This is a genomic window from Solirubrobacter deserti (assembly GCF_027587175.1).
GTDB classification, from domain to species: Bacteria; Actinomycetota; Thermoleophilia; order Solirubrobacterales; family Solirubrobacteraceae; genus Solirubrobacter; species Solirubrobacter deserti.
In genome coordinates this window covers 1-57,477 of the sequence record NZ_JAPCID010000004.1, presented here as the reverse complement: position 1 = coordinate 57,477, position 57,477 = coordinate 1, and the positions used below count along the sequence as shown (strand labels likewise).

Below are 57,477 nucleotides of genomic sequence, written 5' to 3'. Positions count from 1 at the left end.
GTCCGGGGCTCGAAGCCGGCGTCGCGGCAGAGCTGGACGACGGCGGCCGTATAGCCGGGGGAGTCGGGGCCGCCGGCGACGATGATCGGCTCGTCGCGCAGTTCGCCCAGCGCGACCGACGCGCGCTGCGCGAGCGGGTGGTCGGCGTTGACGTGCAGCACCGCGGGCGCGTCGCGCAGCCGCTCGCGCTCGAGCGCCGGATCGTCCTCCGCGCAGAAGCCGAGGACGAGGTCGAGCCGGCCCGCGCGCAGGTCGTGCAGCAGCGCGCCGGTGGTGTCCTCGCGCGGGTAGAGCATCACGCCCGGCGCGCGCGTCGCGCACGCGGCGAGGACCGCGGGCGCGAGCTCGAAGCGCGCCGTCGGCGCGACACCCAGCGTCAACTTGCCGGTCGGTGCGCTCTCGAGCTCGCGCACCTCGGCGAACACCGCCTCGGCGTGCGAGAGCAGCTCGCGCCCGCGCTCGAGCAGCAGCGCGCCCGCGGCGGTCAGCTCCACCTGCCGGCTCGAGCGGTGCAGCAGCGTCACGCCGAGCTGCTCCTCCAGCTGCCGGATGGCGGCGCTCAGCGGCGGCTGGGCGATGTGCAGGCGCGCGGCCGCGCGCGTGAAGTTGAGCTCCTCCGCGACCGCGAGGAAGTAGCGCAGCTGGCGAAGGTCCGGCGTCATCTCAGGGCTCGGCAGCGTACCGGCCACAGGCGCTGCTTTCGGGCCCCCCAAGCAACTGGCTCTAGCCCGGGATCGTCATCCAGCCGACCATGGGCGCTCCTAGAGCGAGGAGGAACCATGCGTTCGGTGAAGGTGCTGGCGGCCGCTTTGGCGCTGGGCGTCGCTGCCTGCGGCAGCGACGAGCCCGGCGGCGAGGCGGCGCAGTCGTCCAGCGAGGGGAAGACCCTCAAGATCTATTCGTCGGTGCCGCTGCAGGGCGCGTCGCGCACGCAGGCGGAGGCGATCGTGGACGGCGCGACGCTCGCGCTCGAGCAGGCCGGCGGCAAGGCGGGCCCGCACACGATCGAGTACGAGTCGCTGGACGACTCGACCGCGCAGGCCGGCGCGTGGACGCCGGAGGCCGAGTCGGCCAACGCGCTCAAGGCCGCGCAGGATGACGCGACCGCGGTCTACCTCGGCACGCTCAACTCGGGCGCGGCGAAGGTCTCGATCCCGATCCTCAACGAGGCGGGCATCCCGATGATCTCGCCCGCGAACACGTACGTCGGCCTCACGTCGGACGAGCCGGGCTCCGAGCCCGGTGAGCCGGGCAAGTACTACCCGACCGGCGCGCGCACGTACGCCCGCGTGGCGCCCCTCGACGTCAAGCAGGGCTCGGCGCTGGTGACGCTGATGAAGGAGGACGGCTGCACGAAGGTCGCGATGACCAACGACAAGGAGGTCTACGGCGCCGGCCTCGCGCGCGTGATCGAGATGGCCGCGAAGGCGCAGGGCCTGACGCTGACCGCCAACGACGCGATCGACAAGAACGCCTCCAACTACCGCGGCCTCGCCACCCGGGCCAAGAGCGACGGCGCCGACTGCTACGTCTACTCCGGCATCACGGCCAACAACGCGGTCCAGCAGTTCAAGGACTTCGCCGCCGCGCTCGGCCTGGACGGCAAGCTCTACGGCCCGGACGGCATCTGCGACGGGCTGTTCGCGAGCGAGGAGGAAGGCGGCATCCCCGCTTCGCTGGCGCCGCAGTTCAAGTGCACGGTGCCGACGCTGTCACCCGACGCGTACCCGCCGGCCGGCCAGGAGTTCTTCAAGACCTACAAGGCCAAGTTCGGCAAGACCGCGGACCCGTACGCGATCTACGGCTACGAGGCGATGTCGCTCGCGCTGGACGCCATCGAGCGCTCCAAGACCGGCGAGCGCGCGGACATCCTGGAGGCGATCTTCGCCACCAAGAATCGCGAGAGCGTCCTCGGCACCTACTCGATCAACGAGAACGGTGACACCTCGCTCGCCGACTACGGCGCCTACACCGTCCAGGACGGCGCCCTGAAGTTCGACCAGACGGTCAAGCCCGCGGCCAGCTAGCGGGCGCGGTCAAAGGCGGCGGCGACGGCGCGCATGTGCGCCTCGACCGCCGCCAGCAGCTCGCGGACGCCCGGTGAGAGCCGGGCTCCCGCGCGCGTCACGATCGCGAACGTGTCGTACAGCGCCGGAGCGAACGACGCCGTGTGCAGGCCGGCGGGGAAGTACGGCGCGTGAACGAACGCGCTCGGCAGGTAGGTGTCGCCGATGCCGTCGGCGACCAGCCGCAGCGCGATGTCCTTGAGCTCGACCTCGACCTTGGGCGCGAGCCGCAGGCCCTGCGACTGCGCCCGCTCGGCGAGCTGGCGGCGGATCGGGTCGCTGTCGGCGGACTCGGCGTCGTAGAAGATCAGCGGCGTCGCCGCCAGGCGCTCGATCGTCGCCGGTCCACGCGTGCGCTCGGGGTCCGCGCTCACGTAGACGACCTCGTCGCGCACGATCGGGCGCACCTCCAGCTTCTCGTCGTCGATCGGCAGCACGATCACGCCGGCCTCGAGCTCGCCGCGCCGGATGCGGTCGGCGAGCACGGACGAGTTCTGGCCGATCAGCCGCACCGACACGTTCGGGTGCCGGCGCAGGAACTCCACCACGAGCTCGTCGAAGCGCCACGCCTGCGGGCCGCCGAACACGCCCAGCTCGACCGTCCCGGTCCGCAGCGCGTTGAGCTCGCTGACGCTGTCGGCCGCGTCTTCCACCGCGCGCAGGCTGCGCGCCGCGTGCTCGGCGAACGCGCGGCCCGCCTCGGTGGCGACGACGCCGCGGCCGGCGCGCACGAACAGGTTCGTGCCCAGCGCCTGCTCGAGCTTGCGGATCTGCTCGGCCACAGCCGGCTGGGACACGCGCAGCGCCTCGGCGGCGGCGGTGAAGGAGCCGAGCTCGAGCGCGGCGCAGAAGCAGCGGATCTGCTGCAGCGACAAAAGCTCTGCCTTTGACTGCTCCAAGCAAGCAACCCTACCTTCGGTGTCCAGCGCGCTCGAAGATGCCGGCATGAGCCACCTGCTCCTGCACTTCTCCAAGTCGGCGGTCGACGAGTTGCTCGTGCTCGAGCGCGGTGAGGGCCCGTACGTCTTCGACACCGACGGCCGGCGCTACATCGACGCGCTGTCGAGCCTGTTCTGCGCACAGATCGGCTACAGCTACGGCGAGGAGATGGCCGCCGCGGCCACGCGTCAGCTGACGACGCTCGCGTTCAATACGAACTGGGGCACGGCGCACCCGGCGGCGCTGGAGCTGGCCGAGCGGCTCGCCGACCTCGCGCCGGGGGACCTGAACCAGGTGTTCTTCACCAGCGGTGGCTCGGAGGCGGTCGAGGCGGCGTGGAAGCTCGCCCGCGAGTACCACGTTGCGAACGGCCAGCCGCAACGCACGAAGGCGATCGCGCGCGACCGCGCCTACCACGGCGTGACGCTCGGCGCGCTCTCCTTCACCGGCGTCGACCGCTTCAAGGCGCCGTTCGGGCGCGCGCCGATCGACGTCACGCACGTGGCCAACACCAACGCGTTCCGGGACACCGGTGACCCGGCGACGTTCTGCGCGCGGCTGCTGCGTGAGGTCGAGGACGCGATCCTCGCCGCCGGCCCCGACGAGGTGGCGCTGATCATCGCGGAGCCCGTGCAGAACTCGGGCGGCTGCCTGGTCGCGCCGGACGGCTACTGGAGGGGCCTGCGTGAGCTGGCCGACCGTTACGGCGCGCTGCTGATGGCCGACGAGGTCATCACGGGCTGCGGCCGGCTCGGTGAGTGGTTCGGCGTGCAGCGCGAGGGCGTCGTGCCGGACCTCGTCTCGCTGGCCAAGGGCCTGACGTCCGCGTATGCGCCGATGGGTGCCGTCGTCGTGCGCGAGCACGTCGCGCCGCTGGGCGTCTTCCGCCACGGCATCACGTTCGGCGGCCATCCGCTCTGCGCCGCGATCGCGCTCACGAACATCGACATCTTCGAGCGCGACGGCGTGCTCGAGAACGTGCGCGCGCTGGAGCCGCACCTGGAGGCCGAGCTGGCCACGCTGCGGGAGTTGCCGATCGTCGGCGACACGCGCGGCGCCGGCTTCTTCTGGGCGATCGAGCTCGTGCGCGACGAGGCCGACACGCGCTTCGACCAGGCCGAGCGCGACGAGCTGCTGCGCGGCTTCCTGCCACGGCGGCTGCGCGAGGCCGGGCTGATCGCGCGCGCCGACGACCGCGGCGACAGCGTGCTGCAGATCGCGCCGCCGCTGATCAGCGACGCGGCGCTGCTGGATGAGATCGTCGACCGGCTCGGTGCGGTGCTGGTCGAGGCCGGAGACCATATGACCGCGGGAGTGGCGTGATGCTTGTCGACCTTGGAGTGCGCACGGCGCCGGTGTACGACCCGGCGACGGGCGAGGTGCAGCGAGAGCTCGTGCTGGCCGGGCCGGCGGATGTGGATGCCGCCGTGGCGAAGGCCAAGCGCGCGTTCGAGCACTGGAGCGACGTGTCGGTCACGCGCCGCGCGCGCGTGATGTTCAAGTTCCGCGCGCTGCTGGACCAGCACACCGACGAGCTCGCGCGGATCATCTCCTCCGAGCACGGCAAGACGCTCGACGACGCGCGCGGCGAGGTCGTGCGCGGCATGGAGGTCGTGGAGTACGCGTGCGGGATCGCCGAGCTGACCAAGGGCGAGTTCTCCGACCAGGTCTCCACCGGCGTCGACCTGCACTCGATCCGCCAGCCGCTCGGCGTGTGCGCGGGGATCACGCCGTTCAACTTCCCGATCATGGTGCCGCTGTGGATGCACCCGATCGCGATCGCGACCGGCAACACGTTCGTGCTCAAGCCGTCCGAGCGCGATCCCTCCGTGAGCGACCGCATCGCCGAGCTGTACGCCGAAGCCGGCCTCCCGGACGGCGTGTTCAACGTCGTGCACGGCGACAAGGTCGCGGTCGACGCGCTGCTCGATCACCCGGACGTGGCGGCGATCAGCTTCGTCGGCTCCACGCCGATCGCCCGCTCCATCCACCAGCGCGCGAGCGAGAACGGCAAGCGCGTGCAGGCGCTCGGCGGCGCGAAGAACCATGCCGTGGTGCTGCCGGACGCCGACCTCGAGTTCGCCGCCGACCAGCTGATCGCCGCGGGCTACGGGTCCGCCGGCCAGCGCTGCATGGCGATCAGCGTCGCGGTGGCCGTGGGCGACGTCGCCGACCAGCTGGTCGAGACGCTGCGTGAGAAGGCGCTGGCGATCAGGGTCGGCCCCGGTCTGGACCCGGACTCCGAGATGGGCCCCGTCATCACCGCGGCAGCGCGCGACCGCATCGTCGGCTACATCGACCGCACCGACGCGACCGTCGTCGTCGACGGCCGCGGCCACGAAGGCGACGGGTTCTTCGTCGGCCCGACGCTGCTCGACGACGTCACGCCGGAGATGGAGGCCTATACGGACGAGATCTTCGGCCCGGTGCTGGCGGTCCTGCGCGTGGAGACGCTCGACGCGGCGATCGACCTGATCAACGCCAACCCGTTCGCCAACGGGACGGCGATCTTCACCGCGAGCGGCCAGGCCGCGCGCACGTTCCAGCGCCGCGTCCAGGTCGGCATGATCGGCGTCAACGTGCCGATCCCGGTCCCGATGGCGTTCTACAGCTTCGGCGGGTGGAAGGACTCGCTGTTCGGCGACCACCACATCCACGGCCCGGAGGGCGTCCGGTTCTACACGCGAGCCAAGGCGATCACGACGCGCTGGCCCGACGCGCCGGAGCGCGCCCATCTCAACTTCCCGACGGCGCGATGACGCGCGACGTCGTCATCGTCGGGGGCGGGATCGCGGGGCTGTCGGCCGCATGGCACCTGCGTCACCGTGACGTGCTGCTGCTGGAGGCCGGCGACCGGCTCGGCGGCCGCATGCGCTCCGACGAGCGCGGCGACTACTGGCTCAACTACGGCGCGCACCTGTTCCCGGCGCCCGGGACGCTCGTCGACCGGATCACGGCCGAGTGCGAGCTGGAGACCGTGCCCGTCACCGGCGGGATGATGGGGCTCGCCGTCGGCGACGCGATCCTCGACGGCGGGCGCGTGGAGTCGTATCCGTTCCGGCTGCCGCTGTCGGTGCGCGAGCGGATCGCGTTCGCCCGCGCCGGCGTGAAGGTCCAGCTCGCCGTCCGCCGCTACCACGCCGCCGCCAACCGCTACGACTTCGAGAACGACCGTTCGTTCGCGGACTTCCTCGGGCCGCTGCCGCCGAAGGTGCACGCCATTTTCTCCTGCGCCGCGCACCGCGCGACGGGCGAGCTGGACGAGCTCGCGGCGGGTGCCGGGATCGGCCTGTTCGCGCTCGTGTGGGCGGGCAAGGGCTCACTGATCGCGCGCAACCTGCGCGGCGGGACGGGGCAGCTGCCCGCGGCGATGGGCCGCGAGCTGGGGGACCGTGCCCGCACCCACGCCCGGGTCGAGGCGGTGCGGGCCGACGGCGACGAGCTGGCGGTGAGCGTGAACGGCGAGGAGGTCCGCGCGCGCCACGTGATCATGGCCGCCAACGCGCCGTACGCGTCCCCGCTCGTCGGCCCGGTCGCGCCGCAGGCCGCGGACGCGCTGGCCAAGCTCACCTACGGCGCGTTCCTGAGCGTCGCGGTCGAGACGCGCGAGACGACCGCGATGCCCTACGACGGCGTCTACGCGATCGCCACGCCCGGCCGCGTGTTCGACATGTTCACCAACCAGGCGCACGCGCTGCGCGTCGGCCCGCGCACGCCGGGGGGCAGCCTGATGCTCTTCACCGGCGCGCAGCAGGCCGCGGCGCTGATGCGCGAGAGCGACGAGGTGATCGTCGAGCGCTTCCTCGCCGACCTCCACGCGATGTACCCGCAGACGCGCGGGGTCATCGCGAACGCGACCGTCCAGCGCTGGGAGCTGGGCAACGTGTACGCGAGCCCGGGCCGCGGCGCGCTGCAGCCCGCGCTGGAGGGCGCGCTCGGCACCCACGAGAACCTGCACCTGGCCGGCGACTACTTCGCCGAGCTGGGCACGATGGAGGCCGCCGCCCAGACCGGGCTCGCCGCGGCCGAACGAGTCGATTCACGAATCCGAGAGGCCGTCAATGTCTGACTTTCACGGGGTCCTGCCTGCGCTGCTCACGCCCTTCACCGAAGACGGGTCCGCGATCGACACCGAGGCGCTGACGGCCAACGTCGAACGCCTGATCGCGGCCGGCGTCGGCGGCCTCGTGCCGGGCGGCAGCACCGGCGAGTTCACGACGCTCACCAACGCCGAGCGCAGGCTGCTCGTCGAGACGGTCGTGAAGGCCGCCGATGGGCACGTGCCCGTCGTCGCCGGCACGGCGGCGCTCTCGACGCGCGAGACGGTCGAGCTGAGCGTGCACGCCGAGCAGGCCGGCGCGGCCGCGGTGATGATCATCCCGCCCTTCTACGACGCCCCGTCCTGGCGCGAGCTGAAGGCACATTTCCAGGCCGTCGCGGACGCGATCTCGATCCCGGTCATGTACTACAACATGCCCGGCGTCTCGGGCACCACGCTCACCGCCGAGCAGCTCGCCGAGCTCCCCGGCGTCACGTGTCTGAAGGACACCGGCGGCGACGCGACGTACGCGCAGGCGCTGATCCACGGCGACGGCCCGACGCTGCTCAACGGCTTCGACACGCACACGTTCCATGCGCTGGCCGCGGGCGTGGAGGCGGTCGTGTGGGGCACCGCGTCCGTGCTGCCGGAACAGTGCGTCGAGCTGCACCGCCTGCTCATCGACGACATCGACCTGCCCGCCGCGCGCGAGCTGTGGGCACGCCTCTGGGCGGTCTGCGACGTGCTCGAGAGCGTGGCCTACACCGCGGGCGTGAAGGCGGGCGCGCGCCTCACAGGCTTCACCACCGGGCCGGTGCGCGGGCCGCTGCTGGAGCTCGAGGACGCCGACCGGGTGCGCCTCGCGGCCGCCATCGAGGCCGCGACGGTTTCGTCGGTTCGATGAGTAGCCTCGTCGCGGTGCACGAGCTCCGCAACCTCGTGGGCGGCGAGCTGGTCGACGCGGTCGACGGCGCCACCCGCGAGATCCTCAACCCCGCCAACGGCGACGTCATCGGGCGCGTGCCCGAGGGCACCGAAGCCGACGTCGAGCGTGCGATGGCCGCCGCCCGCAACGCGCGCATCGGCTGGCGCGACACGACGCCCGCCCAGCGTCAGGAGGCGCTCCTCGCGCTCGCCGACGCCGTCGACCGCCACGCTGGCGAGCTCGCCGCGCTGGAGATCGCCAACGTCGGCAAGCCGCGCTCGCTCGCGGACGAGGAGCTGCCGATCTGCAGCGACGAGCTGCGCTTCTTCGCGGGCGCCGCGCGCGTTCAGAATGCTCCCGCAGCGGGCGAGTACAGCCCCACGCACACGTCGTTCATCCGCCGCGAGCCGGTCGGCATCGTCGGCCAGATCGCGCCGTGGAACTACCCGCTGATGATGGCGATCTGGAAGATCGCGCCCGCGCTCGCGACCGGCAACGTGGTCGTCCTCAAGCCGTCGGAGATCACGCCGCTCAGCACGTTGAAGCTGGCCGAGCTGGCCGCGGAGATCTTCCCGCCCGGCGTGCTCAACGTCATCACGGGCGAGGGCGATCCGGTGGGCCGCGGCATCGTCACCCACCGCGACGTCGCGCTCGTCTCGCTCACCGGCAGCGTGCCCACCGGCAAGTGGATCGCAAAGGCGGCGGCGGACAGCCTCAAGCGCGTGCACCTCGAGCTCGGCGGCAAGGCGCCGGTCGTGGTGCTTGACGACGCCGACCCGGCCAAGGTCGCGGCCGGCCTGCGCGTCGCGAGCTTCTGCAACTCGGGGCAGGACTGCACGGCCGCGGCCCGCGTGCTGGCCACACCCTCGATCTACGACGCGCTGCTCGAGGCGCTCGTGCCCGCGGCCGCCTCCCTCACGGTGGGCGATCCCGCCGAGGGCGACGCCATCGAGATGGGCCCGGTCGTCAGCGCCGCCCAGCAGCAGCGCGTGCTCGGCTTCCTCGACCGTGCCGTCGACGGCGGGGCCAACCTCCTGCTCGGCGGCTCCACCGGCCGCGACGGCGGGTACTTCGTGGAGCCGACCGTCGTCACCGGCGTCGGCCAGGACGCGGAGATCGTCCAGCAGGAGATCTTCGGGCCGGTCGTCACCGTCCAGCGCGTCGCGGACGAGGACGAGGCGATCCGCTTCGCCAACGACGTCCCGTACGGCCTCGCCGCCTCGATCTGGACGCGCGACGTCGGCAAGGCGCTCAACGGCGTGCGCGCGCTCGACTTCGGCTGCGTGTGGGTCAACGACCACCTGCCGTTCCTGTCCGAGATGCCGCACGGCGGCTTCAAGGAGTCCGGCTACGGCAAGGACCTGTCGACCTACGCGCTCGACGACTACACGCGCATCAAGCACGCGATGATCAGCCTCGACTGATCACCCGAACGAGCCGGCTCGCGCGTGGTCGACCGCGACGCGGAAGACCACGCGCTCCTCGTCGCGCGGGTACGGGCCGCCGAGGTACTTGTGCGAGAGGCGGTCGATGATCGTCCACGCCTCATCGCCCTCGACGCGCTCGGCGACGTGGCCGCGCAGATAGGCCATGTGGAACGGGTTGTGGGCCGCGGTCAGCGACAGCGCCACGCGCTCGTCGCCCGCCAGGTTACGCGCCTTGCGGGAGCCGGGGCCGGTGAGGAACACCACGTGGTCGCCGTCCGTGCCGACCCAGACCGGCACGGTGTGCGGCCCGCCGTCGGGCAGCACGGTGGCGACGTGGGCGACGTTGGTGGCGTCCAGCAGGGCGCGGAGGTCGTCGGAGATCATGCCCCTACAACGACCCCCCGGGCCGGAACTCATCGGTCACCCGAGCGTGAACGGGTCCCGCGTCGCGCCCGAGGTCTCGATCCAGATGGAGCGCGTCTCGGTGTACTCGCGCAGCACGTCGTAGCCGTTCTCGCGCCCGATGCCGGACGCGCCGAAGCCACCGAACGGGACGTTCGGGCCGACGACGCGGTACGCGTTGATCCACACCGTGCCGGCGCGCAGGCGCTGAGCGACGCGCATCGCGCGGCGCACGTCGAGCGTCCACACCGAGCCGGCAAGCCCGTACTCGGTGGCGTTGGCCAGCGCCACCGCCTCGTCCTCCTCGGTGAACGTCATCGCCGCGGTGACGGGGCCGAAGATCTCCTCGCGCACGGCGGGAGAGTCGGGAGTCACGTTGGTCAACAGCGTGGGCTGGACAAAGTAGCCGCCGAGCTCGGTCGCGGCGCCGCCGCCGCACGCTGCCTTCGCGCCCTGCGCCAGCGCCGCCTCCAGGATGCCCGTGACCTTCTCGAACTGCCGGGCGTTGGCCAGCGGGCCCATCTCGGTCGTCTCCTCGAGCGGGTTGCCGAGGACGATCTCGTTCGCGCGGGCGACGACGCGCTCGACCAGCTCGTCGTGCACGTCCTCGTGCACGACCAGCCGCGAGCCCGCCATGCACGTCTGGCCCGTCGCGGCGAACACGCCCGCGATCACGCCGTTGGCGGCGGCCTCGAGGTCGGCGTCCGGGAAGATCACCTGCGCCGACTTGCCGCCGAGCTCGAGCGTCACCCTGGCGAGGTGGGAGGTCGCGCCTTCCGCGACGTCGATGCCGGTCTTGGTCGAGCCCGTGAACGCGACCTTGTCGACGCCCGGGTGGCGGACGAGCGCGCGGCCCACCGCCGGGCCGTTGCCGGTGATGACGTTGAACACGCCGTCCGGGATGCCGGCCTCGGTCACGAGCCGCGCCAGCTCGAGCGCGGTCACCGGTGTGTGGTCGGACGGCTTGACGACCATCGTGCAGCCGGTCGCGAGCGCGGGCGCGAGCTTCCACGTCAGCAGCAGCAGCGGCGAGTTCCACGGCACGACCGCCGCCACCACGCCCACCGGCACGCGCTGCGTGAACGCGACGAAGTTCGGCTTGTCCGACGGGATCGACTCGCCCGCGAGCTTGTCCGCCCAGCCCGCGAAGTACCGGTACCAGGACGGCAGCAGCCGCATCTGGCCGCTGAACTCGCGCAGGAGCTTGCCGCTGTCGCGCGACTCGAGCTCGGCGAGCCGGTCCGCGTCGCGCTCGATCAGGTCCGCGAGCCGGTGCATGAGCCGCGAGCGCTCGAACCCCGTCCTCGCGCCCCACTCGCCCTCGAACGCGGCGCGCGCGGCGGCGACGGCGCGGTCGACGTCCGCGTCGCCGGCGTCCGGCACGCGCGCCCACGCCTCACCCGTGTAGGGGTCGACGGTGTCGTAGAAGCGTCCCTCGGCGGGCGGCACGCGCTCCCCGGCGACGTAGAGCTCGTACTGGGGAAGGTCCACGGTGGCCATCACGTCTCCCTCGCTCGACACGTGGAGGATAAGCCCGCGGCGTGGACCTCGAACGTCGCCGCCGCATCGGGCGCTGGTGGCTGATAACGCCAAGTGCCCGTGATGACGCGTGGCCGCTCGGGGTCGGGCGTCCCAGCCGTCCCGCCACCGCCCACCGGCCGTGGAGCGACGGGCTCGTAACGCGTGCCCTGATCGTCGTGCAGCGCCGGCGGCACCAGCGCGTCGAGCGCCGCCTCGAACGCGTCCAGCGCGGCGAGCCCGTGATCGGTGCCCTGCTCACCGCCGACGTGGTGGAACAGCACCTCGGTCGACTCGGTACGGGTGACGACGGCCACGACCGCGAGGCCGTCGTGCCGTTCCACGCGCTCGGGCACGTGAACGGTCCGCACGTGGCCCCGGCGTGCGAGCACCTCGAGCTCCTCCACGGGAGCGGCGTCCGCGGCTTCCTCCTCCGCCGTCGCCGGCGGGATGGCGACCGCGTGGATGCCCGTTGCGGCGAGGAGCTGCAGCCGCTCCTCGTCCTCGAGCCACGGCGTGGCCACCGCGAGCCGCCGAGCGCGCCATTCGGCTTCTACGTCGTCGCCCAGCACCCCGGCGCGGTGGAGCGCGGTCAGCGCGGCGTCGAAGCGGCGGCCGGCCCGCACCGCCTCGGGCCGAGGATTGCGGGACAGCGGGCGCACGTCGTCCAGCAGGCGCTCGAGGTGCCGGTGCGCCGCGGCGCCGGAGCCCGGCGCCGCCGGTGGCGGCTCGCCGGCGAGCACCCGCCGCCACTGAACGATCTCGTCCGCGCTGAACAGCGCCGAGTGCTCGGCCGCGGCCGCGAGGCCGTCGGCGTAGGAAGCGTCGTCGGCGCCGATCCCGGCCCATGTCCACAGCCATGCCTGGGCCTCGAACCGCGCGTCGGTCACAGGTCGACCCGGAACGTGACGTCGTCGTGACCATCCAGCGACAGATCGAGCCGGCGGGCGGTCGCCGGCGGCGCGCCGTAAAACGACGCGTGAGAGCTGTGGGCGTCGCCGCCGAATCCGCTGACGCGGTACGTCGTTCGGGCGTCGTCGGTCAAGGTCCACTCAGGCCAATCGTCGTCTGACTCGCCTTCGACGAGGACCGAGATGCCGTCCGCGAACCGCAGGACGAGCAACAGGCGGTGACCGCCGCGAACGTCCGGCGGCCCGGGTACGACCGCGAGCAAGTCGACCTCCGTCGCGCCCGCATTCAGCTCGCGTTCGAGCGCCCGCTCCTCTGCGGCACTCGGCCACCCGGCACGCGCGCGCAACGCCGTGTCCCACGCGCGCGCATCGGCGGCTCCGGCCGCGGCGAGCAGCCCGAGGGCGCCCTGGAAGCGCCGAACGGCCGGCTCGTCGCCGCGCGCGCTCACGGGCACGCTGTCCAGCCAGGTCGCGAGCAGCCGCTGAGCCCGCTCACTCGCGTCCGCGACCGGTTGCGGTTCAGCCGAGCCCACGAACCGTTCCCGCCAGCGCGCCGCCTCGGCGACGGTCACCGCGCCCGCGGCCTCGAGCGCCTCGAGTGCATCCAGCCCGCCCTCTGCCGTCCCGTCGCGCAGCTCGCAGTGCAGCCATTGGTCGGCACGGTCCACGGGCGGAACGCTACTCCTGAGCGATCGCGGACATCCCGGCCTGGGCGAACGCCACCGCGTCCGCGAGCAGCCGGTCGACGTCCGCCCGTGGGACCGTGCCGCCGTGCTCGGCGGCGGTGTGCTCGATGACCTCCATCGCCGCCGTCAGCGAAGCCGCGGCGAGCGTCGCCGGCACGCGCCGGTCGGGCCCGAACTGCTCGACGAGCGCGTCGGCGATCACGCGCGCGAACTCCTGGTGGAGCGCAAGCCGGCGTGCGGCGACCGTCGGCGCCTCTTCGGCGAGCCGCTGCTGGAGCACGAGCTCGGGCTCGATCCATCCGCCGAGCTCCACCAGCGCGAGCAGCCAGTCCCGGAACGTCGTGAGGGCTTCGTCCCCCGCGGCCAGTGCCTCGCGGAGCGCCTCGGCGGCCGCGGGCGCGTCGCCGAAGACGATGTCCTCCTTGGTCCCGAAGTAATTCAGGACGGTCGCGCGCGAGACCTCGGCCCCGGCGGCGATCTGGTCGATCGTCGTCGCCGCGAACCCCTGCTCGTCGAACAGCGCCATGGCGGCCTGGCGGATCGCCGCGCGCGTCGCCTGCTTCTTGCGCTCCCGGAGCCCAGCCACGGAAACAACCTAGCACTGAGACCAAATATAAACTCAGTTGAAACTTAGACTGCGTATATGTATCTTGTTCGCCATGACCTCCCTGCTCTCCTGGCTCGCCAACGTCATGGGTCGCCGCCCCCGGATCGCGACCCTCGCCGTCCTCGCCACCGTCGTCGCCGTCATCGGCGGCGGCATGGCCGTGGGCGGCACCTTCAAGGACGACTTCACGGTCCCCGGCATCGAGTCGCAGACCGCGCAGGACCTGCTCGCCGAGCGCTTCCCGCAGCAGTCCGGCACCAGCGCCGCCGTCGTCTTCAGCGGCGACCTCTCGGCGCAGGCGCTCGCGCCGACGCTCGAGGCCATCGACCGCCAGCCGCACGTCGTCGGCGTCGCCGAGCTCCAGACGTCGGAGGACGGCAAGACCGCCTTCACCACCGTCAGCTACGACCAGGACGCGACCGACCTCGGCGCGGACGCGCGCGAGCGGCTCGAGGCCGCGGTCGCGAAGGCGCCGAAGGGCGTCTCGGTCGCCATGTCCGGCGAGCCGATCGACGGCGCCGCCACGGGCGGCTTTCCGATCGGCGAGCTCGCGGGCCTGCTGATCGCGGTCGCGCTGCTGGTGATCGTCCTGCGCAGCGCCCGCGCCGCGCGCAACGCGCTCGGGACCGCGCTCGTCGGCGTGGCCGCCGGCTTCGGCGTGCTGCTGTGGGTCGCGTCGCTCACCGACGTGCCCGGGCTCGCGCCGACGCTCGGCGGCATGCTCGGCCTCGGCGCGGGCATCGACTACGCGCTGCTGCTCACCGCCCGCCAGCAGGAGGAGCTGCGCGCGGGGCGTGAACCGCTCGAGGCCGCCCGCCGCGCCAACCGCAGCGCCGGCGAGTCCGCGCTGACCGCCGCCGGGATCGTGCTGGTCTCGATCTCCGGCCTGCTCGTGACCGGCATCCCGTTCGTCGGCCGCGCGGGTGTCGCCGCCGGCCTGGTGGTGCTCGTCTGCGCGATCGTCTGCGTCACGCTGCTTCCCGCGCGGTTCGCGAAGTCCGGGGAGAAGCTGTTGCCCAAGCGGGAGCGTCGCGGCGCCGCGAAGCCGGTCAAGGCGCCGTGGGCGACCAAGCGGCCCGTGTTCGCGCTGCTCGCCGCCGGCCTGGTCACCGCCGCGCTGGCCGCTCCCGCCGCCGGCCTGCAGCTCGGCCAGCCCGACGATCGCAACCTCGGAACCGACGCCACGCAGCGCCAGGCGTACGACCGGCTCGCGGCCGGGTTCGGCGCGGGCGTCAACGGGCCGCTGGTGCTCGCCGTCGCCAACCCGGACGCGGCGGGCCTGAAGCAGCTGGAAGCCGGGCTCGCGGCCGATCGCGAGGTCGCGCGGCTCGAGCCGGCCGTGGTGAACGAGGCCGGCGACGCGGCCGTGATCACCGTCATCCCCAAGCACGGCCCGCAGGAAGAGGCCACGCGGGAGCTCGTCGAGCGCATCCGCGAGTCGGTGGTTCCCGCATCCGGCACCCGCGCCTACGTCGGTGGCCGCACCGCCCGCTACGGCGACGAGGCGAGCAAGATCGCGTCGCGCATCCCGGTGTTCGCGGTGACCGTGGTCGGGCTCTCGCTGCTGTTGCTGCTGATCGCGTTCCGCTCGTGGCGGATCTCGGTCATGTCCGCGGTGTTCAACCTGGCGTCGATCGCGGCCGCCTACGGCGTCATCACGCTCGCGTTCCAGACGTCGACGGGCGCCTCGCTGCTGGGCGTCGAGCAGCAGCCGGTCGTCCCGTACGTGCCGCTGTTCATGTTCGCGATCCTGTTCGGGCTCTCCACGGACTACAACGTGTTCCTGCTCTCGCGGGTGCGTGAGGAGTGGGGCCGCCACGCCGACCACCGCGCGGCGATCGCGACCGCGTGCGCCGGCACCAAGCGCATCATCACCGCCGCCGGCGCAATCATGATCGCGGTCTTCATGGGCTTCGCCACTGACCACGATCCCGTGATCAAGATGACCGGCATCGGGCTTGCCAGCGCCGTCCTGGTGGACGTCACGCTGGTCCGGCTGTTCATGGCCCCGGCGGCGCTGACGCTCCTCGGGAATCGGCTGTGGCCGGAGCGTCGCCGCGCCGGCGCGCCCGTCTTCGTCCGCGCGCAATAAGCGCGACGGCGAGCACGAGCAGGACGATCAGCGCTACGCGACTGACGGTGTCCCCGACCTCGTCGAAGGACTCCGCGGCCGCGTAGCCGAGCGTGACGAACGTGGCGCTCCAGATGACGGCGCTCGCGACGCTGTAGGGAACGATCCGGCGGACGGTGACGCCGGACGTTCCCGCCACGAATGGCAGCGTCGAACGGAACAGGCCCGTGAAGCGGCCGAGGAACAGCGCCTTGCCGCCGTGGCGGGCGAAGAACCCGTCGACTGCGGCCGCCGCCCGGGGGAGGCGGCGTTCCAGGAACGGCCGGCCGAGCACCCGGCCGGCCGTCACGCTGACGAGGTCGCCGGCGACGGCGGCGGTCGCGACGAGCGCGATCATCAGGCCGAGCGCGGCGACGCCCTGGTCGGCGATCACGACGCCGCCGGTGAGCAGCGCCAGCTCACCGTGCACGAGCCAGCCGGCGAACGCGGTGGTCTCGAGGAAGATCAGCGCCGGCACCGCGAGATAGACCCACGCGCCAACGGTCCCGAGCACGTCCGCGAGCTCGCCCGCGAGCAGCACGCCCGCGGCCAGCACGCAGACCGAGACCAGCGCAGCAGTCACCCCCGCGGGACGCACGACGTACGGCGACCCTCTCACACGGGTCGCGCCGGCGCAACGCTCAAAGCACCGACGGCCGGAACGGGTCGGTCCAGGCGATGCCCTCCTCCTCGAAGCGCCGTTCGAGCGCCTCGACGCCGTGGGCGGCCTTGAAGTCGCGTTCGGCCTCGGAGATGGGCTGGACGGCGAGGATGCGGATGTGCCCGCCGTCGAACGCGCAGCGCTCGAGCTGCGGCCCGAACGCGTAGGGGAGCGAGATGAGCTCGTGCGTGAGGTGCGAGCCCGGCAGCCACGGCTCGCCGATCGGCACGGTGTGGCCCCAGTCCATCCGCTGGGACGCGGGGCCCGCGTGGTAGTGGGCCAGCATCGTCAGCAGCTCGACGTGGCGGTCGCCGTCGGTCGCCGCGCTGAGGACGAACTCGAGCCCGTGGCCCTGCCGGTCGTGGAGCGCGTCCCAGCAGCCGGTGGTGACGTAGGTCCACGCGCTGGTCAGGCGTGGGCCCGGTGCGACCGCGTAGACGCCGAACGCGGGGACGCGCCGGAGGATGGGGCCGAGCGGCCAGTCGCGCAGCTCGATCCGGTGGCCGGCGAAGAAGCCGGTCAGGTGGGCGCGCAGGGCCTTGCCGGCGACGGACGCGCCGGGCGCGAACCCCGGGGCGCCGCCGTGGCGCAGCAGCTCCACGGCGCCTTCGCTCTCGAGGTCCTCGCCGCGTTCGGCCGCGTGCACGGCGTGCGGCGCGAGGTTCCCGTCGCCGCCGGTGAAGTACAGGAGGTGATCGGAGGCGTCGTCGTCGCCGAGCGCGATGGCGCGGAAGATGAGGCGCGCGCCGGCCTCGTCGCCGCGGGCGATCAGCGCGTGAGCGGCGGCCTGGATCGGCGCCGTGTCCTCGCTGTCGGTGAGCAGGCGCAGGAGCGCCTGGCGCGCGACTTCATCGTCGTACGCGGCCAGGCGCTCGGCCGCTTGGCAGCGGTCCTCCCAGCGCGGGGAGGATGCGAGCGCGACCAGCTCTGGCGGCGTGGCGTCCACGCCGCCAGTCTTGCGATCAGCGCAGCGGGATGCGCAGGATCTCGCCGGCGCCCGCCTGGTCGCCCTTGTTGGAGACGTAGGCGTAGTGGCCGTCGACGGCCAGGCCCGTCGGGGACTGCAGCGTGCCCGGGGCGAGCTCGGTGCGCGGGCCGCGCTTCGGGACGCGGATCAGCTTGCCGGGGGTGGGCGGCCCGATCAGGGTCGCGCTGGTCATCTGCAGCACGTAGAGCGTGCCGTCCTTGCCGAACGCGAGGTCGTTGATGGTGGTGAAGCCGGTGGCGTACTCGGTCGGCGCCTGCCCGGGGACGATCCGCCACACGCTGGCGCCGCCCGTCGGGAACGGGAAGCCGGTGAGCTGGCCGACGTAGTAGGCGCCGTCCGGGCCGCGGACGATCGAGGTCGGGACGGACTGGGTCGGGACCGGCGTGCCCGGCGGGATCGGGATCTCCGGGAGCCCTTCCGGCATCGGCGACATCTTGAACGGGATCACGCGGAGCGTCTCCGGGCCGCGGAAGCCGTAGCGGATGAGGCTGTTGCCGCCGGCGTCGGCGACGGTCACGTGCAGGCCGCTGGCGTCGACCGAGTTCGGGTTGGAGTCGACCTCGGCCGTCGGCTGGTCGGCGTCCGGGTTGTGCGCGGCCTCGTAGCCGGCCGGGTCACCGGCGACGCCCGCGACGTGGCCGGTCGGCAGCAGGCGGTAGAGCTTGCCCATGCCGGCCGTCTGCGGGTACTGCTCGCGCTGGGCGGGGTTCGCGCCGAGGCCGACGGTGAAGTAGCCGAGCAGGCCGCCGAGCGTGAAGGAGATGTCGGACGGGCCGGTCGCCTCGCCGCCGGTCGCCGACGCCACCGAGGGCAGGTTGGAGACGACCCGCTTCTTGTTGCCGCGCTTGTCGATCTTCGTGATCGCGCCGGTCTTGCCGAAGCAGCCCGCGCCGCCCTCGGGGTTCTCGAGCGTGCAGTCGCTGCCGCCGCGGCCGGACTCGGCGACGTACAGCTCCCCGCCGAAGCCGAAGTCGAGTCCGCGGGGGTTGTCCAGGCCGCTGGCGATCACCTGCGGGCCGGTCGCCGCGGCCGGAGCCGCGCCGATGGCCAGCACACCCGCCGCGAGGACGAGGCTCTTGCGCAAGTCGATGGTCATGCCCGGCGAAGGTACGGACGCGGCCGCGCGGGTTGATCAGGGAGATCCCTAGTCGAGGTAGTCGGCGACGGGGCCGAGCGTGAGCACGCCGCTGCCCGCCGCGTGCTCGTCCCGCGCCGGCTCGAGGTGGGCGCGGGCGCGCCGCAGCGTGTGCTCGTCGCCGACTGCGGCGGCGGCTTTCGCCGTCAGGCACCAGAGCGCCTCCAGCAGCAGGTCGGCCGGAGGATCCGGCAGCGCGCGGACGGCCGCGGCGGCCCGGCCGCGTTCGCCGCGCGCGAGCAGCACGTGCGGCCGCGCCCACGGCCCGTAGGGCCCGAAGTCGCCGTCGAGGTTCCAGGTGGCGAGGGCGAGAAGCCCGCGCTCCACCCCGGGCATGCCCGCGTCGGGGAGCAGCGCCGCGGCGTCGCGATAGTCGCCGGTGCGCATCGCTCGGTACAGCGACGTGAAGACGGCGACGAGTGGGCGCTCGTGCCGGGCGTCGAGCCGGTCGGCCGCCGCGGCATGCCCGTCGGCGCCGGCGAAGTCGCCGAGCGCGCCGCGCGCCTGCATGCGGATCAGGTGGCCGAGCACCTCGACCGACGCCAGCTCGTGGCGCGTGGCGAGCGCGACGAGCTCGGCGCCGATCGCGTCGCGCCGCGGAGCGAGCCCGCAGCGCTCGAAGGACTGCATCCACACGCCGTTGAGCGCGAAGGCGAGCAGCGCGGGATCGTCGAGCTCGCGCGCGAGCCGCTCCGCCTCGCGCGCGGCGTCGGCCGCCGCGCGTGTGCCGGCGCCGCGCGACTCGAGCGCGATCGTCGCCAGCAGCGGCGCGCGCGACGCATCCGGCAGGTCGGCGTCGAGCGCGCGGCGGGCGGCCGCGACGATCGTGGCGGCGTGCTCGGGATCGTCGGAGCGTGTCCAGATCGCGGGGACGTCGTAGGCGCCGATCACGCGCGCGGTCAGGAGCGGGTCGTCGAGCTCCTCGGCGGCGGCGATCGCGGCCAGCCGGTGCGTGCGCGCCTCGGTGAGCCCGCCGCCGCCCGTCACGGCGAGCCCGCGCAGCAGGCCGACCGTCGACTCGAGCCGCACGCGAGCGCGCGCGCCGACCTCGCGGTCGTAGGCCGCGGCGGCGCGGGCCCATACCGCGTCCACGCCGGACGCGGGTGCGTCCGCGCCGTGCAGGAGGTCGCGCTGCAGGGCACGCAGCGGCTCGCCCGGCTCGATCCCGAGCTGCTCGCCGAGCTGGACGTGCGCGCGCCGGAGCACTTCGAGCGCGTCGCCGCGCCGTCCGCCGCTCGCCAGTGCGAGCGCCAGCAGCCGCCAGCCCTCCTCGCGCCACGGGTGCGCGGCGACGTGCGCGTCGAGGTCCGCGACCGCCTCGGCGGCTCGCCCGATCCGAACGCGCGCGTCGGCCACGGCCTCCACCGCGTGCAGGCGCAGCTCGGCCAGCCGCCGCCGCTCGCCGAGCGCCCAGTCCTGGTCGTCGAGGTCCGCGAACGCCGGCCCGCGCCACCAGCCGAGCGCCTCGAGCAGCCGCCCCAGCCGCGCCTCGCTCGCGAGGGTGGCCGCCGCCTCGACCGCCGCCTCGAACCGCCACGCGTCGACGCCGAACGCCACGACGCCCGCGTCCGTAGCCGCCGCGTCCGTCGCCGCCGCGTCCGTCGCGCCGCCCGCGCTCGTCGCCGCACCACTCGCGGGCGCGCCGCCCGGGCCCGCCGTGCGCAGCGCGTACCCGGGGCCCTCGGTCACGACCAGCCCCCGGGCCGGGCCGAGCGCGCGGCGCAGGTCGCTCACGAACGTGCGGACCGAGCCGACGGCGCGCGGCGGCGGGGCGACCGGCCACAGGTCGTCGACCAGGCGCTCGAGGGGCACGACGGCGCCCCGCGCGACGATCAAGCGCGCGAGCACGGCGCGGTGGCGGGGCCCGCGCAGCGCCACGCGCGAGCCTGCTTCGTCCCACGCCACGACGGGCCCTAGCACTCCGAACTCCACGGCGACCCAGTCTTGCTGATCGGTTGCTGATCGCCCCGAGCGAGCCTGCGGCGCATGCAGATCGAAGGCTTTGAGTACCGCGACGTGAAGGTCGCCGAAGACGTCTCCCTCCACACCGCGATCGCGGGGAGCGGCCCGGCGATCGTGCTCCTGCACGGGTTCCCGCAGACGCACCTGATGTGGCGCCACGTCGCCCCCCGCCTCGCCGCCACGCACACCGTCATCTGCCCCGACCTGCGCGGCTACGGTGCGTCGTCCAAGCCGGCGGACGGCTACGCCAAGCGTACGATGGCGCAGGACGTCGTCAACCTGGCGGACGCGCTCGGCTTCGAGCGGTTCGCGCTCGCCGGCCACGACCGCGGCGCGCTCGTCGCGTTCCGCGCCGGCCTCGACCATCCCGACCGCATCACCGACCTCACGATCCTCGACGTCCTCCCGACGCTGGACATGTGGGAGGTGCTGCACGGCGTCGACGCGACGGTCGCGTTCCACCTGTATCTCATGGCGCAGCCACGCCCGTTGCCCGAGCAGCTGATCGCGGGCGCGCCCGACGCGTTCTTCGGCTTCTTCCTCGACCTCTGGGGCATCACGCCGTTCGACCCGGAGATCAAGGCGGCCTACCTGCAGGCCTCGCGCGAGGCGATTCCTTCGATCGTCGCCGACTACCGCGCGTCGGCCTCGACCGACATCGATCACGACCGCGCAGACCGCGCCGCCAGCCGCACGCTCGCCATGCCGACGACCGTCGTCCAGCAGGACTGGGGTGCCGCGCTCGGGTTCGACGCCGCGGCGCTGTGGCGTCCGTGGGCGCCCGCCCTCACCCACCGCACGGTCACCTCCGGCCACTTCATGGCGGAGGACGATCCGGAGCTGATCACCGAAGTTCTGCTCGCGGTTAGTCGAAACTGATGATACGTTCCGAGCGGTAGTGGTCGTTTGACCGGCTAGAGGGGGAGAGAGTGCACAGGTACGTCCTCGCGGCGGTGGCTGCGATGTTGTTGCTGGCCGCGCCCGCAGGCGCGCAGAACGGCGTGAGCGTGACCGACCTGCGGGTCGAGCGCAAGGCGCAGCCCGTCGGGATCGACGTCGACAAGCCACGCTTCTCGTGGGTGATCGACTCGCGCGTGCGCGACCTCGAGCAGAAGGCGTACCGGGTGCAGGTGGTCGGGCCGGGCCCCCGCCTCGTGTGGGACTCCGGCACCGTCCGCTCGGCGCAGTCGTTCGACGTCGAGTACACGGGCCCCAAGCTCGCGCCGGCGACCAGCTACGACTGGCACGTCGACGTGCAGACCCAGCGCGGCTGGGCGAGCGCCCGCTCGAACTTCCGCACCGGCCTCTACACCGACGCGGACTGGGCGGGCAGCAAGTGGATCGGCAACTCCCGGCCGGGTGCGCCGCCGTCGTTCGACGGCTCCGCCTGGATCTGGACGCCTGAAGCCACCACGCCCACCGCGCCCGCCGAGCCGCGCGCGTTCCGCAAGACGCTCACGCACAGCAAGCCCGCGGTGAGCGCCGAGATCGCGATCACCGCCGATGACCTCTACACGCTGTGGGTCAACGGCAAGGAGCTCGGCGCCACGTCCGGCGCCAACAACGAGTGGCAGCAGGCCCGCCGCTTCGTCACCAACCTCGACCCGGCGCGCAACGTAATCGCGGTGCGCACCAACAACGGCCCGAACTCCCCCGCGGGCCTGCTCGCCGTGGTCCGCGTCACCTACGCCGACGGCACGACCGAGACCTTCCGCTCCGACGCCACCTGGAAGGCCGCGAAGACGTTCCCGGCCGACTTCGCGCGCCCTGACCTCGAAGACGCCGCCTGGACCAACGCCGTGGTCCAGGCTGCGTACGGCTCCGGCCCGTGGGGCCGCAACGTCCGCACCCCGCGTGACGCCGCCCGGCCCGCGCCGCTGCTCAGGCGCGCGTTCAGCGTCGACGGCCGCGTCCGCAACGCGACGCTCTTCTACGCGGCCGGTGGCTACGCGGACTTCAAGCTCAACGGCCGGCCCGCCAGCGCGGACGTGCTGAGCCCTGGCTTCACCGACTACGACGACACCGTCCAGTACACGACCGCCGACCTCACGCGCGACCTGCGCGCCGGCGAGAACACGCTCGGCGCCGAGCTCGGCCGCGGCTTCTACGCCATGACCGGCGGCAACGTGTGGCGCTGGGAGGCGCCGCCGTGGCGCGACGAGCCGGTCGTGCGCGCGCGCCTGCGCATCGAGTACGACGACGGCCGCGTGCAGGACGTGATCACCGACTCGAGCTGGCAGATCGCCGACGGCCCGACCGTCTTCGACGACCTCTACGCGGGCGAGACCTACGACGCGCGCCTGACCACGCCGGCGAGCTGGCACGCGGCGAGCGAGGTGAACGGGCCGAAGGGCGTGCTCGTCAACCAGCGCCAGCAGCCGATCCGCGTCACCGAGTCGCTGCCGGCGACCGAGATCACCGAGCCGGCGGACGGCGTCTACGTCGTCAAGTTCCCGCGCGTGCTCGCCGGTTGGGTCGAGTACGCCGTCCAGGGTCCCGCGGGTACGACGATCCGCGCCCAGGCCGGCGAGAAGCTGCTCGCCAACGGCCGCGTGAACTTCTCCAACAACGGCGGCTTCCAGGCCGGCTTCCAGACCGACCGCTTCATTCTCGCCGGCACCGGCCGGATCGAGCGCTGGGCGCCGCGCTTCTCCTACAAGGGCTTCCAGTACATCGAGGTCACGGGCTGGCCGGGCGACAGCGCTCCGCCGCTGTCGGCGTTCACCGCCAAGGCCGTGCACACCGACATCGCGGCCAACGGCTCGTTCGAGAGCTCGAGCGAGATCATGAACCGCACGCACCGCGCGGTCGTCGACACGATGCGCAACAACCTGCACGGCATCCCGACCGACACGCCGATGTTCGAGAAGAACGGCTGGACGGGCGACGCGGCGGTCGGCGCCGAGATGTTCATGCTCAACCTCGACACGCACGAGCTGTTCGCCAAGTGGATGCGCGACGTCCACGAGACGCGCGAGGCCAACGGCCGCCCGCTGGTGATCGCGCCGTCGAGCGGCGACTGGGGCGTGTGGGGCATCGCGCCGCCGTGGCACTCGGCGTACGTGATGATCCCGCGCTGGCTGCTCCAGTACGGCGGCGACAAGCGCCCGCTCAGCGAGCTCTACGACGGCATGAAGAAGTACGTCGACCTCGAGTTCGACACCAGCACGGGCGGGATCGTCAACAACGCGCGGCTCGGCGATTGGGTGAGCCCCGAGGCCAGCCCGGCCGGTGGCAACGCGCCCGAGGACCTGCGCGTGTCGGCGACCGCGTACCTGTACGCGATGCTCAGGTCGATGGAGGGCAGCGCGCGGCTGCTCGACAGGCCGCAGGACGCCGCGCACTTCGCCGCCCGCGCCGACACGGTGCGCGCCGCGTTCAACGCGCGCTTCCTCGTCGACGGCTTCTACCAGGGCTCCGGCGACCGCGGGTACCGGCAGACGCACAACGTGCTCGCCGTCGCCTTCGGCCTCGTGCCGGAGACGGCCAAGCAGGGCGTGGTGGACAGCATCGCCGCCGACGTGCGCGCGAAGGGCGACACGCTCAACACCGGCGTGCTCGGCACCAAGTACCTGCTGCCGGTACTCACGCAGAACGGCTACGCCGACCTCGCCTACACGCTCGCGACGCAGACCAAGTACCCGAGCTGGGGCTACATGATCTCCAGCGGCGCGACCTCGATGTGGGAGCACTGGTCGACCGACGCCCGCTCGTACGGGCACTACTTCCTGGGCACCGTCGACGACTGGTTCTTCCACCACGTCGGCGGCATCCAGGCGTCGGAGACGACTGGGTATCGCGACCTGACGATCGCCCCCGCCGTGACCGGCTCGATGGAGTGGGCGCGGGCGACCACCCGCACGCCGTACGGCCCGGTCACGAGCGACTGGCGCAACCGCGGCCGCACCCTGGAGCTGCGCGTGGACGTGCCGGTGGGCGCGCGGGCGACGGTGCTCGTGCCCGCGGAGAACGTGCACGCGGTGACCGAGGGCGGCGAGCCGGTCGACGGCGTCGACGTCGGGGACGCCGTGCGGGTGACGGTCGGCTCCGGCCGCTACACGTTCGTCGCCGATGAGCAGATGGCGCTCGTCGGCACGGCGATCGAGCGCATCGACGCCGCCGTGGTCGAGCCGGACGAGCGGCCCGTGCTCGCGTCGGCGCGTGAGCAGGCGCTGAAGGCGCTCAAGCAGCTGCGGTCGGGGAACGTCGAGGCCGCGGCGAAGGCGCTGGCCCGCGCGGACCGCGACCTCTCGCAGGGCGTGGACTCCCCCGTCCACGCCATCGACGACGCGCTCGGCGCGGCGGTGTCCGACCTGCTCGACCTGCAGCTCACCGGCGCGTTCACTCCGGCGCCCGCGCGGCCCGGCGACCCGCTCACCGGGACCGTCTCGCTGGTGAACGGCGCCCGGGCGACGGTGGACAACGTGGTCGGATGGTTCGGCGGCGTGGACGGCTGGGGCGTGGAGCCACCGGACGGCGCCACGCTGTCCCGCTCGCTGCGTCCGCGCGGCAGCGCTTCGGCGCGCTTCGCGCTGACCGTGCCCGCGGACCAGCCGCCGGGCGCGGTCGCCGCGAGCGCGCACGTGTCCTACACCTACGCCGGTGCCGACCTGCACTTCCGCGTGCCGGTGAAGCTGCAGGTCGTCTCGGCGCTGTCGGTGGTGTCGATGACCGCCGCGCCCGTGCGGCCGGGGCAGGACGCGACGGTCACGACGGTCTTGCGCAACGAGGGCCGCACGGCGGCGACCGACGCGCTGACGATCGGCGTCCCGAGCGGCTGGACCGCACCCGCCGCGCAGACGGTCACGGTCCCCGCGGGCGGCGAGCTGACGGTGACCACGACCGTCGCCGTCCCGCGCGACGCTGAGCAGGCGGCGAGCGACGTCCCGCTGACGAGCACGTTCCGGGGCGCGGCCGGCTCGACGACGCTGCGGGTCGAGCTCGCGCCGCTCCCGGCCGCGTTCGACCGCATCGACCTCGGCAACAGCGTGTCCGAGCAGGCACACGGGCTCACCGCCGCGCCGTCCTCGGGCACGAACACCGAGGCCGGGCTCACGCGCCGCTACGCCGGTCACCTGACCCCGTTCTCGTGGTTCGAGTTCGACCTCGCGGTCACCCCGGGCAGCGCGTTCGTGGTGCGCGTGACCGAGACCTACGACCGCGCGCAGACCAAGCGCTACAAGGTCTACGTCGACGGCCAGCAGGTCAAGCTGCGCCAGTTCTCCAAGGGCGGCGCCGGCACGGAGACCTACGAGTTCGTCGTCCCCGCCTCGCTCGCCTCCGACGACCGCGTCCGGGTCAAGTTCGAGAACCAGGACGACCCGGCGTTCTACGACCCGTCGATCGCCGACGTGTGGAGCTATGCCCTCGGGTGAACCACGGTGAAGTCGAGACGCTTCGTCGCGCCGCGGTGACCTGCGGCGTCGACGGGCGTCGCGACGAGGCGGTAGCGGCCGGCGGTGAGCCGCCGGCCGAGGCCGCCGCGGAAGCGCACCGCCGACGTCCCGGCGGGCAGGTCCAGCGACCGCGAGCCGGGCGCGGCGACCCAGCGCTTGCCCCGCTTGCGCTCGAGCCGCAGCGTGACCCGCGCGGGTTCGGACAGCGTGAGCCGCAGCTCGCCGCCGGCCGCGCGCGCTGGCTTGGTCGTGCTCGGCGTGAAGCGGCGCTTGGCCACCTTCAGCTTCGTGAGCGCGGGCTTGGTCGTGTCCGCCGGCGGCCCGGAGGGACCGGTCGGCGTGCCGCCGGCGTCCGGAAGCGGCGTCGGGACCGGCGCGGGCGCGGCCACGTCGACCACCGCAGATGCCGTGGCCGTGCGCCCGCCCGCGTCGGTGACGGTCACCGTGACGAGCTGCGTGCCCGCGGCGAAGGCGTGCGTCGTGGTCGCGCCGGTGGCCCCGAACGACCACGCGTACTCGAGCGGGTCACCGTCGGGATCGCTCGCCGTGGCCGCGAGCGCGACGGGCTGGCCGGCGAGCGCCGTCGCGGGCGCCTGCAGCGTCACCACCGGCGCGAGCCGCCGGTACTCGAATGCGCCCATGTCGGTGTGGGCCTCGCCGTCGCCGTCGCCGTCGACCGTGCGCGCGAAGCCGCCGAGCTCCAGCGCCGTGATGCCGGTCAGCATGCCGCGGTCGACCTGCGCCGCGTCCCCGCGTAGGCGGAAGTCGCCGGCGCCGACGAAGCCGCTCTCGGCGTCCACGTTGCCCGGCCCGAGCTCGCTGACGCCGCCGCTCGTCCCTGGCACGTCGACGACGCGGTCGAACGCGTAGCTGGAGCGCCGTACGAACAGGTCGGTGGTCCCGACCGGGTCGTTGCTCGCCTCCCGCTTCAGGCTCACGGGGAAGCCGCTGACGATCGAGCTCTCGAGCGTGATCGTGGCTCCCGGCGCGGCGTGCACGCCGGGCGTCCCGGGCGCGGCGCCGCCGCGGTGCACGACCGTGACGTGGTCGGCGTCGATCGCGCCGTTGCCGAGGCGCAGCCCGGGTTCCTGCGGCCCGTCGACCGCGATCAGCACGTTGCGCAGGGTGACGCTCGCGGAGGGGCCGCCGCCGTCGATCCCGTCGCGTTCCACGCGCGTGTCGACCATCGTGAGATCCTCGTCGGCCGTGTAGACGCCGCCGACGATGCGGGAGCGGCGGATCGTCGGCGTGCCGCCGTTGACGCGCAGCGCGGTGCCGGCGCGCGTGTCGATCTCGACCTCGCTGAGCGTCCCGCCGCCCGCCACGAGCACCGCACGCTGGCCGCCCTCCACGCGGACGCGCTCGAGCGTGCCGCCGGCCAGGTTCACGCCGGTGGATGCGGCGGCGTCGGACGCGCGCACGGTGAGGTCGCGCACCGTCACGGCCGTGCCGATGCCGCCGAGGACCTGGTTGGTGGTGCTGTCGAGCACGGTCGTCCCGATGCCCTCGCCCACGAGCGTGAGCGCGCCACCGCCGCCGTAGCTGAACGGGCCGGTGTGCGTCCCGGGCCCGACGCGCACGGTGTCGTCCCCGGGCAGAGCCTCGGCGGCGTCCAGCGCGGCGGCCAGCGTCGCGGCGTTGTGGACCGGGCAGGGCGTCGTGGTGGCCACGCACACCTCGGCGGCGGCCGCGGGCGCGGCCAGGACAAGTGGGGAACACAGGAGCACAGGTACAAGCAGACGGCGCAGGAGCATGTCTCGCAGCCTCCCGCAGCCCTGCGCCGTTGCCATCAGGGTGCTCCCTGAGCCGGACCCCGATCAGCAGTCGGGCGACTCGGTACAGGCCGCTTCGAGGTTCGCCGCCTGGCGCAGCAACTCGTAGAGCTGCTCGCGTTGCGCCGCGTCGAGCGCGGACAGCACGTGATCCTCGATCGCCGCGAGCGCGAAGTCGATGCGGCTGAGCAGCTCGCCACCCGCGGCCGTCAGCTCGACCAGGTGGCGCCTGCGGTCCTCGGGTGAGCGCCGGCGCTCGACCCAGCCCTCGGTCTCCAGCTCGTTGAGGAGCCCGACGAGGTTCGTGCGGTCCATCTGCAGCAGACCGGCGAGGTCGGCCTGCGAGCTGCCGCCCGTATCGCGCAGCACGGTGAGCGCGAGCACATGCCGTGGCCGCACGCCGAGCGTCTCCAGCGCGGGCACCGAGTGCTGGCGCAGCTGGCGATTCACGTGCTCGAGCAGCGCTCCGACGCGACGGGCGGGCTGGTCGATGACGGGCAGTGCGCTGATGAGCACAAGTCTAGGCGCGGAAGACGACACGTGGTACAACGTAGATGATTGACGTAACACAAACGATCTACGGAGAGTCAATCCATGCACCTGCTCCACATCGACTCGTCCATCCAGGGCGAGCAGTCGGTCAGCCGCGCCCTGAGTGCTCGCGCCGCACAGCGCTGGCGCGCCGCACATCCCGAAGGGACGGTCACGTACCGCGACTTGGCCGAGACCCCGCCGCCCCACCGGCTGAGCTTCGCCGTCACCGACCTTTGCCACGAGCTGCTGGACGAGATCAAGGCCGCCGACACGATCGTGTTCGGCCTGCCGCTGTACAACTTCGGCGCGCCTAGCCACGTCAAGGCCTGGGTCGATCACCTGATCGTTCCGGGCATCGCGTTCGACGCCGACACGCGCGAGCCGTTCCTCACGGGCAAGGACTTCGTCGTCACCGCCTCCCGCGGCGGCGGCTACGGCAAGGGCACGCCGCGCGAAGGCTGGGACCACGCGGAGGCGTGGCTGCCGCACGGCATCGGGCTGACCGGGCTCGAGCCGCGCTTCATCACCGCCGAGCTGACGCTCGCCCACAGCACGCCGGCGATGGCCGAGCTGATCCCGCTCGCCCACCAGAGCCGCGCCGAGGCCGAAGCCGCGATCGACGCCCTGTGGACGGCACGGGCGGTGGCGCAAGCCGCCTGACCGGCCGCGACCGACGCCGCTCGTGCGGCGGAGTCCGCCCGCCGTACCATCGACAGCCGTGGTCTCCGCCGCCGACATCGACGTGTTCGAGGCGGCGAGGCCGCGGCTGTTCGGCATCGCGTACCGGATGCTCGGCAGCCGGCAGGAGGCCCAGGAGCTCGTGCAGGAGGCGTGGCTGCGCTGGCAGGGCACGGACCGCAGCGCCGTGCGCGAGCCGGCGGCGTTTCTGGCCACGACGGTCACGCGGCTGGCGATCAACGAGGCGCAGTCGGCGCGGGCGCGGCGCGAGACGTACATCGGGCCGTGGCTGCCCGAGCCCGTGGACACGAGCGCCGATCCTGCGCTGGGCGCGCTCAACGGCGAGGCGCTCGAGGTCGGCGTGCTGATGCTGCTGGAGAAGCTGTCGCCGGCCGAGCGGGCGAGCTACGTGCTGCACGAGGCCTTCGACTACTCCTACCGGGAGATCGCGGACACGTTGCAACTGACCGAGGCGAACGCGCGCCAGCTCGCCGCGCGGGCGCGCAAGAAGCTCGCGGGCGGGCGCCGGGCCAAGGCGGACGCGGCCACGCACCGGCGGCTGCTGAACGCGATCGTCGCCGCCGCGCAGGCCGGCGACGTCGCCGCGCTCGAGCGGCTGCTGGCCGAGGACGTCGTCACGTACGCCGACGGCGGCGGGCTCGTCAACGCGGCGCGCAAGCCGATCATGGGCCGCGAACGCGTCGCGAAGGCGCTCGTCGGGCTGGCGGGCAAGTTCTGGGTCGGCGCGAGCTTCGACGGGCTCGACGCGAACGGCCGGCCCGCGCTGTACGTCCACCGCGACGGCGAGCCGATCGTGGTGGCGTCGATCAACCCGTCGGAGGACGGCGGCGTGGCCCAGATCTTCTTCCAGGCGAACCCGGAGAAACTCCCTGTCACGCGCTGACCGGGTCCCCGGTCTGAGCTGACATGAAGATCGTGATCATCGGTGGTACGGGGCAGATCGGCTCCAAGGTCGTCGCCCGCCTGAGCGAGCAGGGCCACGAGGCCGTCGCGGCGTCGCCGCGGACCGGCGTGAACACCCTCACCGGCGAGGGATTGCGCGAGGTGCTGGTCGGCGCGGACGTCGTCGTCGACGTCACCAACGCGCCCGACTGGGAGGACCAGGCGTCCCTGGACTTCTTCACCACCTCGACGCGCAACCAGCTCGCGGCGGAGGTCGAGCTGGGCGTCAAGCATCACGTCGCGCTTTCGGTCGTCGGCTCGCGCGAGATGCCCGGCAGCGGCTACATGCGGGCGAAGGTCGCCCAGGAGGACTTGATCGTCGCGAGCGGGGTCCGGTACTCGATCCTGCACGCGACCCAGTTCTTCGAGTTCGTGCCGTGGATCGCCGACGCGTCCAAGGGCGAGGACGGCAAGGTGCACGTCAGCCCCGCGCACTTCCAGCCGATCGCGGCCGACGACGTGGCGGACTTCGTCACGCGCGTCGCGGTGGGCGAGCCGGTCGGGGCGGTCGAGATCGCCGGGCCGGACAGGCTCGGCCTCGACGAGGCCGTGCGGATGGCGGTGCCGGACGCCGACGTGGTGTCCGACCCGGCCGTCGGCTACTTCGGCGCGGACGTCGACGACACGACGCTCACCGCGGGCGAGAACGCGTGGCTCGGCGAGCAGCGCTTCGCCGATTGGGTGGGTGTAGCGTTGCGCGGGTGAGGAGAGCGGCGGCGCTCGCGGCCTTGATCGTGTGCGTGTGCGTCGCGCCGGCGAACGGCGCGACGGACCGTTACGCGTACGCGGGCGGGTGCTACGCCGTCGCCGGGCTCGCGGGCGCCGAGCAGGTGCGCATGCAGGCCACCGCGCTCGGTCGCTACCTGCTCTACCGGCCGGACGGCACCTACGTCACGCCGTCCGGCATCAGCGCCGCACCCGCCGACTGGGAGCTGACCGACGAGCTGGCGGCGCGCATAGCGCCCGCAACCGGCTGCGCGGACTTCCCCGAGGCGCCGCTCAACGCCACCGGCACGCCGACCAGGGGCGCGACCGAGTTCGGTCGCGTCGGCGGCGTGATCGACGGTCACATGCACTGGATGACGTACGAGTACTTCGGCGGGCGCTTCCACTGCGGCAAGCCGTGGGACGCGTTCGGGATCACGAATGCGCTGCCCGACTGCGCGGCCATCGAGGGTCCCGGCGGCACCACGGCCGTGTTCCAGAACTTCCTCAACTACGGCAACCCGGCCCAGCCGCACGACACGCGCGGCTACCCGTTCCTGACCGAGACCAAGGCGAACAACCTCACGCGTGAGGGCACGTACTGGCGCTGGGTCCAGCGCGCGTGGCTGGGCGGGCTGCGGTTGATGGTGATGAGCGTCAACGAGAACCGCGTGCTGTGCACGCTGCAGCCGCTGAAGGTCACCGACTGCGACGAGATGGCGACCGTGCGGCGCTCGCTCGACGACATTCGCGCCCTGCAGGACTACGTGGATGCGCAGGCCGGCGGGCCCGGCAAGGGCTTCTTCCAGATCGTCACCGACCCGTACGCGGCACGGCGCGTGATCAACCAGGGGCGGATGGCGGTCGTGCTGGAGATCGAGGTCTCCGAGCCGTTCGGCTGCCGCGGCTGGGCGGCGCCGTGCGATCGGACCATGATCGACCGCGAGCTCGACGACCTCTACCAGCGGGGCGTGCGCTCCGCGCTGCTGCTGAACAAGTACGACAACCCGCTCACCGGCGTGCGCTTCGACGAGGGTGCGCAGGGCACGCTCATCAACGTCGGCAACCTCGTGAGCGCGGGCTCGTTCTGGAGCGCGAAGACGTGCACCGGGCCGCTGCGAGACAATACGATCGCCGCCGCTGATCCAGGCCTGCTCACGGCGCTCACCGCGCTGACCGGCGTCACGCTCCCGCCGTCGCCGCTGTATCCCAAGGCGCCGCACTGCAACACGCGCGGGCTCACCGACCTCGGCACGCACGCGGTCAATGCGCTGATGGACAAGCGGATGATCGTCAACCCCGACCACATGAGCCAGGCGGCCGTGGATTCCACGCTCACCCTGCTGGAGAAGCGCGGCTACAGCGGCGTGATCTCCCCGCACGGCTGGATGGACCCGGGCAACTGGCCGCGGCTGTGGAAGCTCGGCGGGCTCGCGTTCCCCGGCCATTCGAGCGCCGACGAGTACGTCAAGCAGTGGGAGCGGTACCGGCCGCGGTCGACGCCGTACCGCTTCGGGTGGGGCTACGGCGCCGACCTCGGCGGGCTCTCCACACAGCCCGGGCCCGGCAGCGGTCTGCGCTACCCGTTCAAGGGCCTGGATGAGGGCGTCACGTTCGACCGCCAGGTCACCGGGCAGCGCACGTTCGACTACGCGCGGGAGGGCGTCGCCACCTACGGGCAGTACGCGGACTGGCTGGCGGATCTCAAGCGGGTCGGCGGTTCGCGCCTCGCCGAGGATCTGTGGAACGGGGCGGAGGCCTACCTGGAGATGTGGGAACGCGCCGACGGCGTCAAGCCGTCGGGGTGCGCGCCACGCAAACAGGGCCTCACGCGCACGCTCAAGCTCGGTGCGCCGTGGACGACCGTGCTGGCGCGCGCCGGCCAGCCGCAGCAGCGCGAGCGGGCGTGGAGCTGGTGCGTGAACGGCTCGGGCAACCCGCGCGCGGCCGACGTCGCCGTCTTCGGGGACGACGGGCGCGTGGCGGTCGTCGGCAGCACCGCGCAGGGCCGGCGTACGTCCGGGCTCCCGCCCGTCGGCCGGCGCGTGGGCGGCAAGGTGCGGATCGTCGTCCGCGGCCGTGCGGCCTACGAGGTGCGCGGCGGACGTGTGCGTGCGGTGGCGCTGGGCGGCAAGGGCAGCACGCGGGCGGCGCTCACGGCCGGCGTGCGCGAGGTGAGCGCGGCGCGTGCCTCGCAGGCCCGGCCGCGGTTCGCGGCGGGCGCTCGCGCGGCCACCGCGCCGACCGGCGAAACACTGGCGGGGAGCGGGAATCCGGTAGATGACGCCGCTCTGACACTCCTCTGCTCCCTGATCGGGACGTAGCTATCCTGCCGCGCCGTGTCTCAGCCTGACGAACGCGCGTTCGCGCTCATCCGCCAATGGGGCGACCCCGTCCTGCGTGAGCGGGCGCGCGAGGTCGAGGAGTTCGACGAAGCCTTCGCGCAGCAGGTCGCCGAGCTGGCCGACATCATGCGCGGCGCCGACGGCGCCGGGCTGGCCGCCACCCAGGTCGGGTCGCTGCGCCGGGTCTTCGTCTACCGGCTGCCGGACGACCCCGAGGACGCGCCCGTGCGGGTGATCGTGAACCCGCGGATCGTCGAGGCCGGCGAGGAGACCGAGTCCGCCATCGAGGGCTGCCTCTCGCTCGGCAAGGCCCGCGTCCACGTCGCCGTCGAACGCCCGCGCGACATCGTCATGGAGGCCCAGGACGCCCACGGCGAGCCGCTGCGCCTGGAGGCCTCCGGCATCCACGCGCGCATCCTCCAGCACGAGGCCGACCACCTGGACGGCGTGCTCATGCTCGATCGCACGGTGCCCGAGCACAAGCGCGCCGCGGTGCGGGCGCTCAACGCCGGAGAGGCGTGGCGCCCGCCGCGTCCCGAGGGCGAAGACGAAGTCGACGCCTAGGGCTTCTTCGCCTTTCCGATCAGCTTCGCCTTCTTGACGCAGGCGGCCTTCTTGGTCTTCTGCGACTTGGTCTTGGTCTTGAGCGCGTCGCACTTGGCGAGCGCCCGCTCGCGCTTCTCGCACGTCGACTTGCTCTTGCCCTGAAGCTTGCCGCACGCCTTCGCGAGCCGCTTCTCGAGCGCGGACTGAGGCTTCACCTGCGGGTTCGTGGTCGTCGGCGGGGTGCCGCCGCCCGCGGGCGCGCCGCCGCCACCGCCGGGCGCGCCGCCACCGGCGTGGGGATTGCCGCCGCCGCCGTTCTCGGTGCCACCACCACCGCCGTTGTTGTCCCCACCCTGCGTCGTGACGATCGTGAACCCGGCGCGCGCCGGGCTCGCGTCGGCGTTGCCGGCCGCGTCGACGGCACGCACGTCGAACGTGTGCGCGCCGGTGGCCAGCGCCGCCGTCGTGTGCGGCGACGTGCACGGGGCGAATGCGCCGCTGTCCACGCGGCACTCGAACCGCGCGCCGCCCTCGTTCGCGCTGAACGCGAAGGTCGGCGTGGTGTCGTCGCCCGTCGCGGCCGGGGCGGCTGTGATGGTCGTGTTGGGTGCGGTGGTGTCGGGCTGGGGCACGACCGGCTTGTCCGTGCGTGTGAGCGCGATGTGGTGCTCGAGGGCCGGCGGCGGGATCGTCACCGCGTCGCTGGTGACCGTGTCGTAGCCGGCCTTGGCCACGAGGACGCGGTACTCGCCCGCGGACACGTCCCACTGGTACTTGCCGTCCGCGCCCGTGATCTGCGGATTGACCTTGGGCGAGATGCCCGGGTCGCCGGACAGCAGCGTCACCCACGCGGCGCCGACCTTGCGCTGCAGCGTGACCGTCGCGCCCGTGATCGCGGCCGCGGCGCGCGCGACGGCCGGCGTGTCGCCCGCCGCGATCCGCTCCGCGTACTTGTCCTTGTCGTAGACGACGCCCTGCGGGTCGATCAGCGTGATCCCGCCGATCGGCACCGTGAACTCGGCGTACTCGCCGTTCTCGCTGAGCGCGTACGAGACGTACAGGTCGCCCGTGCGGATGCAGTCGAGCTCGAACGTGTACTTGTCGCCCTCGACCTTCGACGGCTTCATCCAGCCGGGCGGCGTCAGGGCACCGGCGGTCGGCGCGGCACCCGGCGCGACCTGGAACAGCTCGACGCTGTCCGCGACCACGTCGCTCGCGCCCGCGTCGATGACGACCGAGACCGCCAGCGTGAGCGCGCGGCTGTCCGGGACGCCCGGGCACGGCTGCACGCCGGCCGCGTCGGTCTGCGAGCGCGAGACCAGGATGTGGCGCTGGGAGGGGTCGGTGGGGTCGATCGTCTCGCCGATCTGCACGCCGGGCAGCGGAGCTCCGGACGTGGTCGTCGGCGGACCGACGGTGGGGGGCTGGACGTCGCTCGCCGCGCGCCAGTGCGCGATGGCCGTGGCGTCGAACGTCGTGCCGTCGTGCGTGATCGCCAGCTCGTCCTTGCCGACCGCGCTGCGGCTCCATGCGATCTCGACCTGGCCGGAGGCGTTCGTGACCGCCTGGCCCGTCAGCGGCGAGCCGGCGCCGGCGATCCTCCACTGCAACGTCTCGCCCGCGCGTGGCGTGCCCATGCCGTCGCGCAGCGTGGCCGTCACCCGCTGGGTCGTGCCGACCTGCGGCGTGTCCACCTCAGGCGTGAGCAGCAGCCGGTCGGCCTCGGCGACCGTGATGAACGCCGTCGCGGTGCCGGACTGCAGCTCGCCGTCGAAGGCGCGGTAGGTGAACGTGTCCTCGCCGACGTAGCCGGGCTGAGGCTTGTAGTTCCAGCCACCGGAGGTGGACGTCAGCGTCCCGTGCTTCGGCTGCTCCACGACGGTGTACGTCAGATTGTCGTTGTCGGCGTCGTAGCAGTCGGCGCTGACCCAGCCCGTCCAGGGCTGCTGCACGAGCGTGCGGGCCGTGAAGCACTCGGGCGCGTCGTTGATTCCCTCGGCAACCTGGAACTTCACCGTCTGCTGAACCTCGAGGTCGCCGTCACGGATGGTCACCGTGAGTTCGTCGGGCCCGCTGTAGCTCTCGGCCGGGCGGTAGACGAGCGACGCGGACGAGCCGAAGACGGAGGCGACGTCCGCCGTGCCGTGGTCCGGCTGGTCCGACACGCTGAACGTCAGCGCGGTGCTGTCCTGGTCGAAGCAGGACACCGACAGGTGCTTGTCGACGCCGGCTTCCGCGGGATAGCGGCCGTCCGGCCCCGCGGTGCCCGCCCAGACGGAGCACTGCGGCGGGTTGTTGACCGGGTCCACGACGTCGACCTGCACCACCGACACGAGGCTGTTCGTGCCGTCGCCGGCCCGCAGCTTGAACTCGTCGGGGCCGCGGTGGGTCGCGACGGGCGTGTAGGTGAAGCTGCCCGAGCCGGGGGAGAACGCCACCGTGCCGTGCGCCGGTTGCTCGGCGACGGTGTAGGTCAGCGGCTCGCCCTCGTCGTCCGTGCAGGAGTAGTGGCCCGCGTTCGGCTCGCCCGCCTCGGCGCGCCAGCGCTGGCCCGGCCCGGGGAAGGCGCCGCTCAGGCCCGGATGGCAGACCGGGGCGTCGTTGGCCGCCGCGACCACGGTGAACTTGACGACGTGGTCGGTGTACGCGCCGCCGCTGTCGGTCGCGCGGATGGTGACCTCGTCCGGCCCGCGGTACTCGGCGTCGGGCGTGTAGGAGAGCCAGGCGACCGAGAGCGGGTAGCCCTGCGGGGGCGTCAGCGAGCCGAGGACCCCGTGGGCGGGCGGGACCTGCACGCTGTAGGTCACGTTCGCGTTCTCGGGATCGCTGCAGCTGATGCTGCCGGTGGTCGGCTTCCCGTCGTCCTCGGCGGGATAGCGCGTGTCCGGCTGCGGGGGAGCCGAACCGATGCTCGTCCAGCACGTGGGCGGCGAGTTGACCGGGTCCACGACGCGGAGCTTGAGCTCGAACTCGGTGCTGAGCTCGCCGTCGCCGACGCGGACGACGAACTCGTCCAGGCCGCGATACGTCGGGGCCGTCGTGTACCGCACCGAGAACAGGCGTCGCTCATCGACCGTCGCGTTGTCCTGGAAGTCGCTCAGCTGGCCGTGCTCGGGTGCATCGACGACCGTGAAGGTCAGCGGCTTCCCCTCGGGGTCCCAGCACGAGAGCCCCGCGCGCGAGGGCTCGCCGGCCTCCATCAGGTGCCGGTCGTCGGCGGGCGGCAGCGTCGAGAAGTAGGCCTGGTAGCACTGCGGCGCGTCGTCCTGGGGGGCAATCACGTCCACGGCCACGACCAGCTCGGTCACGGCGAGCCCATCGCTGACGTGCAGCGTGAAGGAGTCCGAGCCGCGATGCGCGGCAGCCGGGGTGTAGCGGAACGTCGCGTACCCGCCCGTCGCGACCTCCTCGAGGGCGGTCACGGAGCCGTGTGCGGGCTGCGCGTGGACGGAGAAGTCGAACGCGCTGCTGTCCGGGTCGGTGCACGAGATCGTCCCGCGCGTACGCTCGCCGGCCTGGACCTGGAACGCCTGACCCGGGATCACCGCGCGCGAGTCGATGCTGAGAAAGCAGTTCGGCGGATCGTTCTGGCCGACCCCGATCGTGAAGCGGACCGTCATCTCCGCGAACTCCTGGGCGGGGTCGGAGACCCGCAGCCGGATCGTGTCCTGGCCGACGTGGGTCGTCCCGGCCGTGTAGCGGTACCACCCCAGGGCGTCCGGTCCCGTCAACGTGCCGTGGGCCGGCTGCGCGATCACCGTGGGCGTGAGCGTGCCGCCCTCCGGGTCCGAGCAGTAGAACGAGAGCGCGAAGGGCGAGACGCTGTAGACCTCACCCTGCTCGATCTCGATCGCCGGCGGGTCGACGCACGTCGGCGGCGCCGCGTTCGCGGCGGCGGGCAGCGCGAAGCTCGCCAGCGCCATCAGCGCAAGGACCAGCAACAGTCGGACACGGCCGGCCGAACGGCTCATACGGAGTTCCCCTCTCCCTATAAAGACTCGAGCACCGCAGGGGCCGTTGGCGACCGGGTCAGCGCGGATCGAGGCGCAACCGTACAGATCGCCTCGCGCGTCGACCTTCGAACAGTTGTCCAGTTAAGAGAGCGAGACCGCTTCGCCGATCGGCAGCCAACGGAAGCGCTCCATGACGTCCGCGGGCGCCTGCGCGATCGCGCGCTCGACGCCGCGCTGCCCGTCGCGGAAGTGCCTCCAGCCCTCGTAGTGGATCGGGATCGCGACGCGCGGCTGGAGCAGCTTGACCAGCTCGACCGCGTCGTGGCCGGTCATCGTGTAGCGCGCCGGGCCGGTCACAGGGAACTGGACGCCGCCGCAGTGCAGGACTGCGACGTCGACCTTCAGGCGCTGCGCGACGGACTTGACGCCGTCGTAGAGCACGGTGTCGCCGCTGAACCACAGCACGCCCTCGCCCCAGTCGAGCGCGAAGCCGATCACGTCGCCGACGATCGGGTGACTGAGCGGCGGGCCGTGCCGGCAGGGTGTGGCGGTGACCTTGATCGTGGGCGACCCGGGTTTGGCGAGCTCGGTCGTCTGCCAGTCGGTCAGCCCCCGCGTGGCGCCGCCGAGCCGCTGCGCGCCCGACGCCGTGGTCACCACCGTGTCTACCTCGGGCAGGAACGCGCGGCCCGCGGCGTCGAGGTTGTCCTCGTGGTGGTCGTGCGTGAGCAGGACGGCGTCGATCGGGCCGAGCTGCGCGGGGTCGATCGCGGGCCCGGCCGTCTTGACCGAGCCGGTGCCCCAGCCGAACTTGTACTTGCCGCCGGCGGGGTCGAAGGTGGGGTCGGTCAGGATGCGCCAGCCGGCGAACTCGACCAGGGCGGTCGGGCCGCCGATGTGCGTCAGGGTGACCACACGGCGGACTCTATGGGCTCGCCCAGCGCCTCGGCATCGACGTCGATCCCCAGCCCCGGCCCGGTCGGCGCGGCACCGCGGCCGTCGACCGAACGCGGCACGTAGCCGGCGACGTGGTCGAGCGTCCAGTCGTTCATGAACGACGCCATCAGCAGGTGATCGGGCTTCGTCGAGGCGGCCAGGTGGCTGACGGCGGCGGTGGTGACGTCGCCGCCCCACGTGTCCTCGATCGTGAAGCGCAGGCCGAGCTCGGTGCCGAGGTCGCGCATCAGCCGTGCCTTCGTCAGGCCGCCGGCACGCCCGAGCTTGAGGTTGATCGCCTCCATCGCGCCGTACGCGCGGATCAGCGCCGGCACGTCGGTGATCACCTCGTCGAGCACCATCGGCAGCGTCGTGCGCTCGCGCACGACCAGGCACTCCTCGAGCGTCGGGCAGGGCTGCTCGAACAACACGCGGTCGAGTCCCTCCAGCGCGCGGGCGGCGAACACGGCGTCCTGCAGGCGCCAGCCGCCGTTGGCGTCGGCGGCGACGACGTCGAGGTCCTCCTCCAGCACGGCGCGCACACGCGCCACGTCCTCGCGCGGGTCCGCGCCGAGTTTGAGCTGAAAGTGGCGCACGCCCTCGGCGCGGCGGTCGCGGACGTGCTGCACCATCTCGTGCACCGGGCCGAGCGGGATCGCGACGTACAGCGGGAAGTCGGCACTGCGCACGCCGCCGAGCAGCGTGCTCACGGGCACGCCGAGCGCGCGGCCGAGCACGTCCCAGCACGCGATGTCCAGCGCCGCCTTGGCGTACGCGTGCCCGCGCAGCGCGCCGTCCATGGCGTCCTGCACTGCACCCAGGTTGCGCGGGTCCACGCCCAGCAGCGCGGGAGCCAGCACACGCAGCGCAGCGCGGGCGCCCTCGGCGTGGCTCTCGAGGTAGGTCGGCCCAAGCGGGCACGTCTCGCCCCAGCCCTCGAGCCCGCCGTCCGTGGTGATCCGCACCAGCGTGCTCGGCAGCGCGGCGATCGCACGCCCGCTCGACATCACATACTCCCCGTGCGCGTAGCGCAGGGCGTAGCCAAAGACGTCGACGCGTGCGATATTCACGCGCTTGACGCTACCGATGAAACCGTTTGCACTGCGCTTAAGAGAGCGCTCCTAGCATCGCTTCAGATGTTCCGGGAAGGAACGACAGGACGGCATCGGCACGCCATCGGCGTCGCACTCCGCACACCCTGGGGCCGCTATGACAGCGAACCGCCGGCGGTCATCGTCGAACCGGCGACCGAGGCCCGGCTGGTCGTGCGCGTCGACAACCGCTCCGCGAGCGACGAGCACCTCGAGCTGACCGTCGAGGGCATGCCCGTCGGGTGGGCGGAGGTGTTCCCGCGCACCGTGGAGGTCCCCGCGGGCGAGCAGCGCGAGGCGGATGTGAGCGTCCACGTGCCACGCATCGCGGAGATCAAGGCCGCGGAGTGGCCGCTGCGCGTGGTCGCGTTCGCCCGCGGCCGCCGCGTCGGCTCCGCCCCGGCGCGCGTACGTGTCGCGCCCCACGCGGTCGTCTCGCTCCGGCTGCTCCCGGACACCCTGCGCGGCCGCCGCCGCGCGTTCGCCGACGTCCGCGTCCGCAACGACGGCGACGCGGCCGCCGAGGTCGACCTGACCGCGGCAATCGGCGCGGCCGCGGGCGAGCCGGCCTCGCCGGACGCAGCCGGTGCATCCGCCGGCCCGCTCGGCTGCTCGATCTCGCCCCCGCGTGTGCACGTCGGCCCCGGGGAGGAGATCGCCGCCGAGCTCGAGGTCCGCGGGCCGCGGCGCTGGCTCAAGCGCGGCGAGCCCGTGCCCGTGCGCGTGGCCACGCACGGCGCGAGCGCCGAGGCCACCTTCCACCAGCGCGCGTCGCTGGCGGGCTGGGCGCTGCTCGTGCCGATGGTCGCCGCCGCGATCGCCGGGTACCTCGTAGCGCGCCCGAACGAGGTCGCGGTGCCGAAGGTGACCGGGCTTCCCGTCTCGGAGGCGCGCGAGCGGCTGCGGGAGGCGGGGCTCAAGCCGCGCCAGGCGCCGCTGCCGGCCGAGTCCGCCTCGCCCGTGACCGGCGTCGTGCGCCAGGACCCGCCCGCGGGCGCCGAGATCGACGACGGCGGCGACGTGACCATCTCCTACTACCGCGGCGAGGGCGCCGGCACCGTGACGCCGAAGGCGACGCTGTCCTCGGTCGCGCCGGCCGACGCGGCGCAGGAACCCGTGGCCTACGCGTACGCGAACCGCGTGCTGGTGCTGTTCCCGGGCGAGGCCGAGACGCCCGTCGGCGGGACCGTCGGCGAGCTCAGCGGGGACCCGGCCTGGGACCCGCGCACGGGCCATCTGGCTTACGTGCGGCGCGCGTCCGCCGAGGCCGACGCCGAGGTCGTCGTCGTCGATCCGCGCGCGCCCGGCACGCCGCGGCCGCTGACCGCCGGCGGCGGCTCCTACGTGAGCCCTGCGTTCGCGCCCGACGGCGGCCGCTTCGCCGTCATCTCCGAGCAGGAGCCGGGCGCCGGCGGCGCGCTGTGCGTGGTCGTCCCGCCCGCCACCGCGCCGCGCTGCCACCCCGACGAGACGTTCGACTACTACCGCCCGGCCTGGAGCGCCGACGGCCTGTACACGCTGCGCCGCAAGACCGGCACGAGCGGGCAGGACGAGCTCGTCCGCGTCGGCGCCGACCTGGTGCCGGTCGGCCGGCCGCTCGCGCAGGGCGACCTGCGCGCGCTCGCCGTCGCCCGCGACGGCCGGATCGCGGTGATCAACGCCGGCCGGATCGAGGTCCACGCGCCCGCCGGTGAGCTGCTCGCCGCGCAGAGCGTGGCCGGCAACGCCTGCGACCTGGCCTGGAGCGGCAACGAGCTGATCGCGAGCCGGGGCGCCTGCGGGAGCACCGAGGAGATCGTCCAGCTCGATCCCGCCGACCTGGACGCCAAGCCGGTGAAGCTGTTCGACGGCGCCGAGCCGGCTGTCGCCGGATGACCTGAGCGCGTAGTGTGCGTCGGCGATGGCCGACGCAACGCTGGTGGTCTTCGCCGCCGAGCAGGTCCGGGGGGTCCTCGAGGGCACGGGTTCGCCCGACGCGCTCGAAGCGCGCCAGATGCAGGCGCTGAGCCTGGCGGTGCACATCCCGCTGGTGTGCTTCGGCATCGCCTTCCCCGCGATGTTCCTGTTCGTCGAGGGCCTCTACCTGCGCACGGGCGACCCGCTGTACAAGGCGCTGGCGAAGCGCTGGTCGAAGGTGGCGCTGATCATCTTCGCCACCGGTGTCGTAACGGGGACCATCCTGTCGTTCGAGTTCGGACTGCTGTGGCCGGACTTCATGGCCACGTTCGGCGAGGTGTTCGGCGTCGCGTTCGGCCTCGAGGGCATCTCGTTCTTCCTCGAGGCGATCTTCATCGCGATCTACGTCTACGGGTGGGACCGGCTCCCGAAGCGCACGCACATCCTCACCGGCGTCCCGATCATCATCACCGGCGCCACGGGCAGCGCGTTCGTGATCAGCGTCAACGGCTGGATGAACGACCCGCAGGGCTTCGAGGTGGTCAACGGGCAGGTGCAGGACCCGGTGCCGTTCAGCGCACTGCTCAACGGCCATGTCGCCCACGAGCTCGTGCACATGTACCTCGCGGGCTACCTCGTCGCCGGCTTCCTCGTCGCCGCCTACTACGCGCGCCGCTGGCTGAAGGGCCGTCGGGACCGCTACACGCGCACGGCGCTGGTCGTGCCGCTCGCGTTCGCCGCGCTGGCGGCGCCGATCCAGGTCGTCGTCGGCGACTGGGCGGGCCGCAAGGTCGCCGAGAGCCAGCCCGTCAAGCTGGCCGCGTTCGAGGGCGTCTACAAGACCGAGGAGGGCGCCGCGTTCCACCTCGGCGGCTTCTACGACACCGAGCGCAACGAGGTCCGCTACGGGATCAAGATCCCGTACCTGCTCTCGATCCTCGCCCACCACAACCCGACGGCCGAGGTCGTCGGGCTCGAGTCGGTCCCGCCAGAGGACCGCCCGCCGGTGAACATCGTCCGCACGTCGTTCCAGACGATGATCGCGATCGGGACGTTCCTGGCCGCGCTCGGCTCGTTCTTCATCTTCGTGTGGCTGCGCAAGCGCCGATTGCCCGACACCAAGTGGTTCTTCCGCGCCGTGATGCTGGCCGGGCCGTTGTCGGTGGTCGCCCTGATCGCGGGCTGGGTGACGACCGAGGTCGGCCGCCAGCCGTGGATCGTCTACGGCTTCATGCGCACCGAGGACGCCGTCACGAGCGCGGACAACCTCGAGATCGGCTACGCCGCGCTGATCGCCGTCTACGTGCTGCTGTTCGGGTCGGTGATCTGGCTGCTGCGCCGGCTCGCCTCGCGCCCCATCGAGACGGAGCTCGACCGTGGCTGAGGTCTGCGCCGCGCTCGTGATCCTCGGCGTGACCGCGTACGCCGTGTTCGGCAGCGCGGACTTCGGCGCGGGCTTCTGGGACCTGACCGCGGGCGGCGCCGAGCGCGGCGGGCGCCTGCGGGGCATGATCCAGCGCTCGATGAGCCCCGTGTGGGAGGCCAACCACGTGTGGCTGATCTTCGTTCTGGTGATGGTGTGGACGGCGTTCCCGGTCGCGTTCGGCTCGCTGATGTCGACGCTCTCGATCCCGCTCTTCCTCGCCGCGCTGGGCGTGATCTTCCGGGGGATGGCGTTCGCGCTGCGCGGCCAGGCCGCGACGATCAACGAGGCGCGCGTGCTCGGCGCGACGTTCGCGTTCTCGTCCGTGCTGATCCCGTTCTTCTTCGGCGCCGCGATCGGTGGCGTCGCGTCGGGCCGCGTGCCGGTCGGCAACGCGGCGGGCGACCTGATCGACAGCTGGCTGAACCCGACGTCGATCGCACTCGGGGTCGTCGCCATCCTCACCGGCGCGCACCTCGCCGCCGTCTTTCTCACCGGCGACGCCCGCCGCGCCGAGCTGCCCGACATGGTCGACGCGTTCCGCAAGCGCGCGATCGGCTCCGGAGTGGTGGCGGGAGCGGCGGCGCTGATCAGCCTGCTGGTCGTGCGTGCCGACGCCCGCGAGCTCTACGACGGGCTGACCTCCGGCGACGGGTTGATCGCGGTCGTCCTCAGCGGTGCGGCCGGGCTCGTCACGATCGCGCTCGTCATCACGGGCCGCTACGGCCCCGCCCGCTTCACCGCCGCGGCCGCCGTGGGCGCGATGACGGTCGGCTGGGCGCTCGCGCAGGACCCCTACATCCTGCCGGGCGCGTTGACGCTCGACGACGCGGCCGCGAGCGACACAACGCTGACCGCTCTGGTGGTGAGCGTCGGGCTCGGCATGCTCGTATTGGTCCCATCGCTGTGGTGGCTGTACCGACTCGTGTTGCGCGGCACGCTCGACCAGGAGTACGAGCCGCTCGACCAGCGCTTCCGGCCGGTGGACCGATGAAGCTCATGTTCGCCTGCCTCGTGCTGGGCCTGCCGTTGATGCTGCTGTTCGAGAACACGTTCACCCGCATCGCCGGCGTGCTGCTGTGCCTCGGGTTCATCGTCTCGGGCGTGTTCGTGATCGCCAATCCTGAGGACCTGGGTAGGGACCAGGAGTGAGCCGGCCCAAGCCGTTCAAGCGCCTGCGTGAGCTGCCGGTCGTCGGGCGCGCGATGGACTGGGGGCTGGGGCCCGCCGCCGCCTCCGACAACACGCTCAAGGCGGGCTCGCGGATCGCCGGCCTGAAGGTGACCGAGTCCGTCTGCCCGTATTGCGCGGTCGGCTGCGGTCAGCTTGTCTACACGCGCGACGGCGAGCTCGTCGACATCGAGGGCAACCCGAACTCGCCCATCAACCAGGGCACGCTGTGCCCGAAGGGCTCGGCTTCGCGCCAGCTGATCCAGCAGCCCGGGCGGCTGACGAAGATCCGCTACCGCCGGCCGGGCGGCACCGAGTGGGAGGATCTGGACCTCGAGACGGCGATGGACATGATCGCCGAACGGGTGATCGCCGCGCGCGAGAACCACTGGCAGGAGCACGACGAGCGCGGCCGGCGCGTGAACCGCACGCTCGGCTTCGCGCACCTCGGCGGCGCGACGCTCGACAACGAGGAGAACTACCTCATCAAGAAGCTGTTCACCGCCATGGGCGCCCTGCAGATCGAGAACCAGGCGCGTATATGACACTCCTCCTCGGTGCCCGGTCTGGGGACCTCGTTCGGCCGCGGCGCGGCGACCAACTACCAGCAGGACTTCCAGAACGCGGACTGCATCTGGATCCAGGGCTCTGGGCTCATGGAGGCCCATCCCGTCGGCTCCCGCTGGGCGATGAAGGCGCGTGAACGCGGCGCCAAGCTCATCCACGTCGACCCGCACTTCAGCCGCACGAGCGCCGTCTCGGACATGCACGTCCCGATCCGCGCCGGGTCGGACATCGCCTTCCTGGGCGGGCTGATCCGCCACATCATCGAGACCAAGTCGTACTTCGAGGAGTACGTCGTCAACTACACGAACGCGCCGCACCTCGTGCGCGAGGACTTCCAGGACACGGAGGACCTCGAGGGCCTGTTCTCGGGCTTCGATCCGGAGAAGGGCACCTACGACCGGACGACGTGGCTGTTCGAGGGCATGGAGCCGCCCGGCAAGACGTCCAGCGCCGAGGTGCAGTCGACACAGGCGTTCACGGACCGCACGCAGGCCGGCGAGACCCTGCAGCAGGTCCCCAACGACCCGACGCTCCAGCACCCGCGCTGCGTCTTCCAGGTCCTGCGCCGGCACTACTCGCGGTACACGCCGGAGATGGTGTCCAAGGTCTGCGGCATCCCCGAGGACCAGTTTCTGAAGGTCGCCGAGACGCTGATCGCCAACTCGGGCCGCGAGCGCACGACGATGCTCGCCTACGCCGTGGGCTGGACGCAGCACACCGCGGGCGTGCAGATGATCCGCGCCGGCTCGATCGTGCAGCTGCTGCTGGGCAACATCGGCCGGCCGGGCGGCGGCATCATGGCCATGCGCGGCCACGCCTCGATCCAGGGCTCCAGCGACATCCCGACGCTCTACGACCTGCTGCCCGGCTACCTGCCGATGCCGCGGGCCACCGAGGACGACCAGACGCTCGCCGACTACGTCGAGGCGGGCGGCAAGAAGAGCGGCTGGTGGTCGCACTTCGACGAGTACATCATCAGCTTGCTGAAGGCCTGGTTCGGCGAGGCGGCGACGCCCGAGAACGACTACGGGTTCGGCCACCTGCCCAAGCTCACCGGCAACCACTCGCACTACGTGACGACGTTGCGAGCGCTGGACGGCGGGCTCGACGGCATGTTCGTGATGGGGCAGAACCCGGCGGTCGGCTCCCAGCACGCGGGCCTGCAGCGCCGCGCGCTGGCGCAGATGAAGTGGCTCGTGGTACGCGACCTCGCCGACCTCGAGACCGCCTCCTTCTGGAAGGACTCGCCCGAGATCCGCTCCGGGGAGATGAAGCCCGAGGACATCCAGACCGAGGTCTTCCTGATGCCGGCCGCGGGCCACGTGGAGAAGGAAGGCCACTTCACCAACACGCAGCGGCTGCTGCAGTGGCGGGACAAGGCGCTCGACCCGCCGGGCGACGCGCGCTCGGAGCTGCATTTCGTGTACCACATCGGCAAGCGCATCAAGGCCCACTACGCGGACTCGACGCGCGAACGAGACTGGCCGATCCGCCACCTCACCTGGGGCTACCGCGAGCACGGCGTCCACGACGAACCCAGCGCCGAGGACGTGCTGCGCGAGATCAACGGCTACGACCTCACGACGGGCAAGCTGCTCAACGGCTTCGGCGAGATGCGCAACGACGGCACCACGTCGTGCGGCTGCTGGATCTACTCGGGCTGCTTCGCCGACAACGTCAACCAGCCGCGCCGCCGCGATCCGGGCGACCTGAACGCGCCGGGCGGGTCGGTCTCGCCCGAGTGGGGCTGGGCGTGGCCCGCCAACCGCCGCGTCCTGTACAACCGCGCGTCCGCCGACCCGTCGGGCAAGCCGTGGTCCGAGCGCAAGAAGCTCGTCTGGTGGGACGAGGAGAAGGAGCAGTGGGCGGGCTACGACGTCCCGGACTTCCCGCCGGGCAAGCGGCCGGACTACAAGCCCCATCCGGAGGCGGAGGGGATGGAGGCGATCCCCGGCAGCGCGCCGTTCATGATGATGCCCGACGGCCGCGGAGCGCTGTTCTCGCCGAGCGGCCCGCTGGACGCGCCCATCCCCACCCACTACGAGCCGCTCGAGTCGCCCGTGCCCAACGAGCTCTACCCCAAGCTGGGCGCCAACCCGCTGGGGATCACGTGGATGCGTCCCGAGAACCCGCTGGTCGCCGAAGGCGACGACCACTATCCGCTCGTGGCCTCGACCTTCCGGCTCACCGAGCACCACACGGCCGGGCCGATGAGCCGCAACCTGCCGTGGCTGGCGGAGCTGCAACCCGAGATGTTCGCGGAGATCGACCCGGTGCTCGCGCGTGAGCGCGGCATCAAGGACGGCGAGTGGATGGTGATCGAGACGCCGCGCGCCGAGATCGAGGCGCGCGCGAAGGTCACCAACCGCGTCCAGCCGCTGCGGATGGGCGAGCGGATCATCCATCAGGTATGCCTGCCGTGGCACTGGGGCACGTTCAAGACCAACCCCCAGGGCGTGACGGGGGACACCGTCAACGACCTGATCGCGATCTCCGGCGACCCGAACACGACCATCCACGAGTCCAAGGCCTTCCGCTGCAACGTCCGCGCGGGCCGGCGCGCAGGCGAGACGACCGTGCGGCTCGCGGACGTCGACACCGACCAGGACCCGAACGACGACCAGCCGGACTTCGCAAGCAAGACCCCGCACAGCGTGCTGGGCGACGAGGAGCAGGCCTGATGGAGATCGCCGTCCAGCGCCCCGAGGCCCAGCGCATGGGCTTCTTCACCGACACGACGGTGTGCATCGGCTGCAAGGCGTGCGAGGTGGCCTGCAAGCAGTGGAACGACCTGCCCGCCGACGACCTGCGCGCCTCGTTGTCCTACGACGCGACGCGCGAGTTGTCGGCCTCGACGTGGCGCCACGTGCGCTTCGTCGAGACGCTGCGGATCCCCGAGCCCGAGCCGACGCTGAACTTCGTCGAGGCCGCGCTCGGCGCGCAACTGGACCGCTGGGTGTTCATGTCCGACGTGTGCAAGCACTGCACCCACGCCGGCTGCCTGGACGCCTGCCCGACAGGCGCGCTCATCCGCACGGAGTTCGAGACGGTGATCGTCCAGAGCGACGTGTGCAACGGCTGCGGCTATTGCGTGCCTTCGTGCCCGTTCGGCGTCATCGACCGCGACCCCTACGACGGCCGGGCCGCCAAGTGCACGCTCTGCTACGACCGGCTCGAGGACGGGCTCGAGCCGGCGTGCGCGAAGGCGTGCCCGACCGACTCGATCCAGTTCGGACCGTACGAGGAGCTCGTCGAGCGGGCCAAGGGCCGCGTGGCGACGCTGCACGAGCGCGGGCTGGAGGGCGCGTACCTGTACGGCGCCGGCGACGAGCCGCAGGACCAGCTCGCGGGCGGGCTCGGCGCGTTCTTCCTGCTGACCGAGCCGCCCGAGCGCTACGGCCTCCCGGCCCATGCCGACTCGCCCATCCAGCAGAACGGCCCGATCGCCAACGCGACGGGCGTCGCGGCCGCGTTCGTGGCGGCGGGACTCGCGTTCGGCGCGTTCGCCGCGGCCTTCCGGAAGGCACGATGAGCGGGAAGCGCAAGGGCCCGCCGCCCGAGGACGTGACGCGGCGGGCGGAGGAGGGCCGCACCGCCGAGGGCCGTGACGTCACGCCCGCGGTGGGGAGGCGCGGCCAGGCGGGCGGCTGGGTGCGCACGGGGGAGAAGGTCGCGCTGGCCAAGGAGCGCTGGGGCGACGCGCGCTGGTCGTTCCTCTACGACAAGGACACGCGCTACGCGTCCGCGTCGGCCAACGGCTCCGTGGCCGAGGCCGCGCGCCGGGCCCGCGGCGGCGGGGAGGTCCCGGTCGCCGTCCAGGGCCCGATGATTCACGCCACGCTGTGGACGTGGGAGGTGCCGGTGTACTTCTTCGTCGGCGGGCTGGCGGCGGGCTCGTCGCTCGTCTCCGTGGCCTGCGACCAGTTCGGCGACCACGAGGGCGCCGAGCTCGCCCGCAAGCTCGCGCTCGGGGCCGTGCTCCCGGCGCCGCTGCTGCTGATCGCCGACCTCGGGCGCCCCGCGCGCTTCTTGAACATGCTGCGGATCTTCAAGGTCCGCTCGCCGATGTCCATGGGCGCGTGGTGCCTGGTCGCGTTCTCCACGACCGCGACCGGTGCCGTCGCCGCCGACGTGCTCGGCTTCAAGCGCGCCGGCCGCGCCGCGGGCGTCGCCACCGCCCTGCTCGGCTCCTACCTCGGGTCCTACACCGGCGCGCTGCTGGCCGCCACCGCCACGCCGCTGTGGGCGCGCTCGCGCGTGCTGCTGGCACCGATCTTCGTCTGCACCGCGGCAGCCTCCGGCGCGGGCGCCAACCGCCTCCTCCAGCGCTCCGGCCCGACCCGCGAGGCGCTCGGCCACCTCGAGCTGCTGGCGATGGGCGGCAAGCTCATCCTCTCGCCGATCAACGACCGCCACATCGGCTCGCTCGCGGAGCCTTTGGAGCACCACCGCGCCTACAAGCTGTCCAACTGGGCGGCCCGCATCGGCGTCGCCCTGCGACTGCTGCGCCGTGGCGGGGACGTCCCGAGCGTGCTCTTCCTGGCCTCCGCCCTTCTGACCCGCATCGCCTGGATCGAGGCCGGCAAGCAGTCCGCGGGCGACGACGAAGCCGTCGCCCGCATGGCTCGCCGCTAGCGCGCCGGTGGGCGCAGGATGTCCGCGCGCATCGGGACCGGGAAGTCCCCGGGCTTGAATCGGCCCGCGAGCTGGTGCTCGACGGCGGCCCAACTGTCGCCGCGGGTGGGGTCGGCGGCCAGCACGCGCTCGCGCAGCTCCTCCAGCCGGTCCAGCCGCACGGTGACCTCGTACTCGATCGTGTCGACGTGCTCGAAGCCGCTGGTGCGGATCGCCGCCTGCGCCTTCGCGCGGACCTCGGTCTCGTCGTCGACCGGGCGCAGCAGCTCGAAGAACTCGCCCTCGGGCAGCGGCTCGGCGATGTAGACGTACTCGCGCACGACGCGAGCCAGCTCCGGGAACGCGTCCCGCGGGTCGGGCACGTGGTGCAGGCTGCGCATCAGCGTGGCCACGTCGACGGACTGGTCGCGCAGCGGCAGCCGCTCGGCGCCGCCCTTCAGATAGCGGCCCTCGGGGTCGAGCCAGTGGGCGTCCTTGATGTCGATGTCGACGCCGATCGCGTCCGCGCCCGCCTCGCGGAGCGCGCGGACGAACGTGCCGTCGCCGCAGCCGACGTCGACCACGGTGCGGCCTTCGAGATCGATGGCGTTCGCGAGCACCTCGATGTCATCCATAGGTGCATTGAGCGTACGCTGAGGGCGATGGTCGAACCGAACGAGCACGACGTCTTCGAGCTGCGCCAGCGCATCAAGCTGGTCATCAACCAGTACGAGTTCACGCTCCCGGGCGGCGAGCCGGTGTGCTTCGTGGAGCAGAAGCGGTTCGCCTTCAAGGAGGACATCCGCTTCTACACCGACGACTCGAAGTCGGTCGAGCTGATGCGCCTGAAGGCGCGCCAGCGCTTTGACCCGAGCGCCCGCTACGACGTCACCGATGCGTCCGGCGCGGCCATCGGCCAGATCCAGAAGGTATTCGGCGCGAGCCTGTTGCGCTCGACGTACAAGCTGTTCGACGCCGGCGGCAGCGAGACCGCGACCGTGCAGGAGAAGAGCGTCGGCGTCGCGCTGTTCCGGCGCTTCGTCGGCTTCATCCCGTTCATCGGCGGCTTCGCGGACTGGCTGCCGATCCCGTACCACTTCGACTTCGTGCGCGGCGGCCAGGTGCTCGGCACGCACACGCGCCAGACGCTGAAGTTCCGCGACACGTACACGATCGACTTCTCGGCCGATCCCGGCCGGACGCTGGATCGCCGCCTCGTGCTCGCCACCGCGGTCGGACTGGACGCCCTGCAGGCGCGCTGATGCCGACCTGGGACGACGTGCGCGCGGTCGCCGCCCGCCTCCCCGGGTGCGAGGAGTCGACCTCGTACGGCACGCCGTCCCTGAAGGTCCGCGGCAAGTTCATCTGCCGCCTGCGCACCGACCCCGACGCGCTCGTCGTGCGCTGCATCGACGTCGACGACGCCGAAGCGCTCAAGCTCGGCCAGCCCGACGTCTTCTTCTCCACGCCGCACTACGACGGCTGGCCGGGTGTGCTCGTCCGCCTCGACGCCGTCACGCCGGACCAGCTCGCCGAGCTGATCGAGGACGCGTGGCGCCTCCAGGCGCCCAAGCGCGTGGTCGCGGCCTACGACAAGGGTGAGTAGCGATCGCGCGGTGCCGCGCGGCAAGGCCACGGCGGGTGGCCGCGCCGCGGCGGCGGGCGGCGACGCCGCGGCCTCGCCGGCGGTCGTCGCCCGCGCTCGCGCGCGCAGCCAGTGGCTGCACGCGCCCGGCGGCGGCGACGTCGTGCGCCACCTGCTCGCCGTGCAGGCCCAGGACGCGGGCAGCGTCCCGTACGCGCTCGCCGCGCGCGGCGGCGCGTTCCGCGACGGCCTGCTCGTCACCTGGCTCATGCGTTCGACGCTGCACCTCGTCGACGCCGACGACCTCGCCTGGCTGCACCCGCTGTTCGCGCCCCGGATGGTCGCCGCGAACGAGCGTCGCCTGCGCCAGCTCAGCGTGACGACCGACCACACGGACGCGCTCGTCGCGGCGCTCCCGGCGACCCGCGCCGAGCTCGCCGCGCAGTTCGACCTGCCCGGCCAGGCGCTCCCGCACGCGTTGCACCGCGCTGCGATCCTCGGCCGCCTCGCGATGACGCCCGAGCGCGTCTACATCCCCATCGAGATCAAGTGGCGGGCTCCCGACCTCGACGAGCTCGCGCGTCGCTACTACGCGTGCCACGCCGGCGCCGATCGGCGCGATCTCGCCTACTGGTCCGGGCTCCCCCTGCGCGACTGTCGGCCGCCCACCAGCACGGCCCTCGAGGATGGCCCTGTGCCGGATGTGCTGATCCCCGCGTTCGACGAGCTGCTGCTCGGCTGGCGCGACCGCACGCCGACCGTTCCCGCCGAGCACGCCAAGCGCGTCCATCCCGGCGGCGGCATCCTGCGCGCGGTCGTGCTCGAGGACGGGGTGGCCGTCGGCACGTGGTCGCGCGCGGGCGGCCGGGTCAGCGTCGAACGTTTTTGAACGGGCCCTTCTTCTTGCGGCGCAGCGCCTTCGGCACCTTTGGAACCGGAAGCCGCTTCCTCTTCTTTTGCTGCTGCTGGTAGGCGATGCCGCCGCCCGCCGCGCCGAGGCCGGCCAGCACCGCGGCGACGAGCCCGGGGTTGGCGCGCAGGCGCTTGAACTCGCGCTCGACCTCGGGCCAGACCTGGTTCTCGATCAGGTCCTGCGCCGCCTCCGGCGTGGCCTCGAGGTCGGCGGGCTCAATCGCGGGCGCGAAGGACACCTGCACCTTGACCGGCTTCGGGAACCAGCCCCAGGCGAACAGCTTGTCCGTGCCGGTGATCGCGCACGGGACGATCGGCGCCTTGGCCTCGATCGCGAGGCGGCCGACGCCACGCCGCGGCTCGCGCAGCGTCTCCGGATCCCGGTGGCGCGTGCCCTCCGGGAACATCGCCAGCACGCGGCCCTGATCGAGGTGGTAGCGGGCGGTCGCCAGCGCGTCGGGATCCGCCGTTCCGCGCCGGACCGGGAACGCGCCGAGCCCGCTCAGCAGCCGCGCCGTCTTCTTGCCCTCGAAGAGCTCGGTCTTGGCCATGAAGTGCAGGTGGCGCGTCGTGGCGAGCCCGATGAAGAATGAGTCGTAGAAGCTCTTGTGGTTGGGCGCGATGATCACGGGCCCCTCGGGTGGGACGTACTCGCGCCCGGTGACCTTGAAGCGGTACCACGTGGCGGCGATCGGGGTCAGCACGAAACGCGCGGTCTCGTACACCCACGATGTACCGCGCTTGCGGGAGAGGGCGTGCGCCTCTTCGTTCGACAAGGCCATAAGCGCGTAGATTCTTGCTCATGGAGGCTCGGCGGCTCTATCTCGAGCTCACGGACGGCCTCACGCGCCCGCTCCGGGCCGAGGAGCTCGTCTACGCCGTACCCGGGCTGCCGGCCCGCGAGGACGTCGCCGCCGAGCGCGAGAAGCCGCAGAAGGACAAGGCGGGGCTGGAGATCGCGCAGGGCGCGTTCCTGGCTGACGTGCTCGCCGAGCCCGACACCGGACGTCACCTGATCGAGACGATGTTGGCGCCGACGCCGCTCGCGCTCGAGCACGCCGAAGCCTTCGCCCGCGACGGCCACGTGGACCTCGGCCGCGCCCACGCGCAGCGCCACGGCAACGTCGGCATCGTCGAACTGCGCAACCCGCGCCACCTCAACGCCGAGGACGACACGACCCTCGGCCCGCTGGAAGCCGGCATCGACCTCCTCCTGCTCGACGAGGCCACCGAGATCTGCGTGCTCCGCGGCGGCGTCGTCGACCACCCGCGCTACGCCGGCCGCCGCATCTTCGGCGCCGGCCTGAACCTCACGCACCTCTACCGCGGCCAGATCTCCTACCTGTTCTTCCCCGTCCGCGACCTCGGCCTCGTCCACAAGGTGTTCCGCGCCGACAAGCTCTGGATCGCCGCGGCCGAGACGTTCGCGATCGGCGGCGGCTGTCAGCTGCTGCTCACGGTCGACCACATCCTGTGCGAGCGCGGCACCCGCCTCACGCTCCCGGCGCGCAACGAGGGCATCATCCCCGGCGCCGCGAACCTGCGGCTCCCGCGCTTCGTCGGCGACCGCCGCGCACGCCAGGCGATCCTCTCCGGCAGCGAGCTCACCCCCGAGGAGCTGGCCGACGAGCTCGTCGAGCCGGGGGAGATGGACGCGGCGATCGAGCGGCGCGCCGCGGCGCTCTCCAGCGCCGGCGCGGTGAGCGGGGTCGCCAACCGCAAGGCGTTCCGCGTCGGCCAGGAGCCGCTCGACGTCTTCCGCGAGTACATGTCCGTGTACTGCCGCGAGCAGGCCGTCTGCTCCTTCAGCCCTGCCCTCATCCGCAACCTGGAGGAGCACTGGCGTGCCCACGAGAGAGGCGATTGAGCGCGTCGTCGAGCGGGTGCGCCGGACGCCGCTCGCGGCGCGCATCCCGGACGGCTGGGAGCAGCTGACCGACCTCCCGTTCACCGTCAAGGACGACCTGCGCGAGCACTACCCGCTCGGCCTGGTCACGGTCCCGCACGACCAGCTGCGCCGCATCCACGCGTCCTCCGGCACGCGCGGCAAGCCGACCGTCGTCGCCTACAGCCAGCACGACCTCGACGTCTGGACGGAGGTCATGGCCTACTGCATGACGATGGCCGGCGTGCGGCCCGGCATGGTCGTCCACAACGCGCTCGGCTACGGGCTCTTCACCGGCGGGCTCGGCTTCCACATGGGCGCGGAGCGCATCGGCGCGCTGGTGATCCCCGCCTCCGGCGGCGTCACCACGCGTCAGGCGCTCCTGCTCCGCGACCTCGGCGGCCAGGTCCTGTGCGCGACCCCGAGCTACGCCCTGCACATCGCGCAGGGCCTGCGCGAAGCCGGGATCGAGGACCTCGAGCTGCGCATCGGGATGTTCGGCGCTGAGCCGTGGACGGAGGCGATGCGTGCCCAGATCGAGGCCGAGCTCGGTCTCACCGCGCTGAACATGTACGGGCTGTCGGAGATCATCGGGCCGGGCGTCGCGGCCGAGTGCCCGGAGGCCCGCGACGGCCTGCACGTGATGGAGGACCATTTCGCGGTCGAGGTCGTCGACCCAGCCACGGGCGCGCCGGTCCCCGACGGCACCGACGGCGAGCTCGTCTTCACCACGCTCACCAAGGAGGCGATGCCGCTGCTGCGCTACCGGACGGGCGACATCGCTTCGCTCACGCGCGAGCCGTGCCCGTGCGGGCGCCCGTTCGCCCGCATGAGCGCCGTGCGCGGCCGCCGCGACGACATGCTGATCATCCGCGGCGTGAACCTCTACCCGTCGCAGATCGAGGACGTGCTGCTGGGCGTCGAGGGCGTCTCCCCGCATTACCAGCTGATCGTCGAGCGCCCGCAGCACCTCGACGAGCTGACGGTCCTGTGCGAGGGCCGCGGCCCGGACCTCGCGCGCCGCGTCAAGCACGCGATCCGCGAGCAGACCGGCGTGAACGTCCGCGTTCAGGTCCGGCCGATGGGCGAGATCCCGCGCAGCGAGGGCAAGGCCGTGCGCGTCATCGATCGTCGCTGAACGGCTCCAGCAGCGGTCGCTTCGCGCTGATGCCGTCGCCGGAGGAGACGCCGCGCAGCCGGCGCACGACCCAGGGCGTCAGGTACTTGCCCGCCCACAGCGCGTGCGAGACGCGCGAGCGAGGCGCGAGCGGGTCGGCGAACGGCGCCGTCCACGAAGCGTCTGCGCCCTCGAGCCCGAGCGCCTCCGCCGCCGCGAGCGCGATCCGCTCGTGCCCGAGCGCGTTCGCGTGCAGACGGTCGTGATGCCAGAGGCGACGGTCCGACGAGACCGGGTGCGCCTCGAGGTCCACCAGGAACGCGCCGTGCTTGGCGACCAGGTCGCGGATGGCGAGGTTGAGGTTGCGCAGCCGCGCGGCCGCGCCCTTGGCGATCGGGTTGATCGGCACGGGATCGGGCAGCGTGAACGCGATCACGTCCGCGCCCGCCGCGCGCAGGGACCCGTAGAGCGTGTCCAGGCGGTCGATCACCGTCGGTACGCTGCAGTTGCGCCGCAGCATGTCGTTGAGCCCGGAGAGCACGCTCGCGAGGTCCGGCGAAAGCGCGATCGCCGGCCCGAGCTGCTCGTCGACCACCTGCCGCGCGAGCTTGCCGCGTACCGCCAGGTTCGCGTACTGGAGCCTCGGCTCGTCCTGCGCGAGCCGCTCGGCCAGCCGGTCCGCCCAGCCGCGGAACGTCCCATCGGGATTGAGGTCCATCAGCCCTTCGGTCGTGCTGTCGCCGAGGGCCACAAAACGCCGGTACGCCATGCCGAGACGTTACCTAAAGAGGGACTGTCCCTCTTTAGATAACGCGCCGCGCGCGAACGCCCACAAACGGCTCTGGAGCGTGGGTGAACCTAAAGAGGGACTGTCCCTCTTTAGGATTGGGGGGTGATCACTCGGCGGGACCTGATCGCGCGCGGGGCGGCGGCGATGCTGCTGCCGGCGCTGGGCGAGGCGGCGATCCCGCGCAACCGGATCCGTGCGCTGCGTGACGCGGTGCGGGGCCGGGTGCTGACGCCCGGCGACAGCGGCTACAACGCCGCGCGGGTGGTGTTCAACACGCGCTGGGACGGCGTAAGGCCGCCCGCCGTCGTGCAGGTGCGCGACACCGCCGACGTGCGCGCCGTGGTGCGCTGGGCCGATCGCTACGACGTCCCGCTCGTCGCGCGCTCCGGCGGTCACGGCTACAGCGGCAACAGCACGAGCCGCTCCGCCGTCGTGGTCGACCTCGACCGCCTGGATCAGATCCGCTTCAGCGACGGCATCGCCACGCTCGGCCCGGGCGCACGACTCGGGGACGTGTACGCGCGCCTGGCCGCGCGCGGCGTGACGATCCCCGCCGGCAGCTGCCCGACGGTCGCGGTCGGCGGGCTCGTGCTGGGCGGCGGGATGGGGCTCGCCGGCCGCGCGATGGGGCTCACGTGCGACCGCGTGCGCTCCTTCGACATCGTCGACGCGGAGGGCCGGCGCCGCCGGGTCGACGACGGCGCGCTGTTCTGGGCGCTGCGCGGCGGCGGCGGGAGCTTCGCCATCGTCACGGCCGTCCGCCTGCGCACCCGCCGGGTGTCCAACGCCGCGTTCTTCAGCATCAGCTACCCGCGCGGCGCCCGCGAGGAGGCGCTCGCCCGCTGGGACGCGTTCGCACCGCGCGCGCCGAGCGATCTCACCGCGATCCTCACGCTCACGGGCGAAGGCGCGACCGCGTTCGGCCAGTACCTCGGCAGCGCCCCGCAGTTGCGCCGCCTGATCGCTCCGCTGGGCGGCTCACCGAGCGTCGGCAGCGCGGACTACCTCACGGTCCAGCGCCGCTGGGCCGGGAGGGACGACCCGCCGCGCTCCGCGTTCGCCGCGAGCTCGACCTACGTCACCAAGCGCCTGGGCGGGAACGGCCGCCGCGCCTTCCTGGACGCCGCGGACACCGGCGCCACGCTGATCCTCGACGCCTACGGCGGCGCGATCAACCGCCCCGACCGCGACGACACCGCGTTCCCGCACCGCGCCGCCCGCTTCCGCGTCCAGGTGCTCTCCTACGCCGCGATCCCCACCGCGCGCGACCGGGTCAAGCGCGCCCGTCGCAGCGTCGCCCCCTACGGCACCGGCGCCTACGCCAACTACGCCGACCCCGACCTCACCAACGCCACCCGCAACTACTACGGCGCGAACCTGGAACGGCTGCGCCGGGTCAAGCGCGAGGTCGACCCGGGCAACCGCTTCCGCCCCGCTCAGGGCATCCGTCCTACGTGATGGTGATCGGCGTCCCGACCGGCATGAGCTTCTCCAGCCGGAGGATGTCCGCGTTCTTCAGGCGCACGCAGCCGTGCGAGATGCGGCCCGGGATGAGCCCCGGCGCGTTGGTGCCGTGCACGCCCACGAGCCCGCCGCCCGGCCAGTCGGTCAGGGTCGGCGACGTCGCGCTCGTGATGTAGGCCAGCGGCCCGTAGACCGAGCCCGCGCCGCCGTAGCCCTTGAGCTTGGCGCGGATGTAGAACTGCCCCTTGGGCGTCGGCCACTGCGACTGCCCGACGCCGATCGGCGCGCTGAACACGCGCTTGCCGTTCTTGATCAGCGTGACCTTGAACGTCTTGGTGGAGATCCGCAGCCACGTGTCCACGGGCTGCAGGTCGCTCAGCGCCTCCGCCGGCACCCAGCCCGTCGTGTTGTTCGGCCGCACCGGCAGCCGCACGCGCAGCCACTCCTGCCCGTCGACCTCCGTGCGGTCGAGCACGAGCACGAGGTCGTCGGTCTTCTCCGGCGTCTTGAGCGTGAGCTTGGCGACCCGCTTGGCGTTCGCGCTCGGCTCCGCCCGCGCGACCTCCGCCTTGTTGACGAACGCGAAGTACGACCGCTTGCCGAGCGTGCTGACACGCTCGACCTTCGCGGCGGCGACCGAAGGCGACGCCACGGACACGGCAGCGGGCGCGGCGAACGTCGCGGCCGCCCGCCCCCCCAACTTCTGGAAGACCAAGCGCCCCCTTTTTGCCGGGCCCCCCCGGCCCCCCCCGCCGTTGG

Annotated in this window: 47 protein-coding genes (1 of these 47 only partly in view); 27 read left to right on the top strand and 20 right to left on the bottom strand. The window is 72.7% G+C overall.

The features are described 5' to 3' along the window. On the bottom strand, positions 1-662 hold the 5' portion of the coding sequence (locus OJ962_RS03225; RefSeq protein ID WP_238931881.1) for a LysR family transcriptional regulator. It extends 241 nt beyond the left edge of the window; 662 of the gene's 903 nt are visible here — the first part of the coding sequence; the start codon lies at positions 660-662; the stop codon falls past the left edge of the window. 117 nt (positions 663-779) lie between these two features. On the opposite strand from OJ962_RS03225, the gene OJ962_RS03220 reads away from it, so the two are divergent. Next, positions 780-2,027, top strand: coding sequence for a branched-chain amino acid ABC transporter substrate-binding protein (locus OJ962_RS03220; protein ID WP_202955359.1), 1,248 nt, complete (start codon positions 780-782; stop codon positions 2,025-2,027). Here OJ962_RS03220 and OJ962_RS03215 read toward each other — a convergent pair. Continuing rightward, on the bottom strand, positions 2,024-2,965 hold the full coding sequence (locus OJ962_RS03215) for a LysR family transcriptional regulator (RefSeq protein WP_202955360.1): 942 nt from the start codon (positions 2,963-2,965) through the stop codon (positions 2,024-2,026). The genes OJ962_RS03220 and OJ962_RS03215 overlap by 4 nt on opposite strands. A 46-nt stretch (positions 2,966-3,011) precedes the next feature. Here OJ962_RS03215 and OJ962_RS03210 point away from each other — a divergent pair, with 46 nt between their 5' ends. From OJ962_RS03210 to OJ962_RS03190, 5 genes are read left to right on the top strand one after another with little or no spacing between them, the layout of a single operon-like run. Next, on the top strand, positions 3,012-4,328 hold the full coding sequence (locus OJ962_RS03210; protein ID WP_202955361.1) for an aminotransferase class III-fold pyridoxal phosphate-dependent enzyme: 1,317 nt from the start codon (positions 3,012-3,014) through the stop codon (positions 4,326-4,328). Continuing rightward, entirely contained in the window at positions 4,328-5,764 is a 1,437-nt protein-coding gene (locus tag OJ962_RS03205) for a CoA-acylating methylmalonate-semialdehyde dehydrogenase (protein WP_202955362.1), read from the top strand. The genes OJ962_RS03210 and OJ962_RS03205 overlap by 1 nt, the downstream gene beginning before the upstream one ends. Next, positions 5,761-7,074, top strand: a complete 1,314-nt coding sequence (locus tag OJ962_RS03200) for a protoporphyrinogen/coproporphyrinogen oxidase (protein ID WP_202955363.1) — start codon at positions 5,761-5,763, stop codon at positions 7,072-7,074. The genes OJ962_RS03205 and OJ962_RS03200 overlap by 4 nt, the downstream gene beginning before the upstream one ends. Beyond that, on the top strand, positions 7,067-7,948 hold the full coding sequence (locus tag OJ962_RS03195) for a dihydrodipicolinate synthase family protein (protein ID WP_202955364.1): 882 nt from the start codon (positions 7,067-7,069) through the stop codon (positions 7,946-7,948). The genes OJ962_RS03200 and OJ962_RS03195 overlap by 8 nt, the downstream gene beginning before the upstream one ends. After that, positions 7,945-9,393, top strand: a complete 1,449-nt coding sequence (locus OJ962_RS03190; RefSeq protein ID WP_202955365.1) for an aminobutyraldehyde dehydrogenase — start codon at positions 7,945-7,947, stop codon at positions 9,391-9,393. The genes OJ962_RS03195 and OJ962_RS03190 overlap by 4 nt, the downstream gene beginning before the upstream one ends. Here OJ962_RS03190 and OJ962_RS03185 read toward each other — a convergent pair whose 3' ends face one another. From OJ962_RS03185 to OJ962_RS03165, 5 genes are read right to left on the bottom strand one after another with little or no spacing between them, the layout of a single operon-like run. After that, the gene (locus tag OJ962_RS03185) at positions 9,394-9,780 is read right to left on the bottom strand and encodes a PPOX class F420-dependent oxidoreductase (RefSeq protein ID WP_202955366.1); all 387 of its coding nucleotides are present in this window, start codon (positions 9,778-9,780) and stop codon (positions 9,394-9,396) included. Between the two features lie 36 nt (positions 9,781-9,816). Continuing rightward, entirely contained in the window at positions 9,817-11,298 is a 1,482-nt protein-coding gene (locus tag OJ962_RS03180) for an aldehyde dehydrogenase (protein WP_238931882.1), read from the bottom strand. Beyond that, a complete protein-coding gene (locus OJ962_RS03175) occupies positions 11,298-12,206 on the bottom strand; it encodes a hypothetical protein (RefSeq protein WP_202955368.1) in 909 nt (302 codons plus the stop codon). The genes OJ962_RS03180 and OJ962_RS03175 overlap by 1 nt, the downstream gene beginning before the upstream one ends. Further along, positions 12,203-12,895 (bottom strand): hypothetical protein, encoded by a 693-nt coding sequence (locus OJ962_RS03170; protein WP_202955369.1) that lies wholly within the window; start codon positions 12,893-12,895, stop codon positions 12,203-12,205. Before OJ962_RS03170 ends, OJ962_RS03175 begins: the two co-directional genes overlap by 4 nt. A 10-nt stretch (positions 12,896-12,905) precedes the next feature. Beyond that, complete coding sequence (locus OJ962_RS03165) at positions 12,906-13,499, bottom strand: TetR/AcrR family transcriptional regulator (RefSeq protein WP_202955370.1); 594 nt, start codon at positions 13,497-13,499, stop codon at positions 12,906-12,908. A gap of 73 nt (positions 13,500-13,572) precedes the next feature. On the opposite strand from OJ962_RS03165, the gene OJ962_RS03160 reads away from it, so the two are divergent. Next, positions 13,573-15,612: an MMPL family transporter gene (locus OJ962_RS03160; protein WP_202955371.1), complete on the top strand. Its 2,040-nt coding sequence runs from the start codon at positions 13,573-13,575 to the stop codon at positions 15,610-15,612. On the opposite strand, the gene OJ962_RS03155 is transcribed toward OJ962_RS03160, so the two are convergent. Genes OJ962_RS03155 through OJ962_RS03140 form a run of 4 tightly spaced genes read right to left on the bottom strand, consistent with a single transcriptional unit; the run spans position 15,521 to position 20,346 of the window. Then, positions 15,521-16,213 (bottom strand): DedA family protein, encoded by a 693-nt coding sequence (locus OJ962_RS03155; protein WP_270006179.1) that lies wholly within the window; start codon positions 16,211-16,213, stop codon positions 15,521-15,523. The genes OJ962_RS03160 and OJ962_RS03155 overlap by 92 nt on opposite strands. Before the next feature lie 58 nt (positions 16,214-16,271). Beyond that, positions 16,272-17,237: a suppressor of fused domain protein gene (locus OJ962_RS03150; RefSeq protein ID WP_202955373.1), complete on the bottom strand. Its 966-nt coding sequence runs from the start codon at positions 17,235-17,237 to the stop codon at positions 16,272-16,274. Between the two features lie 16 nt (positions 17,238-17,253). Then, positions 17,254-18,375, bottom strand: coding sequence for a ScyD/ScyE family protein (locus OJ962_RS03145; RefSeq protein WP_202955374.1), 1,122 nt, complete (start codon positions 18,373-18,375; stop codon positions 17,254-17,256). 48 nt (positions 18,376-18,423) lie between these two features. After that, on the bottom strand, positions 18,424-20,346 hold the full coding sequence (locus OJ962_RS03140) for a BTAD domain-containing putative transcriptional regulator (RefSeq protein ID WP_270006178.1): 1,923 nt from the start codon (positions 20,344-20,346) through the stop codon (positions 18,424-18,426). Between the two features lie 54 nt (positions 20,347-20,400). Here OJ962_RS03140 and OJ962_RS03135 point away from each other — a divergent pair, with 54 nt between their 5' ends. Both OJ962_RS03135 and OJ962_RS03130 read left to right on the top strand, forming a co-directional pair. After that, positions 20,401-21,255, top strand: a complete 855-nt coding sequence (locus OJ962_RS03135) for an alpha/beta fold hydrolase (RefSeq protein WP_202955375.1) — start codon at positions 20,401-20,403, stop codon at positions 21,253-21,255. Between the two features lie 50 nt (positions 21,256-21,305). Continuing rightward, positions 21,306-25,751 carry a family 78 glycoside hydrolase catalytic domain gene (locus OJ962_RS03130; RefSeq protein ID WP_202955376.1) on the top strand — a complete coding sequence of 1,482 codons (4,446 nt, stop codon included), beginning with the start codon at positions 21,306-21,308 and terminating at the stop codon, positions 25,749-25,751. On the opposite strand, the gene OJ962_RS03125 is transcribed toward OJ962_RS03130, so the two are convergent. Then, complete coding sequence (locus OJ962_RS03125; RefSeq protein ID WP_270006177.1) at positions 25,736-27,499, bottom strand: PKD domain-containing protein; 1,764 nt, start codon at positions 27,497-27,499, stop codon at positions 25,736-25,738. The genes OJ962_RS03130 and OJ962_RS03125 overlap by 16 nt on opposite strands. Positions 27,500-27,589: 90 nt before the next feature. Beyond that, positions 27,590-28,054 carry a MarR family winged helix-turn-helix transcriptional regulator gene (locus OJ962_RS03120; RefSeq protein ID WP_407697485.1) on the bottom strand — a complete coding sequence of 155 codons (465 nt, stop codon included), beginning with the start codon at positions 28,052-28,054 and terminating at the stop codon, positions 27,590-27,592. A gap of 84 nt (positions 28,055-28,138) precedes the next feature. On the opposite strand from OJ962_RS03120, the gene OJ962_RS03115 reads away from it, so the two are divergent. The 5 genes from OJ962_RS03115 to def are packed head-to-tail and all read left to right on the top strand — an operon-like array spanning position 28,139 to position 33,333. Next, complete coding sequence (locus OJ962_RS03115) at positions 28,139-28,738, top strand: FMN-dependent NADH-azoreductase (protein WP_202955379.1); 600 nt, start codon at positions 28,139-28,141, stop codon at positions 28,736-28,738. A 58-nt stretch (positions 28,739-28,796) separates the two neighbouring features. Further along, positions 28,797-29,660: an RNA polymerase sigma factor SigJ gene (gene sigJ / locus OJ962_RS03110; protein WP_202955380.1), complete on the top strand. Its 864-nt coding sequence runs from the start codon at positions 28,797-28,799 to the stop codon at positions 29,658-29,660. Between the two features lie 23 nt (positions 29,661-29,683). Further along, positions 29,684-30,424 (top strand): SDR family oxidoreductase, encoded by a 741-nt coding sequence (locus OJ962_RS03105; protein ID WP_202955381.1) that lies wholly within the window; start codon positions 29,684-29,686, stop codon positions 30,422-30,424. Continuing rightward, positions 30,421-32,748 (top strand): Coagulation factor 5/8 type domain-containing protein, encoded by a 2,328-nt coding sequence (locus OJ962_RS03100; RefSeq protein ID WP_202955382.1) that lies wholly within the window; start codon positions 30,421-30,423, stop codon positions 32,746-32,748. Before OJ962_RS03105 ends, OJ962_RS03100 begins: the two co-directional genes overlap by 4 nt. A gap of 15 nt (positions 32,749-32,763) precedes the next feature. Continuing rightward, entirely contained in the window at positions 32,764-33,333 is a 570-nt protein-coding gene (def, locus tag OJ962_RS03095; RefSeq protein ID WP_202955383.1) for a peptide deformylase, read from the top strand. Here the strand turns inward: def and OJ962_RS03090 are convergent. The 3 genes from OJ962_RS03090 to OJ962_RS03080 form a co-directional block, all read right to left on the bottom strand. Continuing rightward, positions 33,330-37,286 carry an Ig-like domain-containing protein gene (locus OJ962_RS03090; RefSeq protein ID WP_202955384.1) on the bottom strand — a complete coding sequence of 1,319 codons (3,957 nt, stop codon included), beginning with the start codon at positions 37,284-37,286 and terminating at the stop codon, positions 33,330-33,332. The genes def and OJ962_RS03090 overlap by 4 nt on opposite strands. A gap of 123 nt (positions 37,287-37,409) precedes the next feature. Then, on the bottom strand, positions 37,410-38,183 hold the full coding sequence (locus OJ962_RS03085; RefSeq protein WP_202955385.1) for an MBL fold metallo-hydrolase: 774 nt from the start codon (positions 38,181-38,183) through the stop codon (positions 37,410-37,412). After that, complete coding sequence (locus tag OJ962_RS03080; RefSeq protein WP_202955386.1) at positions 38,171-39,274, bottom strand: mandelate racemase/muconate lactonizing enzyme family protein; 1,104 nt, start codon at positions 39,272-39,274, stop codon at positions 38,171-38,173. Before OJ962_RS03080 ends, OJ962_RS03085 begins: the two co-directional genes overlap by 13 nt. 66 nt (positions 39,275-39,340) lie before the next feature. On the opposite strand from OJ962_RS03080, the gene OJ962_RS03075 reads away from it, so the two are divergent. From OJ962_RS03075 to nrfD, 7 genes are read left to right on the top strand one after another with little or no spacing between them, the layout of a single operon-like run. Further along, entirely contained in the window at positions 39,341-41,170 is a 1,830-nt protein-coding gene (locus OJ962_RS03075; protein ID WP_202955387.1) for a PASTA domain-containing protein, read from the top strand. A gap of 25 nt (positions 41,171-41,195) precedes the next feature. Further along, complete coding sequence (locus tag OJ962_RS03070) at positions 41,196-42,575, top strand: cytochrome ubiquinol oxidase subunit I (protein ID WP_202955388.1); 1,380 nt, start codon at positions 41,196-41,198, stop codon at positions 42,573-42,575. Then, positions 42,568-43,608: a cytochrome d ubiquinol oxidase subunit II gene (locus OJ962_RS03065; RefSeq protein WP_202955389.1), complete on the top strand. Its 1,041-nt coding sequence runs from the start codon at positions 42,568-42,570 to the stop codon at positions 43,606-43,608. The genes OJ962_RS03070 and OJ962_RS03065 overlap by 8 nt, the downstream gene beginning before the upstream one ends. Next, positions 43,605-43,766 (top strand): hypothetical protein, encoded by a 162-nt coding sequence (locus OJ962_RS03060; RefSeq protein ID WP_202955390.1) that lies wholly within the window; start codon positions 43,605-43,607, stop codon positions 43,764-43,766. Before OJ962_RS03065 ends, OJ962_RS03060 begins: the two co-directional genes overlap by 4 nt. Positions 43,767-43,819: 53 nt before the next feature. After that, a complete protein-coding gene (fdh, locus tag OJ962_RS03050; protein WP_407697484.1) occupies positions 43,820-47,032 on the top strand; it encodes a formate dehydrogenase in 3,213 nt (1,070 codons plus the stop codon). Then, the gene (locus tag OJ962_RS03045) at positions 47,032-47,883 is read left to right on the top strand and encodes a 4Fe-4S dicluster domain-containing protein (RefSeq protein ID WP_202955392.1); all 852 of its coding nucleotides are present in this window, start codon (positions 47,032-47,034) and stop codon (positions 47,881-47,883) included. The genes fdh and OJ962_RS03045 overlap by 1 nt, the downstream gene beginning before the upstream one ends. Then, the gene (gene nrfD / locus OJ962_RS03040; RefSeq protein WP_202955393.1) at positions 47,880-48,986 is read left to right on the top strand and encodes an NrfD/PsrC family molybdoenzyme membrane anchor subunit; all 1,107 of its coding nucleotides are present in this window, start codon (positions 47,880-47,882) and stop codon (positions 48,984-48,986) included. Before OJ962_RS03045 ends, nrfD begins: the two co-directional genes overlap by 4 nt. Here the strand turns inward: nrfD and OJ962_RS03035 are convergent. Beyond that, positions 48,983-49,600 carry a class I SAM-dependent methyltransferase gene (locus OJ962_RS03035; protein WP_202955394.1) on the bottom strand — a complete coding sequence of 206 codons (618 nt, stop codon included), beginning with the start codon at positions 49,598-49,600 and terminating at the stop codon, positions 48,983-48,985. The genes nrfD and OJ962_RS03035 overlap by 4 nt on opposite strands. Positions 49,601-49,627: 27 nt before the next feature. On the opposite strand from OJ962_RS03035, the gene OJ962_RS03030 reads away from it, so the two are divergent. Genes OJ962_RS03030 through OJ962_RS03020 form a run of 3 tightly spaced genes read left to right on the top strand, consistent with a single transcriptional unit; the run spans position 49,628 to position 51,439 of the window. Further along, positions 49,628-50,227: an LURP-one-related/scramblase family protein gene (locus tag OJ962_RS03030; protein ID WP_202955395.1), complete on the top strand. Its 600-nt coding sequence runs from the start codon at positions 49,628-49,630 to the stop codon at positions 50,225-50,227. Continuing rightward, the gene (locus OJ962_RS03025) at positions 50,227-50,571 is read left to right on the top strand and encodes an MmcQ/YjbR family DNA-binding protein (RefSeq protein ID WP_202955396.1); all 345 of its coding nucleotides are present in this window, start codon (positions 50,227-50,229) and stop codon (positions 50,569-50,571) included. Before OJ962_RS03030 ends, OJ962_RS03025 begins: the two co-directional genes overlap by 1 nt. Further along, the gene (locus OJ962_RS03020) at positions 50,564-51,439 is read left to right on the top strand and encodes a DNA glycosylase AlkZ-like family protein (protein WP_202955397.1); all 876 of its coding nucleotides are present in this window, start codon (positions 50,564-50,566) and stop codon (positions 51,437-51,439) included. Before OJ962_RS03025 ends, OJ962_RS03020 begins: the two co-directional genes overlap by 8 nt. Here the strand turns inward: OJ962_RS03020 and OJ962_RS03015 are convergent. After that, positions 51,420-52,244 (bottom strand): lysophospholipid acyltransferase family protein, encoded by an 825-nt coding sequence (locus OJ962_RS03015; RefSeq protein ID WP_270006174.1) that lies wholly within the window; start codon positions 52,242-52,244, stop codon positions 51,420-51,422. The genes OJ962_RS03020 and OJ962_RS03015 overlap by 20 nt on opposite strands. Before the next feature lie 20 nt (positions 52,245-52,264). On the opposite strand from OJ962_RS03015, the gene OJ962_RS03010 reads away from it, so the two are divergent. Together OJ962_RS03010 and OJ962_RS03005 are read left to right on the top strand one after the other, a co-directional pair. After that, a complete protein-coding gene (locus tag OJ962_RS03010; protein ID WP_202955399.1) occupies positions 52,265-53,329 on the top strand; it encodes an enoyl-CoA hydratase/isomerase family protein in 1,065 nt (354 codons plus the stop codon). Next, on the top strand, positions 53,307-54,485 hold the full coding sequence (locus OJ962_RS03005) for a phenylacetate--CoA ligase family protein (protein ID WP_202955400.1): 1,179 nt from the start codon (positions 53,307-53,309) through the stop codon (positions 54,483-54,485). Before OJ962_RS03010 ends, OJ962_RS03005 begins: the two co-directional genes overlap by 23 nt. Here OJ962_RS03005 and OJ962_RS03000 read toward each other — a convergent pair. After that, a complete protein-coding gene (locus tag OJ962_RS03000; protein ID WP_202955401.1) occupies positions 54,469-55,233 on the bottom strand; it encodes an SGNH/GDSL hydrolase family protein in 765 nt (254 codons plus the stop codon). The genes OJ962_RS03005 and OJ962_RS03000 overlap by 17 nt on opposite strands. A 123-nt stretch (positions 55,234-55,356) precedes the next feature. Here OJ962_RS03000 and OJ962_RS02995 point away from each other — a divergent pair, with 123 nt between their 5' ends. Further along, positions 55,357-56,712 (top strand): FAD-binding oxidoreductase, encoded by a 1,356-nt coding sequence (locus OJ962_RS02995; protein ID WP_202955402.1) that lies wholly within the window; start codon positions 55,357-55,359, stop codon positions 56,710-56,712. Here the strand turns inward: OJ962_RS02995 and OJ962_RS02990 are convergent. After that, positions 56,705-57,433, bottom strand: coding sequence for a L,D-transpeptidase family protein (locus OJ962_RS02990; protein WP_270006173.1), 729 nt, complete (start codon positions 57,431-57,433; stop codon positions 56,705-56,707). The two genes, OJ962_RS02995 and OJ962_RS02990, sit on opposite strands and share 8 nt — an antisense overlap. Between the last annotated feature and the right edge of the window lie 44 nt (positions 57,434-57,477).

What these genes read in the sequence shown, in the direction of transcription:
- OJ962_RS03195 (WP_202955364.1), top strand. Translation starts at nt 7,067, where the DNA reads ATGTCTGACTTTCACGGGGTCCTGCCTGCGCTGCTCACGCCCTTCACC.
- OJ962_RS03090 (WP_202955384.1), bottom strand. Translation starts at nt 37,286, where the DNA reads ATGAGCCGTTCGGCCGGCCGTGTCCGACTGTTGCTGGTCCTTGCGCTG.
- OJ962_RS03160 (WP_202955371.1), top strand. Translation starts at nt 13,573, where the DNA reads ATGACCTCCCTGCTCTCCTGGCTCGCCAACGTCATGGGTCGCCGCCCC.
- OJ962_RS03010 (WP_202955399.1), top strand. Translation starts at nt 52,265, where the DNA reads ATGGAGGCTCGGCGGCTCTATCTCGAGCTCACGGACGGCCTCACGCGC.
- OJ962_RS03200 (WP_202955363.1), top strand. Translation starts at nt 5,761, where the DNA reads ATGACGCGCGACGTCGTCATCGTCGGGGGCGGGATCGCGGGGCTGTCG.
- nrfD (WP_202955393.1), top strand. Translation starts at nt 47,880, where the DNA reads ATGAGCGGGAAGCGCAAGGGCCCGCCGCCCGAGGACGTGACGCGGCGG.
- OJ962_RS03015 (WP_270006174.1), bottom strand. Translation starts at nt 52,244, where the DNA reads ATGGCCTTGTCGAACGAAGAGGCGCACGCCCTCTCCCGCAAGCGCGGT.
- OJ962_RS03035 (WP_202955394.1), bottom strand. Translation starts at nt 49,600, where the DNA reads ATGGATGACATCGAGGTGCTCGCGAACGCCATCGATCTCGAAGGCCGC.
- OJ962_RS03025 (WP_202955396.1), top strand. Translation starts at nt 50,227, where the DNA reads ATGCCGACCTGGGACGACGTGCGCGCGGTCGCCGCCCGCCTCCCCGGG.
- OJ962_RS03220 (WP_202955359.1), top strand. Translation starts at nt 780, where the DNA reads ATGCGTTCGGTGAAGGTGCTGGCGGCCGCTTTGGCGCTGGGCGTCGCT.
- OJ962_RS03060 (WP_202955390.1), top strand. Translation starts at nt 43,605, where the DNA reads ATGAAGCTCATGTTCGCCTGCCTCGTGCTGGGCCTGCCGTTGATGCTG.
- OJ962_RS03075 (WP_202955387.1), top strand. Translation starts at nt 39,341, where the DNA reads ATGTTCCGGGAAGGAACGACAGGACGGCATCGGCACGCCATCGGCGTC.
- OJ962_RS03135 (WP_202955375.1), top strand. Translation starts at nt 20,401, where the DNA reads ATGCAGATCGAAGGCTTTGAGTACCGCGACGTGAAGGTCGCCGAAGAC.
- OJ962_RS03205 (WP_202955362.1), top strand. Translation starts at nt 4,328, where the DNA reads ATGCTTGTCGACCTTGGAGTGCGCACGGCGCCGGTGTACGACCCGGCG.
- OJ962_RS03045 (WP_202955392.1), top strand. Translation starts at nt 47,032, where the DNA reads ATGGAGATCGCCGTCCAGCGCCCCGAGGCCCAGCGCATGGGCTTCTTC.
- OJ962_RS03190 (WP_202955365.1), top strand. Translation starts at nt 7,945, where the DNA reads ATGAGTAGCCTCGTCGCGGTGCACGAGCTCCGCAACCTCGTGGGCGGC.
- OJ962_RS03105 (WP_202955381.1), top strand. Translation starts at nt 29,684, where the DNA reads ATGAAGATCGTGATCATCGGTGGTACGGGGCAGATCGGCTCCAAGGTC.
- OJ962_RS03030 (WP_202955395.1), top strand. Translation starts at nt 49,628, where the DNA reads ATGGTCGAACCGAACGAGCACGACGTCTTCGAGCTGCGCCAGCGCATC.
- OJ962_RS03210 (WP_202955361.1), top strand. Translation starts at nt 3,012, where the DNA reads ATGAGCCACCTGCTCCTGCACTTCTCCAAGTCGGCGGTCGACGAGTTG.
- OJ962_RS03070 (WP_202955388.1), top strand. Translation starts at nt 41,196, where the DNA reads ATGGCCGACGCAACGCTGGTGGTCTTCGCCGCCGAGCAGGTCCGGGGG.
- OJ962_RS03185 (WP_202955366.1), bottom strand. Translation starts at nt 9,780, where the DNA reads ATGATCTCCGACGACCTCCGCGCCCTGCTGGACGCCACCAACGTCGCC.
- OJ962_RS03180 (WP_238931882.1), bottom strand. Translation starts at nt 11,298, where the DNA reads ATGGCCACCGTGGACCTTCCCCAGTACGAGCTCTACGTCGCCGGGGAG.
- OJ962_RS03145 (WP_202955374.1), bottom strand. Translation starts at nt 18,375, where the DNA reads ATGACCATCGACTTGCGCAAGAGCCTCGTCCTCGCGGCGGGTGTGCTG.
- OJ962_RS03000 (WP_202955401.1), bottom strand. Translation starts at nt 55,233, where the DNA reads ATGGCGTACCGGCGTTTTGTGGCCCTCGGCGACAGCACGACCGAAGGG.
- OJ962_RS03115 (WP_202955379.1), top strand. Translation starts at nt 28,139, where the DNA reads ATGCACCTGCTCCACATCGACTCGTCCATCCAGGGCGAGCAGTCGGTC.